This window comes from Synechococcus sp. WC10meta (assembly GCF_047461475.1).
The window spans coordinates 1-42217 of the sequence record NZ_JANSHF010000008.1 but is presented as its reverse complement, the minus strand read 5'-3'; the positions used below and the strand labels follow the sequence as shown (position 1 = coordinate 42217).

Genomic DNA, 42217 nt, shown 5'->3' with positions numbered 1-42217 from the left:
GTGCTACGGAAGCGACCCCGCCAAAGCCCGCCAGGTTCTAAAAGTCCTGCCCCCGGACTACGCGGGTGTACTACACCACAAGCCTCTGCCAGACGGCCATAAACTTTGTGTGCAATTCAGCGCAAAGGATATAAAGCGACAGCTTAACAAGTTGGCTCGCGTCTTTCCCCACCTGAAGGGAGAGCGGATTCGGGTCAGGGAGGAAGAGTTCCCCCTGGGCGCTGACCTACAATGAGGGGGATGCTGCAGCGCCTCGAGGTCCAGAACCTGGCCGTGATCCGCGAGGCGGTCTTGGAGCTCGCCCCGGGCCTCAACGTCCTCACCGGGGAGACGGGGGCGGGGAAGAGCCTCCTGGTGGACGCCCTGGCCCTCCTCCTGGGGGCGAGACCCGAGGGCATGGTGGGGCCTTTCGGGGACAGCCTCCTGGTCACGGCCTTCTTCCAGGGGCCCGAGCCCAAGGTCCTCTCCCGGAGGGTGGGGGGCCGCTCCACCCCCCGGATTGACGGGGAGGTGGTGAGCCTAAAGGAGCTGGAGGAGGAGGCCCAAAAGCGCCTCTCCCTCCATGCCCAGCACACCGCCTTGGCCCTCCTCTCCCCCAGGAGGCAGCGGGAGGTTCTGGATGCCCTCCTGGACCCCGCCCTCCTCGCCCGCTACGCCGAGGCCTACGCCCACCACCAGGCCCTCCTCGCGGAAAAGGAGGCCCTGGAGGCCGCTTTGCGGGAGAGGCGGGCCCGGGAAGACCTCCTCCGCTTCCAGCTTGCGGAGATCCAGGGGGCCAGGGTCCAGCCCGGCGAGGACGAGGCCCTTCTGGAGGAGGCCCGGAGGCTTCGCCACCTGGAGGCCCTCAAAGAGCGGGCGGCCAGGGCCCAGGCCCTCATGGAGGAAGGGGCTTTGGAGGCTTTGGAAGCCGCCTTCCGCGAGCTCAGGTCCGGGGCCCGCTACGACCGGGCCCTCGAGGCCCTGGCCCAGGACCTGGAGGCGGCTTTGGAGGGGGCGCGGGCGGTGGCGGCGGAGCTTTCGGCCTACCTGGAGGGCCTGGAGGGGGACCCGGAGCGCCTGGCCTACCTGGAGGAAAGGCTAAACCTCCTGGAGCGCCTGAAGCGCAAGTACGGCCCCACCCTGGAGGAGGTCCTGGCCTACGGGAAAAGGGCGGAGGAGGAGCTTGCCCGGCTGGAAGGGGGGGAGGCCCGGCTTGCGGAGGTGGAGCGGGAGCTCCAGGTGGCCCAAGAAGCCCTCCTCCAGGCCGGGGAGGCCCTGAGCCGGGCCCGGGAGGAGGCGGCGAGGAGGCTTATGGCGGGCATGGAGGGGGAGCTAAAGGAGCTCGGCTTCCCCAGGCCCCGCTTCCTGGTGGACCTGAAGCCTTTGCCGGAGCCTGGACCCTCGGGCCTGGAGGAAGTGGCCTTCCGCTTCTCCGCCAACCCCCACCTCCCCCCCGCGCCCCTGAGCGCCATGAGCGGCGGGGAGCTTTCCCGGCTGGCCCTGGCTTTAGCCCTCCTGACCGGGGCCGAGGCCCCCACCGTGGTCTTTGACGAGGTGGACACGGGGCTAGGGGGGGAGACCGCCTGGAAGGTGGCCGAGCGCCTAGCCCGCCTGGCCCAGACCCGGCAGGTCCTGGTGGTCACCCACCTGCCCCAGATCGCCGCCAAGGCCCACCGCCACCTGCGGGTGGTCAAGGAGGGGGAGGAGGTGCGCCTAGAGGTCCTGGAAGGGGAGGAGCGGGTGCGGGAGCTGGCCCGCCTCCTCTCCGGCCAGTACACGGAGGCCGCCCTCTCCCACGCCCGGCTTCTTCTGGAGGCGCCGTGAACCTAGCGGGACCTGGCCTTCCGCCTAGGCGGCGACGAGTTCGTGAGCCTGCACCCGGGCCTAAAGGGCGAGGACGCCCCCGCCCTGATCGCCAGGCTCCGGGAAAGCCTGCCCTACAGCGTGGCCGCCGGGAGCCTAGAGGTGGGGGCGGAGAGCCCGGAGGCGACCCTGGCCGAGGCGGACCGCCGCATGTACCAAAACAAGCGGGCTAAAGGAGGCCCTTGACCCCGCCCGCCACGTACTGCACCGCCAGGGCCGCCAGGAGGAGGCCCAGGACCCGGGTCACCACGTTGACCCCGGTCCGCCCCAAGGCCCGGCGCACGCTGGCCGCCGCCCGCAGGAAGAGGTAGGCCAGGGCCAGGACCAAGAAGGCCGTGAGGAGGACCACCCCCACGCCCATGGGGGCCCGCCCCGCCTCCGCCCCCAGGACCAGGAGGCTCGCCAGGGCCCCGGGCCCGGCGATCAGGGGGATGGCCAGGGGAAAGACGGAGATGTCCGCCCGCTCCAGGGCCTCTTTGGCCTCCTCCTCCGTCTCCCGCTCGTGGTGGGCGAAGACCATCTCGGTGGCGATGCGGAAAAGGAGGATCCCCCCCGCCACCCTGAGGGCGTCCAGGCTGATGCCCAAGTAGGCCAGAAGCTCCCGCCCGAAGAAGAAAAAGAAGGTGAGGACCGCCCCTGCCACCAGGACCGCCTTTCTGGCGATGCGGGCCTGCTCCCTTGGGGGCCGGTCCCCGGCCAGGGCCAAAAACACGGGCACCAGCCCCACCGGGTCCATGACCACGAAGAGGGTGAGGAAGGACTTGAGGAAGAACTCCACGTCACCTAAGGCGCTTGCCCGCCACAAGAAGCTCCCCGAACTCCTCCTCCAGGGCCCGCGCCGCCTCCTCGGTCCGGGCCACCACCAGGATGGTGTCCTCCCCCGCCAGGGTGCCCACGATCTCGTCCCGCCGCAGGCGGTCCACGAGGAGGGCGATGCCGGAGGCGTGCCCCTCGGCGGTCTTCACCACCAGGATGTTCCCCCCCCGGTCCACGTCCTTCACGAAGAGGCCAAACTGCCGCTTCAGCTCCTCGTAGATGTCCTCGGGAAGCTCCAGGGAGGGCAGGACGTACTTGTGCCGCCCCTTGCCCAGGGCCACCCGGGCCAGGCGCAGCTCGGTGATGTCCCGGCTCACCGTGGCCTGGGTCACGTCAAAGCCCATCTGCCTGAGCCTCTCCACCAGCTCCTTCTGGGTGCCGATCTCCTCCCGGCGCACGATCTCCTGGATGGCGCGGTGCCGCTCCTCCTTGCTTCGCATACGCACCTCAAGGTTTCCAGAACTCCTTGACCAGGTCCAGTATACGGTGGGCCACCTGGCGTTTTTCCATGCGGGGTAGCTCCAGAACCCGCCCATCCCGCGCGATGAGGACCACCTCGTTCTCGGGGGAGCCGAAGCCCACCCCTTCCCGGTTCACCCAGTTTAGGGCGATGAGGTCCAGGTTCTTGCGGCGGAGCTTTTCCTGGGCCCGCTCCAGGCCAGAAGCGGTCTCCATGGCGAAGCCCACCAAGACCCTCCCCTCCTTCCGCTCCCCGAGCTCCTTGAGGATGTCGGGGTTGGGAACGAGGCGGATGGTCTTCTCCGCCTCCGCCTTGGGCTCCTTGTCCTTTAGGACCTCCGCCGGGCGGTAGTCGGCCACGGCGGCCGCCATGACCACCGCCTTCGCCCAGGGGTAGCGCTCCAAGATGGCCTGGCGCATCTCCAGGGCGCTTTCCACCCGGACCACCTCCACGCCCCAGGGGGCCTTCAGGCAGGTGGGGCCGCTGACCAGGACCACCTCCGCCCCCCGGTCCCGGGCGGCCTCGGCCACGGCGTAGCCCATCCTCCCCGAGGAGGGGTTGGAGATGAAGCGGACCGGGTCCAGGTACTCCCGGGTGGGCCCGGCGGAGACCAGAAGCCTCAGGCCCAGGAGGTCCTTGGGGGCGAGGAAGGCCTCGAGGCGCTCCAAAAGCTCCTCGGGCTCCAGCATCCGCCCCCACCCCTCCCCCTCCCCCACCGCCGCCAGAGGGCCGTAGCCGGGGCCGAAGACGGCGTGGCCCAGGGCCTTGAGCCTCTCGGCGTGGCCCTGGGTCTGGGGGGCAAGCCACATGGCCTCGTTCATGGCCGGGGCCCAGGCCACCCGCCTGGCCCCCGCCAGCAAGGTGGCGGAAAGGAGGTCGTCGGCCAGGCCCAAGGCGGCCTTGGCCATGGCCTCGGCGGTGGCCGGGGCCACCAGGACCACCTCGGCCCAGCGGGCCAGGTCTATGTGGAGGGCCCGGCCGTCGGGGCGGAACCAGGCCTCCTCCGTGGCCACCTCCCCCCCGGCGGCCACCGCCAGGGAAAGGGGGGTGATGAACTCCAGGGCCCTGGGCGTGGCCAGGACCCGCACCTCGTGGCCGCGGGCCCGGAGGAGGCGGAGGAGGTGGGGGGCCTTGATGGCGGCCACCCCGCCGGTCACCGCCACCAGGACCCGGGCCACCTAGGCCTCCTCTTCGGTGGGGTAGAGCCTTTCCATCTCCTTCTGAAGCCGGTCCTCGGGCACCAGGTTCTCCCCGAAGACCAGCCGCCCCGTCAAAAGCTCCTTCATGGCCCAGGTGACGGCGTTGGGGTCGTCAAAGAGGCCCTCGAGGGTGCGCATCTTGGGCCTCTCCTCCGGCTCCAAAACGGTGTTCTTAAAGCGGTGGCGCAGAAGCTGCTGGGCGCGTTTGGCCACCACCACCGTGAGCCGGTACTTGGAGTCCACCATGCCGAAGAGCTTGTCAATGCCCGGTTCCGCCATAGTTCCTCCTCAAGATCTCGTCCAGATCCCTTTCCAAAACCTCGTCCCGCTCCAAAGCCTTCCGCAAAGCCTCCCCCATGCGCTCCCGGCGGCGGCGCTCGGCGGTGATGATGGCCAGGAAGTCGGCCACCGCCTCCTCCAGCACGTCGTTGACCACCACGTAGTCAAAGAGGTGGGCGTTCCTTATCTCCCACTCCGCCTGCTCCAGGCGCCTCGCGATCTTCTCGGGCCCGTCGGTGCCCCGGAAGACCAGGCGCTTCTTGAGCTCGGAGAGGGAGGGAGGAAGGAGGAAGATGAGGACCGCCTCAGGGATCTTGCCCTTCACCTGCAAGGCCCCCTGGACCTCAATCTCCAGGAGGACGTCCTCCCCCCGCTCCAGGGCCCGCTCCACCGGGGCTTTTGGGGTGCCGTAGAGGTGGCCCACGTACTCGGCGTGCTCCAGAAACCCCTCCTCCTCGAGGAGGGCCTCAAAGGTGGGACGGTCAACAAAGTAGTAGTCCACCCCGTGCCGCTCCCCCGGGCGGGGGGGACGGGTGGTCATGGAGATGGAGTAGAAGAGGCGGGTGCGCTCCAGCACCTTGGCCCGCACCGTGCCCTTCCCCACCCCGCTGGCCCCGGTCATCACGAAAAGCCGCCCCCGCATACCCTCCACCCCGGAAGGATACCAGAGGGGGCCCCATGGGGCAAGGATTTTTGTGACCCAGGCACCTTTTTCCTGTGGTACACTGGCCCCCGTGGCCTGGTACGAGGGCGCCTTCTTCTATCAAGTCTTTCCCGACCGATTCTTCCGGGCAGGCCCGCCGGGCAAGCCCGCCCCCACGGGGCCCTTTGAGCCCTGGGAGGCCCCGCCCACCCTGCGGGGCTTCAAGGGGGGCACCCTCTTCGGCGTGGCGGAGAAGATCCCCTACCTGGTGGACCTGGGCGTGGAGGCCCTCTACCTGAACCCCGTCTTCGCCTCCACCGCCAACCACCGCTACCACACCACGGACTACCTCCAGGTGGACCCCGTGCTGGGGGGTAACGCCGCCCTAAGGCACCTCCTGGAGGTGGCCCACGCCCACGGCATCCGGGTCATCCTGGACGGGGTCTTCAACCACACCGGGCGGGGCTTCTTCGCCTTCCAGCACCTTCTGGAAAACGGCCCGGAAAGCCCCTACCGGGACTGGTACTACGTGAAGGGCTTTCCCCTAAACGCCTACAGCCCCCACCCCAACTACGAGGCCTGGTGGGGCAACCCCGAGCTCCCCAAGCTGAAGGTGGAAACGCCGGCGGTGCGGGAGTACCTCCTCGGCGTGGCCGAGCACTGGATCCGCTTCGGGGCCGACGGCTGGCGGCTGGACGTCCCCAACGAGATCCAAGACCCCGAGTTCTGGCGGGCCTTCCGCCGCCGGGTCAAGGGGGCTAACCCGGAGGCCTACATCGTGGGGGAGATCTGGGAGGAGGCGGACTTCTGGCTTCAGGGCGACATGTTTGACGCCACCATGAACTACCCCCTGGCCCGGGCCGTCCTGGGCTTCGTGGGCGGGGAGGCCCTGGACCAGGAGCTTTCCGGGCGCACGGGCCTGGGGCGGATAGAGCCCCTCCAGGCCCTGGCCTTCAGCCACCGCCTGGAGAACCTCTTCAGCCGCTACCGCCCGGAGGTGGTCCGGGCCCAGATGAACCTCCTCACCTCCCACGACACCCCCAGGCTCCTCACCCTCCTCAGAGGGGACGCCGACCGGGCGAGGCTGGCCCTCTCCCTCCTCTTCCTCCTTCCGGGAAGCCCCACGGTCTACTACGGGGAGGAGGTGGGCCTCGAGGGGGGGCACGACCCGGAAAACCGGGGCGGGATGATCTGGGAGGAGGGGCGCTGGAAGAAGGGGATCCGGGAGAGCGTGAAGCGCCTGGCCCGGCTCCGCAAGGAGCACCCCGAGCTCCGCACCGCCCCCTACACCCGCATCTACGCCGTGGACGGCCACCTGGCCTTCACCCGGGGACCCTACCTGGTGGTGGTGAACGCCACCCCCTTCCCCTTCCGCCAGGACTTCCCCCTGCACGGGGCCCTGCCCCGGGGCTCCCAGGCGGTGGACCTCCTCTCCGGGGCGGTCTGCACGCCCATGGGGGGGCGGCTTTGCGGCCCCGAGCTTCCCCCCTTCTCCGTGGCCGTCTGGGTGGAGGTCTAGAGGGCCCCCTCAAAGCGGAGGAGCCAGAGCTTGAGCCCCTCCTGCCCGGCGAAGCCCCCAAGCCGCCCGTCGGCGTGGATCACCCGGTGGGCGGGGACCAGGAGGAAGAAGGGCGAGGCGCGAAGGGCCATGCCCACCGCCCTGGCGGGCAGGCCCAGCTCCCGGCCCAGGGCCCCGTAGCTCCTGGTGGTGCCGTAGGGGATGCGGCGGGTGGCCTCGTAAACCGCCACCCGCCAAGGGCTCAAGCCCGAATAATCCAGAGGGATGCTCAGGAAATCCGGCCTTTCCCCGCGGAAGTACCGGGCCACGCCCTCAGCCACCCGCTCCGCCAAAGGCCCCTCCGCCTCCTGGCCCCGGGGAAAGAGGACAGGCTCCAGACGCCGCACCCCTTTTGCGGAAACCTCCAGCCAAAGGGGGCCGATGGGGGTAGGAAGAAGCATGCTACGTATCGTATCGGGGGGCTCAGCGCAGGGCTAAGGCGGGAGGGGAAGCCTGGCCGATGAGGAGGTCGGAGAGGGAGGTGCCGGGGAAGTAATGGCCCAGGATTTCCCGGTAGCCGAAGCCCGCCTCCGCCATCCCCTTGGCCCCCCACTGGGAGAGGCCCACCCCATGCCCCACCCCCTGGCCCACGGCCTCAAAGCCCTGGAAGTCCGCCAGGGCCGAGGGCAGGCCCATGAGGCGGAGGAGGCGCTGGGCCTCGGGACCCCGCACCTCCACCCCCATGAGGCGCACCCGGAAGACCCGGCCCGAGGCGGTCCTCTCCAGCACCTGGGGCGGGTCCTGGCTCCGGGGGGCGAGACCAAGGGATCTGAGGGCCTTTTCCGCCTGGGCCGGGCTCACCTGGTAGCGCCAGGAGGTTTTGCGGGTGTAGGGGTCGGGCCGGGGGCGCAGGTAGGGAAGGGCCTTCTGGAAGATCTCCTCGCTCCCCGCCGTCATGCCCCCGGAGTCGGCGTGGTAGAGGGCGGTGATGGCCTGCCCCCCGTAGCTCAGGACCTGGCCCCGGGTGGCGGCCACGGCCTCCTGGTACCGGGGCTTCTCGGCGGAAAGCCCCAGGTAGACCTGGCACCTTTCGTCGGCGCAGAGGTCGTAGGGGGCCCTGGGGTCCAGGCGGCTTACAGCGAAGGTGCGGGCCACCACCGCCTGGGCCTTCAGGGCCTCGAGGGGGAACCCCTCGGGCATCTCCCCCGGCAGGACCCCCAGGAGGTAGTCCTCCAGAAGGACCAGGTTCACCACCAGAAGCCTTCCCCCCTGGGGAAGGAGGCGCACCCCACCCCGGTAGGCCCGGCCCCCCAGGGTGAAGTAGGGCACCGGGAGGTCCAGGTAGGGGTAGGCCCGGCCCTCCACCACCACCCCCTCCCCGCCCAAAAGGGCCCGCACCTCCCCTTCCGGGGTCTTCAGGACCACGGTCTCGCCCCGGGGCGCCTCCCTGAGGAGCACCCGGAGGAGGAGGTCTTTCTCCTGGGTCCTCCCCGAGGGGAGGAGGGCGAGGGGAAGGAAAAGAGCCAGGAGGAGGAAGGCGAGGCGCTTCATACCCTGGCCCCATTTTATACGCTCCCCCCTTCTTTGGCCCCCATGCTGGCTGGGGCCAGTATGGGGCCAATAGGCTCTGGTACGTCCTTTTGGGACCCCCGCCGTGGCTCTTGCCGCGGCGGGGCACTTATCACAGCGGGATCACCGCCCGCCCCTCCAGGGGGGCCTCCTGGAGCCTTGCCAGGGCGTTCCCGTGGCGCAGGGCGTACATGGCGAAGGGGTAGACCCGCTCCTGGGGAAGGCCAAAAGGCCTCAGGTGGCGCTTAAGCCGCTCCAGGTGGTGGAGGAGGGTGGCGTCCTTGGCTAGCCTGGCCCGGAGGACCTTCTTAAGAAGCCTCTCCCCTTCCCCCTTAAGCCGGGCCCCGAAGCGGCGGAAGGGGCGGTCCAAGGTGGGCTCCAGGGCCCGGGCCCTTTCCCTTAAGGCCTCCACCTCCTTTTGGAGGTGGGCCAAGGCGCTTTCCACCTCCCGGAAGCCCTCGAGGGCCCCTCTGGCCGCCTCCAAGAAGGCCTCCTCCCCCCGGTCCACGAAGGCCCAGGGGTCCAGGGCGTAGCGCTCCAGGATGCGGCGGATGGGGGGTTCCAGGACCACCCCCTGCATCCTGAGGAAGAGGGCCGGCATGGGAAGGCCATAGAGGGCGTAGACCCGGGAAAGCTCCGCCACATAGCGGAACTCGTTGGGCCCCACCACGAAGCCCGCCGTGGGCAGGACCAGGTCCTGGAGCACAGGCCTCAGGCCCGCCGCCGGGGTGAGGCGGGCGGGATCGGCCTGGAGGATCTCCAGAAGCTCCTTCTTGCTGTAGCGGCGGACCCCGTCGGTGAAGCTTCCTTCGCTGTAGTGGAGGAGGCGGCGGGCGTCGGTCTCCAGGAAGAGGTTGGTGGCCCCGGGCTTCCGCCCCAGAGGGGGCTTGCCCCCCAGGGCCCGGATCCGGGCCGCCTCCTGGTTGATGGCCTCGGCGCTGGCCAGGGGGTCGGAAAGCTCCCGCTCCAGGGCCTCCCGGAAGAGGGGGGCGAGCTCCTCGGCCATGGGGTCAAAGGGGATGAGGCCCCGCTCCCCCAAAAAGGCGAGGAGCACCCGGGCGAAGAACTCGGAGAGGGTCTGGCCCTCGAGGGCGTAGGCCACCCGCTCTTCCCTGGCCCAGGGCCCCAGGAAGGCCACCAGGGCCTCCCGGTAGGGGGCTAAGGGGATGCGGCCCGAGGGCAGGGGGGGCAGGGGGAGGGAGAGGGTGCGGACCTCCTCGTCCAGGAGGAGGTGGAGGTGGCGCACCTCCTCCACATCGTGGTCCTGGGAGGCCACCCAGAAGACCCCCGCCGCCCCCACCCGCCCCGCCAGGCCCAAGGCGGTGTGGGCCTTGTAAAAGGTGAGGGCGGGGCCACCGAGAAGCCCCGCCTGCTGGCCCGTGACCACCGCCCCCACCTTCAGGGCGGCGAGGGCCTCCAGGACCGCCTTGGGGGCAGAGAGGCGCTTGAGGTAGGCTTCCAGGGCCCCGTTAAGCCCGGGGTGCCCCTCCCGGCCCAGGCGGGCCCTCAGGGCCTCCTCCCCTTGGGGGAGGTCCAGGAGCCGGGCCAAGGCGGCGGGTTCCACCCTTCCAAGCCTATAGGGCCTCGCCCAGGCGGGCAAGGGCCTTGGGGTCCAGGACCTGAAGCCGCCGGTAGCCCAGGTCCACCACGCCCCTAAGGGCCCACTCCCCCAGGAGCTTGGTCACCGTCTCCCGGGTGGCCCCCACCATCCGGGCCAGGTCCTGGTGGGAAAGCCCCACCTCGCCCGGCCCAAGGGCCAGGAGGAGGCGGGCCAGGCGCTGGGCTACGGAGAGGTGGCGCGCCTCCCAAAGCCGCGCCTCCGCCGCCTTGAGGCGGGCGTAAAGGGCCTTGAGGAAGAAGCCCTGGGCCTCGGGGAAGGCCTCGAGGAGGGCCGCAAGCTCCTCCTTGGGGGCGAAGAGGAGCTCGGCGTAGGTGAGGGCCGTGGCCGCCAAGGTGCGCGCCCTTTCCCCCACCAGGGCCTCCTCGCCAAAGAGCCCCCCAGGCCCCACCACGCCCAGGGTGGCGGGCTCCACCCGGGCGTCCCCTAGCCAGATGAACCCCTCCCGCACCAGGTAAAGCCCCTCCACCTCGTCCCCTTCCCGGTAGAGGACGCTTCCCCGCCGCACCCTTAGGGGCCTGAAGGCCCGGGCGGCCGCCTGGCGGGCTTTGGGGCCAAGCTCCTGGAACATGCCCTGAGTCTACAGAAAGAGGGGGGCCGAGGAGGAAGGCAAAAGCCCCCGGGCCTCGGCCTCGGCGAAGAGCCTTTCCACCGCCCTTTGCCCTTCCTCCCCCACGTCCAGGGAGTAGGCGTTCACGTAGGTGCGCACGTGGGCCCAGATGACCTCCTCGGAGAGCTCCTGGGCGTGGGCCTTGAGGTAAGGCAGGACCTCCTCGGGGTGGGCGTGGGCGTACTCTAGGCTCCGCCGCACCGCCCCGTCCAGGGCGCGGATGAGCTCCTCCCCCAGGTCCCGCCGGGCCAGGATGGCCCCCAGGGGCAGGGGCAGGCCCGTCCGCTCCTCCCACCACGCCCCCAGGTCCAGAAGCTTCACCAGGCCGTACTGGGGGTAGGTGAAGCGGCTTTCGTGGATGATGAGGCCCGCCTCCACCTCCCCCCGGGCCACCATGGGCAGGATCTGGTCGTAGCGCACCTCCACCGGCGAAAACCCCTCCCCGTAGAGGGAAAGGAGGAGGAAGGCCGTGGTGTTCCGCCCGGGGATGGCCACCCGCGCCCCCCGGAGGTCTCCCAAAGGCCCCCGGGCCACCAGGAGGGGTCCCACCCCCCGGCCCAGGGCCCCCCCGCTCCTCAAGGCCACATACCTCTCCCGCACCCGGCCGTAGGCGGCGTAGGAGAGCTTGGTGAGGGGAAGCCTGCCTTCCAGGGCCCAGCGGTTCAGGGTCTCCACGTCCTCCAAGACCACCTCCACCGGGCGGGGCGTCGCCACCAGGCCGTGGGCCAGGGCGTAGAAGATGTAGGTGTCGTTGGGGCAGGGGGAGTAGCCCAGCTTCAGAGCCTCCATAGGCCTCACTGTACCCCCTTGAGGGCCTTCTTGAAGATCTCCGGGGCGAAGGCCTTGAGGGCCCTCAAGAAGCCCGTGCTCCCCCGGGCCCGCCCGGGGATGACGTGGACGGGAACCCCCAGGCGCTCCGCCTCGAGGCGCACCGGCTCCGAGAGGTCGTGGCCCACGTAACTGGAGACGATCATGAGGCCGTGGGCCTTCTCCAGGCGGCCCAGGATGCGCCGTAAGGCCTCCTTCCCTACCCCGGCGGTGTCGGCATCGTACCAGTCCACCTTGAGGCCCCGGGCCTCCAAGAGGGGGGTGAGGCGGCTCCGGAGCTGGGTGTGCCCCCCCACCACCACCAGGTGCTCCCCGTGGAAGCGGGGCAAAGCCTCCTCCACGAGGGCCTCCTTCCCGGGAACCTGGGGGGCCTCCTCCCCAAGGGCCTTTAGGGCCTGGCTCACCTCCCTAAGCTCCTCCAGGTAGAGGGAAAGGCTCTCGTCGCCAGGCCGCAGGAAGAGGAGGTTCTTCAGGATCTCCCGGGCCTGGGCCAGGTCCTTCTCCCGGTAGAGGGCCACCTCCAGGGCCTTCTGCCAGTACTCCGCCGCCTTCTTCCACTCCCCTTTGGCCTCGTGGTGCTCCGCCAGGTCAAAGAGGACCTCCAGGGCCTGGGGGCGCTCCTGGTGCTCGGCCAGGAGAACCCTTTCCGCCTCCTCCACCCGGCCCGCCCCGTAGAGGGCCGCCAGGTACTGGCCCCGCACCGCCTCCGCCTCGGGGCTTTCCGGGAAGGCGCGGGAGAGGCGGTAGGCCAGGGCCAGAAGCTCCAGAGGGGGACTCGGCGTATGGGCCAGGGCCTGGTAGAGCACGCTGAAGGCGGCGAAGGGCCCCTCGAGGCGCTCCAGAAGGGCGAGAAGCCCCTTGAGGTCCGCCTCGGCCACCTCCTCCAGCCCCGCGTCCCGGGCCCGGGAGAGGAGTTCCCGGGCCAGCACCTCCTCCCCGCCCTTTAGGGCCTCCTGGGCCAGGCGGAAGAGGTAGGGGGCGGGGTAGGCCTTGAGGGCGTGGGCCCGCTTGTGGTCCCCCAGGACCTCCTTGAGGGGGCGCCTGAGGGCCCGCTTCACCTCCGCCAGGTGGTGGAAGGCCAGGCCCGCCACCTCCCCCTCCCCGTGGCGGCTCGCCCGCTCCAAAAGGCGCAGGGCCTCGTGAAGCCGCCCCTCCCGGCGGCGTAGGATGCCCAGGAGGAGAAGGGCCTCGGGGATCTCCTCCCGGGCCAGGGCCTCGGTCAGGTAGGGCTCCACCGCCTTCAGGTCCTCGCCCCGGTATTCCAGGGGGGAGCGCAGCCGAAGCCCGGCCAGGGCCAGGCCCAAGAAGCCCTCGGCTTCGCCCAGGTCGGCGAGCCTTCTGGCGTACCGCTTGGCCCGGGCGAAAAGCCCCTGGAGGAGGGCCGCCTTAAGCCCAAGCCGGAGCATCTCCCGGGTGAGGAGGCCCGGGGAGAGATCCTCCACAAACTCCGCCCGGCGGCTCACCTCCGCCCACTCCCCCTCCCGGGCGAAGCGGCGCATCCGCTCGGCGATGCGCTCCAGGGCCTCCCTGGCGTAGACCTCGGCCTCGGGAAGCCCGGACTCCACGAACTGCCTGAGGGCGTCGGCGTACCGCCCCTCCGCCAGGTAGACCCGCCCCAGGGCCAGGCGGTACCGCCCGCCCCGGGGGGCCAGGCCCTCGAGGCGGCGCTTGGCCCGCTCGTACTCCCCGAGCTCCACCAGGACCAAGGCCCTCAGGTCCTCAGCCTCCTCGGAAAAGGCCCGCTTCAGGGCCTCCTCCGCCTCGGCGTAGCGAGAGAGGGCGTAAAGGGCCCGCCCCCGCAGGTAGGCGGCCTCCCCTTCGGCCTCCTCGGGGACCCGGGCCAGGACCTCCTTGTAGGCCCCCTCTTCCAGGAGGGCCCGGACCTCCTCCAGGTCCAGCCCCCGAGCCATGACGGGCACAGGCTCGGCGAAGAGCTCCTCCAAGGCCTCCTCTTCCAGGAAGGCCTCCTCCAGGACCTCGGGCTTGCGGGCCAGGACCAGGAAGTACTCCCCCTCCCCCACCCGCTCCACCTGCCAAAAGCCCAGGCGCCTCAGCCCCTCCTCCACCCCTTCCGGGCTCTTCCCCAAAAAGGGGCCGTGGCCGTAGACGAGAAGCCCCCCCGGCCTTAAGAAGCGCACGAACTGGGGCAGGCGCTCAAAAAAGGAGAAGCGCTTCCAGAAGGCCTCGGGGGGCAGGCGGCTCTCCAGCTCCTGGTCCACCAGGCCCTCGGGAAAGACGGAGAGGAGGAGGAGGGTATCAAAGGGCGGCAGCTCCGCCTCCTCCGCCCAGCCCAGGTGCCAAGTCACCTCCGGCACCCGCTTCCTGCCGGCCTCCACCGCCTCTTCCACCCCGTCCAGGGCGTGGAAGGCGAGCTCCGGGCGCTTTAGTTTCAGGTACCCCACCAAAGCCCCGGTGAAGGCCCCCACCTCGAGGACCTCCCCCTCCAGCCTCCCCGGCACCTCCCTGGCGTAAAACTCCAGGAAGGGGAGGTGCATGCCGTAGACCAGGGCCTCCCCCTTGGGGACCTTCAGCACCTCCCGGTAGAAACTTCGCACCGCCTCCCTCCCCCCGCCTGAGAGGTAGGCCCGCCAGGCTCTGAGGAGGGGCTCCCGCTTGGCGGGGCTCCCCACCCTTTTGGCCACCTCGGCTTCAAACCGCCCGGGGGAAAGGGCGGCGGAAACGCCAAAGCGCTCCTTCAGGTAGGCCTTTAGCTCGTCGGGCATTTGCCAGGAGTCTACCAAAAGAAAGGGGGGCGGTAAAGCCGCCCCCAAAACTTGCCGCGGCGGGGTGCTTAAGCGGGCACTTCCGCCCGGAAGAGGTCGGCGTAGCGGCGCTTGGCCCTCATGGGGGCCCGGTGCCACACGTAGGAGGCCAGGAGGGGGAAGGCCAGGGTGGCCTCGGCGAAGACCATCTGGGAGAGGGCGGCGTCCACCTTGCCCCAGCTCTGGGCCTCGGAGAGGGTGGAACCGGAAAGCCCCCCGTCCCGCTCATCGGCCACGGTGATCTGGATGGCGTACTTGTGCATCTCCACCTGATGGCCCAGCACCTCGGCGGCCACCACGATGTCCTGGGCGAAGTTCTTGGGCACCCCGCCCCCCAGCATCACCAGGCCCGTGGTCCCCGCCTTCAGCTTGATCTCCGTGAGCTCGCGGAAGTCGGCCACGGAGTCTATGGTGACGTGGGCCTCGGGGCGCTTGACCTGGTGGTAGACCAGCCCAAAGCCCGCCGAGGAGTCGGAGAAGGCGGGGACGAAGATGGGCACCCCCTCCTCGTAGGCGGCCCGGACGATGCTCCTCTCCCCCAGGCCCCTTTCGGCCAGGTAGCGGCCCATGTGCCAGATGAACTCCCGGCTGGAGTAGGGGCGGGGCGGGAGGGCGTCGGCGATCTCGGCGATGGTGTAGTCGGTGTGGCGAAGCTCTTCCTCGTCAATGTAGGTGTCGTAGATGCGGTCAATCCAGAGCCGCCTTAAGGTTTCGTCGTCGGCCTTGGGGTCCCCCTGGTAGTGGCGGTGGCCCAGGGCCTCAAAGAAGTCCTGGTCCACGATGTTGGCCCCCGTGGCCACGATGGCGTCCACCAGGCCCTTACGGATGAGGTCGTGGATGATGAGGCCCTGCCCGGCGGAAACCAGGCTCCCCGCCAGGGTGAGGATGACGGCGGCGTCGTCCTCCAGCATCTTCAGGTAGATCTCCGCCGCCCGGTAGAGGTTCCTGGCCTGGAAGGCGGTCCTGCCCATGGCCTCCAGGATGGGCCCGGCGTCAAAGGCCTTGATGTCAATGGGGACCACGGGCGTAGAGAGGAGGTCCTTCTTCTGCATCGTTCTCCTTTCTACGCGGGGTGGGCGTAGGGCGGCTCCCCCCCTTTGGCGCCCCCTGCCTTTAGGCAGGACCCCCAGTATACCACCCGCCGGCGATGGGGGGGTAGACCTCCAGGGGGCCTTCCACCTCCTCGTCCAGGTCCACCACCCGGTCGCCCACGGCGAGAAGCCAGGCCTCCTCCAGGGGGATGCCGAGCTTCCCCAGGGCCTCCCTGGGGGTTTTGGCCTCCACCTCGAGGCGTTCCCCAAACCGCCTCAGGTCGCCGTGGAGGATGACCCGCATCAATACCCCTCCCGCACCACGTTGAGAAGGGGCTCCCCCCGCAGGTACCGCCTTACCTGCTCCGAAAGGAAGCGGGCCGCCCGGCGGTGAAACCCCTCGGAAAGCCCAGCCACGTGGGGGGTGAGGAGGAGGCCCGGGGCCCGCCAGAGGGGGTGGTCCTCGGGCAGGGGCTCGGGCTCGGTCACGTCCAAGGCGGCCCGGATGCGGCCCGCCTTCAGGGCCTCGAGGAGGGCCTCCGCGTCCACCAGCCCGCCCCGCCCGGCGTTCAGGAGGAGCGCCCCCTCCTTCATGGCCAGGAGGAAGTCCCGGTCCACGATCCCCTTGGTCTCGGGGGTGAGGGGAAGGAGGAGGACCACGGCGTCTGCCCGGGGCAGGAGGTGGGGCAGGTCCTCCCGGGTGTAGACCCCGGGCCTGGGGTGCTTGGCCACGGGCAGGACCTCCACCCCAAAGGGCCTAAGCCTCGCCTCCACCGCCCGCCCAATGGAGCCGTAGCCCAGGAGGAGAACCGCCTTGCCCTCCAGGTCGGCGAGCCTCCTAGGCGCCCAGCGGGCCTCCTCCTGGGCCTTCAGAAAGCCCGGCAGGTCCTTGAGGAGGGCCAGGAGGGCCATGACCACCCACTCGGCCACCGGGGCGTCGTGGATGCCGGAGCCGTCCGCCAGGACCACCCCTTCGGGGATGAGGGGCAGGATCCAGTCCACCCCGGCGGAGAGGGTCTGGACCACGCGGACCTCCACCTCCGAAAGGACCTTTCGCACCTGCGCCTCCTGGCCGAAGGGGGGGATGAAGAAGTCCACCGCCTTGGGCCAGGGCTCGTCCAGGAAGCGCACCTCCACCCCCTCGGGCAGGAGGGCGAAGACCTCTTCCCTAAGCCTCGGGGCCAAAATCCTCACGGCGCACCTCCATGTACACGTCCTCCTTTCCCTTGGGCCCGGGGCCCAGGCCCACCTCCCGGAAGCCCGCCTTAAGAAAGGCCCGCCTGGCCCTCAGGTTGTGGGCGAAGGTGCGGAGCCTCACCCGCTTGAGGCCCAGGGGGCCAAAGGCGTAGGCCAAGGCCGCCCGCACCGCCTCGGTGCCGTAGCCCTGCCCCCAGCGGTCCTTGCGGCCGATCAGGATGCCCAAGGTGGCCTGCTCCCCGGGGAGGATATCGTAAAGCTCCACCGTCCCCAGGTACTCCCCCTTCTCGTCCAGAACGATAAAGGCCAGGCGGTCCTTGCGCTTGGTCTCGGCCAGGACGAAGCGCTTGAAGAGCCAAAAGGGGGTGCGCAGGGGGCTTGAGCCGTTCCACTCGGCGATCTCGGGGTCGCGGAAGGTCTCGTAAAGCCCCTTCCACTCCTCCTCGGAAAGCCCAGAGGAGAAGGGCTTCAGGACCACGCGGCCATAGCGGGGCCAGTCCACACCCTAAGGGTAAAGCCCCCGGAGGGCCCGGGCCTCGAGGACCCGGGTGGCCGCCACCACGTAGGCGGCGGTGCGCAGGGAGATCCTCTTCTCCTCCGCCACCTGCCACACCGCCTCAAAGGCGTTCCTAAGGACCCTCTCCAGGCGGGCGTTGATCTCCTCCTCGGTCCAGAAGTAGGAGTTGAAGTCCTGGACCCACTCAAAGTAGCTCACGGTCACGCCCCCGGCGTTGGCGATCACGTCCGGCACCACCAGGACCCCCTTCTCCTGGAGGATGTCGTCGGCGGCGGGGGTGGTGGGGCCGTTGGCCCCCTCGGCCACGATGCGGGCCTGGATGCGCCAGGCGTTGTGCTCGGTGATCTGCTTCTCCAAAGCGGCGGGGATGAGGAACTCGGTGGGGAGGGCCCAGAACTCGGCGTTGGGCAGGGGCTCCGCCTTGGGGTAGCCCCGCACGCCCCCCATCTCGGCCACGTAGCGGGCCAGGTCGTAGGGGTCCATGCCCGCCTCGTTGTAAATGGTGCCCGTGTGGTCCTGTACGGCGATGACCCTGGCCCCGTGGTCGTGGAAGGTGCGGGCGGCGGCGCTCCCCACGTTGCCGAAGCCCTGGAGGATGACCCGGCTCCCCTCCACGGGAAGGCCGATCTTGGCGGCGGCCGCAGCGGCGGTCACGAAGACTCCCCGCCCCGTGGCGTCCCTTCGGCCCAAAGAGCCCCCCAGGGCGATGGGCTTCCCCGTCACCACCCCGGGGACGGTGCGGCCCACGTTCATGGAGAAGGTGTCCATCATCCAGGCCATCTCCCGCTCTCCGGTGTTCACGTCGGGAGCGGGAATGTCCCGGTCGGGCCCCAGCAGGATGCCGATCTCCGAGGTGTAGCGGCGGGTGAGGCGCTCCAGCTCGTGGCTGGAGAGCTTCTTGGGGTCAACCCGGATGCCGCCCTTGCCCCCGCCATAGGGCAGGCCCACGGCGGCGTTTTTTATGGTCATCCAGGCGGCCAGGGCCATGACCTCGGAGAGGGTCACCTCGGGATGGTAGCGCACCCCGCCCTTGGCCGGCCCCCGGGCGGTGTTGTGGTGCACCCGGTAGCCCTCAAAGTGGGCCACGGTGCCGTCGTCCAGGTGGATGGGCACGTCCACGATCAGGATGCGTTTGGGCCGCTTGAGGCTCTCCGCCAAGGGGGCGAGCCGCCCCAGGTAGGGGATGACCCGGTCCACCTGCTCCGTGAAGATCTCCCAGGGTCCGCCGTCCTTGCCCAGGTAGGAAAGGGGTTCGCTCTTCATACGCGCTCCTTAGGGGTACACGCCGCGAAGCCGGGTGGCCTCGTTGAGCCTCTCCAGGGCCAGGGCCAGGGCCCCGGTGCGCAGGTCGCCCCCAAGGGCCTCCGCCCTGGCGCACACCTCGGCCACCGCCTTGGCCACGCTCTTGGCGAAGCGTTGCCGCACTTCCTCCTCGCTCCAGAAGAACATGTTGAGGTCCTGCACCCATTCCAGATAGCCTGCCAAAAGCCCCCCGCCCCCGGTGAGGAGGTCGGGGACCACCAGAACGCCTTTGCCCAGGAGGTAGGCCTCCGCCTCGGGGGTGAGGCCGAAGTTGGCGGCCTCCAGGACCGCCCGGGCCTGGACCGCCTTGGCCCCCTCCCCGTCCAGGCCCCCCTCGAGGGCCGCCAGGACCAGGTAGTCCACGGGTAGGGCGAAGAGCTCCTCGGCGGCAAGGTCGTAGCGGGGAAGCTCCCCCGTGGCCTCGTAGTGGCGGAGCACCGCCTCCACGGGAAGGCCCTCCTCCTGGTACATGGCCCCCCGGGAGGTGGAGACCGCCACCACCTTGAGCCCCAAGGCGGCGGCGTGCAGGGCGAAGGTGCCCCCCACCTGGCCGAAGCCCTGCACGGCCACCCGGGCCCCCTCGAGGGGAAGGCCCCGCCTCCCCGCCAGCTCCAGGAGGACCCGGGCCACCCCGTACCCGGCGGCGTCGTCCCGGCCCTCGGTGCCCCCCAGGGCGTGGGGCTTCCCCGTGACCACCCCGGGCACCGTGGAGCCCACGGTCATGGAGTAGGTGTCCATGATCCAGGCCATGGTCTGTTGGTCCGTGCCCACATCGGGGCCCAGGATGTCCATGTCGGGGCCGATCAGGTTGACGAGCTCGGCGGTGTAGCGCCGCACCAGCCGCTCCAGCTCCCGCTTGGAAAGGGCCTTGGGGTCCACGGCCACCCCGCCCGCCGCGCCGCCAAAGGGCAGGTCGTAGACGGCCGCCTTCAGGGTCATCCAGGCGGCCAGGCCCGCCGTCTGCCCCAGGGTGACCGAGGGGTGGAGGCGCACCCCCCCTTTGGCGGGCCCCCGGGCGATGTCGTGGACCACCCGGTAGCCCTGGAAGACCCGCACCTTGCCGTCGTCCATGACCACGGGCAGGGACACGGTGACCAGCCTCTTGGGGTGGGCCAGATACTCCACCGTGGTGGGGTGGATCTTCGCCACCTTCAGGGTTTTCTCCAAACGCTCCAGGAAGGCGTCCCAAAGGCCAGGATCGTCTGGGGGGCGGTACGCGGGGATGGCCATGCTCTCACCGAGGGGATTATACCCCTAGGCGAGCCTCTTCCCTTCGGCCAGGGCCAGGTCCTTTAGGGCCTCCTTGTAGGGGGAGTCGGGAAGGGGGTCCAGGGCCTCCGCCGCCAGGAGGGCTCGCTCCCGGATCCGGGCCTCCACCTCCTCCGCCACCCCGCTTTCCCGGGCTAAGGCCCTGAGCCGCTCCAGATCCCCCGCCTCCCCGCCCCGCCTTTTGAGGATGGCCCTCACCTCGGGGAAGCGCTCCATGAGGAGGAGGGTGAGGAGGGTGGCCTTGCCCTCCCGCACGTCCCCGCCCACGGGCTTGCCCAGGGCCTCGGGGCTTCCCATGAGGTCCAGGTAGTCGTCCCGCATCTGGAAGGCCTGGCCGTAGAGGAGGCCAAAGCGCCTGAGGGCCTCCCGCCACGCCCCCTCGAGGCCCTTCAGCAGGGCGGGGCCCTCCGTGGCCAAGGCCATGAGGGCGGCGGTCTTGGCGGTGATGATCCTCTCGTAGTTTTCCAAAGAATAGTCCTCCAGGGCGGCCACCTGGAACTGCAGGACCTCCCCCTCGGCCAGAACCCGGGCCGTCTCGGCGAAGGCCTCCACCAGCTCCAGGCTTCCCGTTTTGGCCACCACGTGGAGGAGTCGGGAGAGGAGAAAGTCCCCGGAGAGGACGCTCACCGCGTTGCCGTAGCGGCGGTAGGCGGCCTCCTTCCCCCGCCTGAGCTCCGCCTCGTCAATGAGGTCGTCGTGGAGGAGGGTGGCGGAGTGGAGGAGCTCCACCGCCAGGGCCAGCTCCAGCTCAAAGGGGGCACCCCCAACGGCCCCCGAGGCCAGGAAGACGAGCCTTGGGCGGATGCGCTTTCCCCCCGCCGTCACCAGGTCCTGGTGGATGAGCCGAACGAAGAGGACCTCCGAGCGCACCAGCTCCGAAAGGGCCTCTTCAAAGGCGGCGAGCTTGGCCTCGAGGGGCAGGGGCTTGACCACCCCCTGAGTATACCCCGCCCCACGCCAGGGACCTTTCAGTAGACCTCTATAGGGGCGGGGAGGTTAACCACCTTGGACTGGCCGTTGGCGGAAACCGTCCGGTACTTGACCACCTGAACGGGGGCAAGGAGAGCTGTGGTCCGCTTGAAGTAGGAGCGGACAACCGGACCGCAGGGGTCTTGGGCCGAGGGGGGACAGGCCTGGGGGATGACGAAAGGAGCATCCACTGGCTGATTAGAGGCGTTCAGGAGCACCACCGACCCAGCCCCCGAGCCTGGGAGGGCGTAGAGGCGAATCTCGTACGTGTAAACGTAGAAGGTGTTGTTGTTCTGGTCGGTTTCAGTGGTGAAGGAGAAGTTCTCCCGGGCCACCAAGACCGTGGGTCCCCCAAAAATGACCCCGCCTTCAAAGAAGTTGCTGCAGCCCGCCAAAAGACCAACCAATAACAGAAGCGCTCCAACCCTTTTCATCCCACCATCTCCTCTCCCCACTTGGGGTTCAGTATAAAGAAAGCCAGCCGGGTAAGTCCAGCCAGGAAGTCCACGTTCTCCACCGCTACCTCTTTGGGCACCTCGAGGACCACCGGAGCGAAGTTGAGGATGCCCTTGATCCCCGCCCGCACCAGCTGGTCCGCCGCCTCCTGGGCCGCCTCCCGGGGGACGGTGAGGAGGGCGATCTCTATCCGGCCCGGGACCCTCTGGGAAAGGGCCTCCATGGGCTCAATGACCCCCCTTCCCACGGGCTTGCCGATCTTCTCCGGGTCCACGTCAAAGAAGCCCCGGAGCTCAAAGGTCTCGCCAAAGCCGGGGTAGTCGGCGAGGGCGCTCCCCAGGCGGCCCATGCCCACGATGGCGAGGCCCCACCTGCGGTTCAGGCCCAGGATGTGGCGCAGTTCCCGCTTGAGGACGGGCACGGTGTACCCCACCCCCCGGGTGCCGTAGGAGCCGAAGTAGGAGAGGTCCTTGCGCACCTGGAAGGCGGTCACCTGGGCCTCCTCCGCCAACTGCTCCGAGCTGGTGCGGTGGATGCCCTTGGCCTCCAGCTCCTCCAGGATGCGCAGGTAGGTGATGAGGCGGCTGATGGCGGCGCTGGGAACCTTCATGGCACCTCCACGGCCTCGAGGCCCAGGGCGGCTACCTTGGCCTTCACGGCTTCCTTTTCCTCGGGGGAGACCGGGCCCACCCGCACCCGGTAGACCCCGTCCTTCACCAGGACCACGGGAAGCCCCACCTCCTTCAGCTTACCCGCCAGGGCCAGGGCGTTCTCCTCCTTCTGGAAGGCCCCCACCTGGAGGTAAAGCCTCCCCTCCTGGGGCGCCGGGGCCTCCCCCCGGTAGACCTGGGCCCCGTAGGCCTTTAGGGCCTCGGCCACCCGCCTGGCCTCGGCCTCGCTGGCGTAGGGGCCCACCACCACCCGGGTCAGGTTCCCGCTGGCCTCGAGGCGGGCCGGGTACCCTTTGGCCGCAAGCTCCCGGGAAAGCTTGAGGGCGTTTTCCGGGTTGGCGAAGGCGCCCACGGCCACGCGGTAGCCTCCCCCCGGCGCTGGCGCCTTGGGCGGGGCCTGGGTGGGCTCGGCGGGCTTGGGCTTGGCCTCCTGGGCCGCCTTTGGCTTGGCCTCCGGGGCGGGCTGGGGCGCCGCTTCCGAGGGGGCCTGGGGCAGGGGTATCACCGTCACCACGGGCTCAGGGGGCTTGGCCTCCTCCGGGGCCGGGCTTGGGGGCGCCGGGGCCTGGGAAGAAGGGGGCTGGACCTGGGGAACCGGGGGGGGCGAGGCCGCCTGGGGCCGGGCGAAGGGGTTGATGCCGGTCAGGTAGAGGACGATCCCCGCCGCCACCAGAGCGATCAGGAGAAAGATGAGGGCGTCCAGCCAGTTCTCCCGTAGCCAGCGCATCCTACCTCCCAAGAAGGCCCTGGGCCTCCTTGGAGCCCAGGGCGGCGGCCTGCCTAAGGGCCCGCTCCGCCTCCCCGTCCCGGCCCAGGGCCTTTAGGGCCAGGCCCAGGTTGTACCAGGCGGAGGCTTCCCTAGGAAGGCGGGCCAGAACCTCCCGCAGGACCAGCTCGGCCTCGCCGTACCGCTTCAGGGCCACAAGCCCGGCGGCCAGGTTGCTCCCCACCCTGGGGTCCCGCCCCGCCTCGTAGAGGGGCCGGAGGAGGGCCACGGCCTCCTCCGCCCGGCCCAGCTCCAGGAGAATGCTCCCTCGAAGGGCCTGGGCCTCAGGGGTTTCGTTCCCCTCCAGAAGCTTTAGGGCCTCCTCCTTTTTGCCCAGGGCGTAGGCGGCCTGGGCCTGGAGGAAGGTTCCCGGGGGACCGGCCTCGCCGGCGTAGCGGTAGGCGTTCTTGTGGTCCCCAAGCTTCAGGTAGGCGGCGGCCAGGGCCAGGGCCACCTCGGGCTCGGGGCTCGCCCGGTAGGCGGCCAGGAGGTGGGGCAGGGCTCCCCGGGCGTCCCCCGCCCGGAGCCTGGCCTGGCCCAAGAGGAAGGCCGCCTCCCAGAGGGCGGGGTCCAGGGCGTAGGCCTCCTTGAGGAGGGGCTCGGGGTTTGGGGAAAGAAGGGCCTTGCGGAGGAGAAGCCTGGCCCTGGGCTTGCCCTCCACCTGGGCTAGGCCCCGGTCCAGCTCCCGCAGGGCCCTTTCCTTCAGGCCCTCCTCCGCCAGGATGCGGGCCAGGAGCTCCCAGGCCTCGGCCCGCTTGGGGTCCTGGTTCAGAAGGCCGTAGAGGACGGGGACCGCCTCGGCCCGGCTGCCGGCGGCGTAGAGGGCCTGGGCCAGGGCCAGGCGGTAGGCGGGGCTTCGCTCGCCAGTAAAACCCTTCTTCAGGGCTTCGGCCGCCTCCTTGGCCCTTCCCGCCTGGGTAAGGGCGGCCGCCAGGCCCAGGTAGGCCTCCTCCGTGGGCCTTAAGGAAACCGCCTTCTGGAAGGCCTCCACCGCCTCGGCGGGCTTGCCCAGGCGCAGGTAGACCTGGCCCAGGTTGAAGTGGCCCTCGTAGCGGTCGGGGAAGACCCGGGTCATCTGGTCAAAGGCGAAGCGGGCCTCCTCGAGGCGCCCCGCCCGAAAGAGGGCCACCCCCAGGCCCAGGTGGGCCTCAAAGAGGCCGTAGTCCTGGGCCAGAACCTCCTCGTAGGCCAAGGCGGCCTTCTCGTAATCCCCGGCCTTCAGAAGGGCCTCCGCCTTCTCCAGGGAAGGGGCGGCCAGGGCCAGAGAGAGGAGAAGGGGCAGAAACGGAAGCGGTCGTTTCAACATAGGGGCCTCCAAACCCATCGTTGCCCTAAGCATAGCACAGCTCCAGAGGAAGGGGTTTGCTATTCTGAAAGCGTGGGGCCAGCCGAGGAAAAGCCCCTAAACCTGGACGCCCCCCGGGTGCTGGTCCTGAACGCCGCCTACGAGGTCCTGGGCCTGGCCAGCGTCAAGCGAAGCGTTCTTTTGGTCCTCTCGGGGGGCGCGGAGATGCTTGCGGAAAGCGGGCGCTTCCTCCACACCCCCTCCACCAGAATCCCCGTCCCCAGCGTCATCCGGCTGAAGCGTCTGGTCAGGCGGGGGCCTGCCCGCGTTCCCCTGAACCGCCGCAACGTCCTCAGGCGGGACCGCTACACCTGCCAGTACTGCGGCCGCCAGGGGGGCGAGCTCACCGTGGACCACGTCCTCCCCAAAAGCCGGGGGGGCAGGAGCACCTGGGAGAACCTGGTGGCCGCCTGCCGGGCCTGCAACCTCAAGAAGGGGGACCGCACCCCCGAGGAGGCGGGCATGCGCCTCCTCAAGCCCCCCAGGCCCCCCCGCCTTCCCCTCTTCCTCTCGGACCTCAAGGAGATCCCCGAGGCCTGGAGGCCCTATCTGGAAGCTTTCTTGAGGTAAAGGAAGCCCAGGGGCTTGACCTCCGCCTGCCCCTCGTAGACCTGTCCGGAAAAGAGGTCCCGCCAGGCCCCCTGGGGCAGGGGTAAAGAGGCGGGGGCCTTCTGGTTGTTGAAGGCGAGGAGAAGCCTCCCCTCCCCTTCCCCCCGGAAAAAGGACAGGAGCCCCCCTTCGGCCAGATAGGTGGCGAAGGGCCCCTTCAGGGCGGGCTCCTCCGCCTTGAGGCGGTAAAGGCCCTGGAAAAAGCCCCGCATCCCGGAATCGCAAGTCCCCCAGGGAATGGGCCGCCGCTGGAGGTCATCGGGGTCCTTCTCTCCCCAAAGGGCGCACTCCTCCCCCTGGAAGACCACCGGGGTCCCGGGAAGGCCGAAGAGGAGGGCCCAGGCCAGGCGGGCTTTGGCCGCGTCCCCGCCCAGGTCGGAAAGGAGGCGGGAGGTGTCGTGGGAGCTGATGAGGTTGAAGCCCATGGCCGAGGCGGCCTCGGGGTAGAGGGCGTAGGCCTCGGAAAGGAGGGTGAGGGCCCTAGGCCCGCCGAAGAGGGCGGGGTGGAGGCCCTGGGCGTAGCGGAGGACGATGTCCCGGCCGAGGGCGTAGTTCATAAGGCTGTCAAAGGCCTCCTCCCCCACCCAGTCCGGGGCCCGCCGCCAGATCTCCCCCACCAGGTAGGCCTCGGGGTTGATGGCCCGCACCCTGGCCTTCAGCTCGCGGAAGAAGGCCTTGGCCTCGAGGAGGTCCTCGGGCACGTCCACCCGGATGCCGTCAAAACCAAAGCGCACCCAGCGCTCCGCCACGGAGAGGAGGTAGGCCCGCACCTCGGGGTTGGCGGTGTTGAGCTTGGGCAGGCTCCCCACCCCCCACCAGGCCTCGTAGGCGCCGGCGTCCCCCGGCTTGAAGGGGTAGCGCTTGACGAAGTACCAGTTCCAGTAAGGCGAGGCCCGGCCCCGCTTCACCACGTCCTGGAAGGCGAAGAAGCCCAGGCCCGTGTGGTTGGGCACGAAGTCAAAGAGGACCCGGATCCCCAGGGCGTGGGCCCGGTCCAGGACCCGGCGCAGAAGGGCCTCGTCCCCCAGGCGGGGGGCCACCTGCAGGTAGTCGTGGGTGTCGTAGCCGTGGGCGCTCCCCGAGCGGAAGATGGGGTTCAGGTAGAGGAGGCCCACCCCCAGCTCCTTCAGGTAGGGAAGCCGCTCCTCAAGCCCCGCCAGGTCCCCCCCGTAGTACTGGTGGCAGCAGTGCATGGGGCCCGGGGGGTCCTGCCAGCGGGCGAGGTAGGGCCTGGGGCCCCCCTTCTCCTGCCAGACCTGGTTGAAGTTGTACTCGTCGTCGGAAAGGGCCAGGGCGTCGTTCCCGGGGTCGCCGTTTTGGAAGCGGTCGGGGAAGACCTGGTACCCGCCCCTCACCCCCACCCAGGCCAGGGCGCGGAAGGGGTGGGCGGGAGGGCGGTAGGGACCCAGGCGCTTCTCCCCCGCCTTCGTCTTCAGGCGGATCTCGTAGGGGCCAAGCTCCGGCAAAAGGCCCCGCCACACCTCCTTGCCGGAGAAGGCCAGCTGGCGGGCCATGGGAAAGGCCCTTCCCCCCTGGAGGAGCGCCGCCTCCCGCACCTCCTCCGCCCCAGCGAGAAGGCGCACAGAATACCCCTCGGGCAGGGCGGAGAACTGGGCGGGGTCCAAAGGGTCGTGGGTCTGGGCCAGGGCCAGGCCCAGGAATAGGGCCAGGGCGAGGTGGAAGCGCTTCATGGCCAGAGTCTACCGCCGCACGCTGAGAAGGACGGCCAGGAGGATGAGGCCCGCCCCCAGGTAGCCCAGAGGGGAGAGGACCTCCCGGAAGAGGAGGAAGGCGAAGAGGTTGGCCACCACGGGCTCGAGGGTGGCCAAGACGCTGGCCCGGGTGGCGGGAAGCCGCCTGAGGCCGGCGTAGTAGGCCAGGTAGGCCCCGTAGGTGGAAAAGGCCCCCAGGAAGAGGAGGGCCCACAGGGCTTTTTGGCTCAAGGGGACGAAGTCCACGAAGGGCAGAAGCCCCAAAGCCCCCACGGGCAGGGCGTAGAGGAAGAGGGTGGGGGTGGCGTACCGGGGCAGGTAGAGCTTGCCGAAGATGTAGTAAAGGGCGTAGGTGAAGCCGGAAAGGAGGCCGAAGAAAAGGGCGGGAAGGAGGGCCTTCACCTGGCTACCCCCGCCCAGGCCCATGAGGCCCACCCCCAGGAGGGTGAGGGCCACGGCCAGAAGGCCTAAGGCGTCCAAGGCCTCCTTCAGGACCAGGCGGGAGAGGAGGGCCACAAAGGCGGGGGCGGTGTAGAGGAGGACCGAGGCCAAAGCGGCCCCGCCGTAGTTCACCGCCAGCTGGTAGGAGCCATAGAACAGGGAAACCCCCACCAGGCCGAAGAGGAAGAGGGCGGGGAGGTCCTTGGGAAGAAGGCGCACCTGGCGCAGGATTAGGGCGTGGAGGGCGAAGAAGGCCCAGGCGATGACCGCCCGGTAAAGGGCCACCAGAAGGGGAGGTAGCCCCTCCCCGAAGGCCAGGCGGCTCACCGGCCCCAGAAGTCCCCAGAGGAAGGCCGCCAGGAAGAGGTACAGGTAGCCCATGGGGCCTAGAGTATAATGCCGCCGGTGTCTCTACGGAGGTAGCCCTATGAGCGGCCGAACCCTTTTCGCCCTTCTCGTCCTCCTCCTCCTCGCCCTCTTCGCCTGGCTCAACTGGGGGGAGATCACCAGGCCTACCCCCCTTTCCCTGGGCCTCACCCGGGTGGAGGCCCCCCTGGGGCTTTTGCTGGTCATCGCCTTGGGGGTGGTCTCCCTCCTCTACCTCATCTTCACCATCGGGCTGGAGACCGCCGCCCTTCTGGAGGTGAAGCGGTACGCCCGGGAGCTCCTTCACTACAAGAAGCTGGCCGAAGACGCCGAGCAAAGCCGCTACACGGAGCTCAGGCGGTACCTGGAGGCCGAGCTAGCGCGCCTGGCGGAGGCGGAGCGGGAGGAGATCCGGGCCCTCGAGGCCCGGGTGGAGGAGCTTTTGGAAAAGCACGGCAACACCCTGGCCGCCTACATCGGCGAGCTGGAGGACCAGATCCTGAGGCTTATGAAGCCGGAAAAGGGCGAGGGGGCGGGCTAAAGCCCACCCCCCAAAGAGGAAAGAAAGGGTTTAGGCCCCCATGCTGGCTTAGGCCAGCATGGGGTGGCCTTACTCCACCAGCTCCACCAAGGCCAGAGGAGCCCCGTCCCCGCGGCGGCGCTCCGCCAGCTTCAGGACCCGGGTGTACCCCCCGGGGCGGTTCTGGTACCTGGGGGCGATCTCGTCAAAGAGCTTCCGCACCAGCTTCACGTCCTGCAGGTCCCTGAGGACCAGCCTGCGGGCGTGAAGGTCCCCCCGCTTGGCCAGGTGGATCAGGTGGTCCACGAAGCCGGTCAGCTCCTTGGCCTTGGGCACGGTGGTGGTGATGCGCCCGTGGGTGAGGAGGCTCTTGGCCTGGTTGCGGAACAGGGCCAGGCGATGGGAAGAGTGGCGGTTCAGTTTCCTTCCAGACTTCAGATGGCGCATGGTCTCACTCCTTTAGGGTGAAGCCCTTCTTGGCCAGGGCCTGGCGGATCTCCTCCAGGCTCCGCTCCCCGATGCCGGGGATGTTCCTCAGGTCCTTGAGGTTGAGGGCCAGAAGGGCGCGCACGGACTCAATCCCCTCCTCCTTGAGGCTGTGGAGGACCCGGGTGGAAAGCCCAAGCTCCTCCAAGGGCAGGTCCAGGTCCTCCTCGGCGCTCTCCCGCTTCTCCCCCTTCGGCACCTCGGGGGTGGGCAGAAGGGAGGCCTCGGGGTTGGCGAAGTAGCCCAGGTGCTCCTTCAGGATGGCCACGGCCTGGTTCAGGGCCTCGAGGGGGGTGACGGAGCCGTCGGTCCAGATCCTCAAGGTGAGCTTGTCCAGGTCCGTGCGCTGGCCCAGGCGGGTGTCCTCCACCTGGAAGGCCACCCGGCGCACCGGGGAGAAGATGGCGTCCACAGGGATGGCGTTGATGCGGTCCTTGATGCCGTGGCGCTCGGCGGGCACGTACCCCACCCCCCGGTCCACCCGCACCTCCATGTAGAGCTTCCCGCCCTCCTCGAGGGTGGCGATGTGGAGGTCGGGGTTCATGATCTCCACGTCGGCGGAGGGGGTGAAGTCGCCCGCCCTCACCTCCTTGGGGCCTTCCGCCTTGAGGATCAGGGTGGTGGACGCCATCTTGGGGTCCAGGAAGCGCACCACCAGCTCCTTCAGGTTCAGGATGATCTCCACCACGTCCTCCTTCACCCCGGGAATGGTGGAGAACTCGTGGAGGACGTCCTCAATGTAGACGCTGGTGACCGCGGTCCCGGGGATGGAGGAGAGGAGGATGCGGCGGAGAGGGTTCCCCAGGGTGACCCCAAACCCCCTTTCTAGGGGCTCCAGGACGAACTCGCCGTAGTGGCGCCCCTGGGTGCGCGCCGTGAAGACCGGGGCTTTCAGCTTGCTCTCCAACATAGGCCTCCTTCGGGGCCAATCCCTATGACAGATTACCTGGAGTAGAACTCAATCACCAGCTGCTCGTTGACCGGCAGGGCCAGGTCTTCCCGGTCGGGCAGGCGCAGGAACTTGCCCTTCATGCCCTCCACGTCCAGGGAGAGCCAGGGGCCCACCTTGCGGCCCTTCATGGCCTCGAGGTTCTCGCGGATGAAGGCGAGGTTCCTGCTCCCCTCGGCGATGGCGATCTCGTCGCCGGGCTTCACCCGGTAGGCGGGCAGGTCCACCCGGCGCCCGTTGACGGTGATGTGGCCGTGGCGCACCATCTGCCGGGCCTGGCGGCGGCTACTGGCGAAGCCCAGCCGGTAGACCACGTTGTCCAGGCGGGACTCCAGAAGGCCCAGGAAGACGGTGCCCGTGACCCCCTTCTTGCGGCTGGCCTCCTCAAAGAGGTTGCGGAACTGGGTCTCGGAGATCCCGTAGATGCGGCGGAGCTTCTGCTTTTCCCTAAGGCGCACGGCGTAGTCGGAAGGGCGGCGCGCCCGCCGCTGGCCGTGCTGGCCAGGGGGGTAGGGCCGGCGCTCCATGGCGCACTTGGGGCTGTAGCACCGCTCCCCCTTCAGGTAAAGCTTCACGCCTTCCCGGCGGCAAAGACGGCAAACTGGACCAATGTAACGACCCATCTTTCACTCCTTACGAGGCCTTGCGGAACTTCTTCTTGGGCCGGCAGCCGTTGTGGGGCACAGGGGTGTCGTCCACGATGGACTTCACCTGGAGGCCGGAGGCCTGGAGGGCCCTGATGGCCTGCTCCCGCCCCGCCCCGGTGCCCCGCACGATCACGTCCACGCTCTGCATGCCGTAGGCCATGGCCTTCTTGGCCGCGTCCATGGCGGCGAGCTGCGCGGCGTAGGGGGTGCCCTTCCGGCTCCCCTTGTAGCCGATGACCCCGCCCGAAGACCAGGTGATGGGGTTGCCGTCCGGGTCCGTGATGGTGACGATGGTGTTGTTGTAGGAGGCGTGGATGTACGCCTTCCCGCTAGCCACCTGTCGCTTGACCTTTTTCTTCGTCGCTTTTCTGGCCATACTCTCCCTCTCGGAGTATCTGCTGGCCCTAAACCGCGTTCAGGGCTTACTTCCTGGGGGCCTTCTTCTTGCCCGCCACCGTCTTCCTGGGGCCCTTGCGGGTGCGGGCGTTGGTGCGGGTGCGCTGGCCCCGCACGGGCAGGCCCCGCCGGTGCCTCAGGCCCCGGTAGCAGCCGATGTCCATGAGGCGCTTGATGTTGGCCGCCACCTCCGCCCTGAGCTCGCCTTCCAGCTTCCAGGCGTTCTCCACGTACTCGCGGAGGCGCACCACCTCGGCCTCGGTCAGGTCCTTCACCCGGGTGGCCGGGTTGATGCCCGTCTTCTCCAGGGCCTCCTTGGCCCGGGCCGGCCCGATGCCGTAGATGTAGGTGAGGGCCACATCCACCCGCTTGTTCCTGGGAATCTCTACGCCTGCGATCCTCGCCACGTTGCCTCCTTAGCCCTGACGCTGCTTGTGCTTGGGGTTCTCGCAGATGACGTACACCCGGCCGTGCCGGCGCACCACCTTGCACTTCTCGCACATCCTCTTCACCGACGCCCGTACCTTCATCTCGCCTCCTACTTTCTGTAGACGATGCGGCCCCGCGTGGGGTCGTAGGGGGTAATCTCCACCACCACCCGGTCCCCGGGAAGGATGCGGATGTAGTGCATGCGCATCTTCCCCGAGATGTAGGCCAGGATCTCCGGCCCCGAGTCCAGCTTCACCCGAAAGGTGGTGTTGGGCAAAGCCTCGGTGACCACGCCCTCCGCCCGAATGGTGTCCTTCTCCTTCGCCATACCCCTCCTACCGCGCCCGCACCAAGGAAACCCCGGTGAGAAGCTCCGGGCCCTCTTCCGTCACCAAGACGGTGTTCTCGTAGTGGGCGGCGAGGTTGCCCCTTCCGGCGCTCGCCGTCCAGCCATCTTCCAATATTACCACAGACGCCGGGCGCAGGGTGACCATGGGCTCGAGGGCCAGGGTCATCCCCGGGCGGATCTTGGGCCCGGTTCCCGGCTTGCCGAAGTTGGGAAGCTGGGGGTCCTCGTGGATCTCCCGCCCCACCCCGTGGCCCACGAACTCCCGCACCACCCCGTAGCCCCGGCTTTCCAGAAAGGTCTGCACGGCGTGGGCCACGTCGCCGATGCGGTAGCCGGGCCTTAGGTACTTCATCCCCTCCCAGAAGGCGGCCTCCGTGTCCTTGATGAGCCTTTCCGCCTCGGGGGAGACCCGGCCCACGGGGAAGGTGCGGGCCATGTCGGCGGCGAAGCCCCCGTAGAGGAGGCCCACGTCCACGGAGAGGATGTCCCCCTCCCGGAGGGGCTTCTCCGAGGGGATGCCGTGGACCACCACCTCGTTGACCGAGGTGCAGAGCGTGGCGGGAAAGCCGTAAAGGCCCAGGAAGGCGGGCTTGGCCTTGCGCTTCCTGATGGCCTCGTAGGCGATCCGGTCCAGCTCTTTGGTGGTGATGCCGGGCTCCACGTGGCGGGCCACCTCCTCCACCACCTCGGTGAGGAGGGCGCCCGCCTCCCGCATGCGCTCAATCTCCCAGGGGCTTTTCAGCTTGATGGCCATCAGATTCCCAGCGCGGCCCGGATGCGGGCGTAGACCTCGTCGGGGGTGCCGAGGCCGTCCACCCGCCTCAGGGCGCCCGTCTTCTCATAGTACTGGATGAGGGGCTCGGTCTTCTCCCGGTAGACCTGGAGGCGGCGGCGGATGGTCTCCTCGTTGTCGTCGGAGCGCCCCTCCAGCTCCGCCCGCTTCAGCATGCGGCGGACCAGCTCCTCCTCGGGCACCTCCACCAGAACCACCCCAAGAAGCCTGGTCCCCGTCTCCTCCAGGAGGCGGTCCAGGGCCTCCGCCTGGGGGATGGTCCTGGGGAAGCCGTCAAAGATGACCCGGTCGGAAAGCTCCTCCCGGATCAGGGCCAGGATCAGGTCGTCGGGCACCAGGTCCCCCCGGTCCATGATGGGCTTCACCTGGAGCCCCAGGGGCGTGCCCCGGGCCACATGGTCCCGGAGGATGTCGCCGGTGGAGAGCTTTTTGAAGGAAAGCTCCTCGGCCAGCCGCGCCGCCTGGGTGCCCTTGCCCGCCCCCGGCGGCCCCAAGAAGATCACCGCTTCCCCCATGCCTCCTCCTAGCGCGTGCGGCCGCGGATGCGGCCCTTGGAGAGAAAGCCCTCGTAGTTCCTGAGCATCAGCTGGCTCTCTATCTGCCTAAGCGTGTCCAGGGCCACCCCCACCACGATCAGGAGGCCGATCCCCGAGAAGGCGATGCTCTGGACCCCGGTCAGGTTCTGGATGATCTGGGGCAAAGCGGCCACCAAGCCCAGGAAGAGGGCCCCCCAGAGGGTGAGCCGGGAGACGATGTGCTCCAGGAACTTCACCGTGGGCTCCCCGGGGCGGATGCCGGGGATGAAGCCCCCGTACTCCCGCAAGGACTCGGCGATGCGCTTGGGGTCAAACTGCACCGCCGTGTAGACGTAGGTGAAGAGGACGATGAGGACCACCTCTATGAGGAGGCCGGAAAGGCGGGTGGGGTTGAAGAAGTTGGCGATGGCCTGGAGCACGGCGTTGTCCTGGAAGGGGGCGGCAAGGAAGATGGGGATCTGCAGGATGGCGGCGGCGAAGACGATGGGGATCACCCCGGCGGCGTTCAGCTTGATGGGGATGTAGGTGGCCTGCCCCCCGTAGACCCTGCGCCCCACCACCTTGCGGGCGTACTGGACGGGGATCCGCCGCTCCGCCTGCTGCACCGCCGCCATGCCGGCGAAGGCCAGCACGATGAAGGCCAGGAAGAAGAGGAAGGCCACCAGGTTCACCTCCCCGGTGCGGATGAGGCCTATGGTGCGCACCAGCTGGGGGAGCCACTCCACCACGATCCCGGCGAAGATGATCATGCTGGTACCGTTGCCGATGCCGTACTCGGTGATGCGCTCCGCCATCCAGAGGAGGAGGGCGATGCCCGCCACCTGGGTGACCACCACCACCAGCCAGAAGAAGGGCCCCGGGGACCAGCCGGGGAGGAGGAACCTGCCCCCCTCGGCCCCCAGGAAGGCTGTGGCCAGGAAGAAGCCCTGGAAGGCCCCCAGAGCGATGCCGCCGATGCGGGTGTACTGGTTGATGATGCGGCGGCCCTCCTCCCCTTCTTTGGAAAGCTTCTCCAGCGCTGGCACCACGGTCACCAAAAGCTGCATGACGATAGCCGCGGTGATGTAGGGCATGATGCCCAGGGCGAAGATGGAGAAGCGCTCAAAGTTGCCCCCAGAGAAGAGGTTGATGATGCCGAAAACCCCGCCCTGGGTGGTGCGCAGGAACTCCTGGATCTTGTCCAGGTCTACCCCCGGGGTGGGGATGAAGGCCCCCAAGCGGTAGGCGGCCAGGACCAGGAGGGTGAAGAGGATGCGCTGGCGCAGCTCGGGGATCTGGAGGGCGCTCCGGAAGGCCTTCAGCATCTTAGGCCTCCAGAAGGACGGCCTCGCCGCCCGCGGCCTTCAGCTTCTCCAGGGCGCTCTTGGAAAAGGCGTGGGCCACCACCTTGAGGGGCTTGGCCTCGCCGTCCCCCAGGATCTTCAGGCGGTAGCCCTTCTTGAGGAGGCCCGCCTGGACCAGAAGCTCGGGGGTCACCTCCCCCTCAAACCGGGCCAGGGCCTCGAGGTTCACCCCCTGGTACCTGGGCCTTTTGATCTCCCCGGGAACCTGGCCCTGCATGCCCCGCTTGGGCAGGCGCATCAGGGTGGTGGAGCGCCCGCCCTCAAAGCGGCGGGGGTCCTTGAGGCCGCCGGAGCGGGACTTCTGGCCCTTGTGGCCCCGGGTGGCCGTCTTGCCGTGGCCGGAGCCGGGGCCCCGGCCCACCCGCTTGCGCTTCTTGTTGGCCCCTGGATTGGGCTTGAGATCGGAAAGCTTCATTCCACCACCTCCACCTGAAGAAGGTGGGCCACCTTGCGGATGTTGCCGCGGATGGCCGGCGTGTCCTCCAGCAGTTTCTCCTGCTGGAGCTTTCTAAACCCCAGGGCCTTGAGGGCCGCCTTCTGGTCCTTGGGGTAGCCGATGGGGCTCTTTACCAGCTTCACCTTGAGCCTGGCCATCACTCCTCCTTAGCCTTCCTGAGGCGCTTGACGTCCTCCTTGGTCTGGAGCTGGCGCAGGGCCTCCATGGTGGCGTAGGCGATGTTGACGGGGTTGCGGCTCCCCAGCTCCTTGGTGAGGATGTCGGTGATCCCCGCCAGCTCCAGGATGGCCCGGGGCACCGCCCCAGCGATCACGCCCGTACCGGGGGCGGCGGGCTTCAGGAGGATCTTGGAGGCCCCGAACTCCACCTCAATCTCGTGGGGGATGGTGCCGTTCTGGATGGGCACCTCCACCATGTTGCGGCGGGCGTAGTACCCCGCCTTCTGCACCGCCAGGGGCACCTCCTTGGCCTTGCCCAGGCCCAGGCCCACCCGCCCCTGGCGGTCCCCCACCACCACCAGGGCGCCGAAGCGGAAGCGGCGGCCGCCCTGGTAGGTCTTGGCGGTGCGCCGCACCAGGATCATCTTCTCCTCAAAATCGGTCTCGGGCATGGTTCCTCCTTAGAACTCGAGGCCCCCCTCCCGGGCCCCCTCGGCCAGGGCCTTGACCCGGCCGTGGTACTTGTAGGGGCCGCGGTCAAAGGCCACCTGCTTGATCCCCTTGGCGATGGCCTTCTCCGCCAGGGCCAGGCCCACCTTCCGGGCCACCTCGGTCTTGTTGCCCTTGAGCTTCAGGGCCAGGCTGGACTCGGCCACCAGGGTCTCGCCCTTCTCGTCGTCAATGATCTGCGCGTAGATGTGGTTGAGGCTCCGGAAAACGGAGAGGCGAAGCCTCCCGGTCCTCTTAACCCGGTTGCGCACCCGGAACTTGCGGCGCTCGTAAGCGGTTAGCCGTGCCATGCTTCCCCCTACTTCTTGGCCCCGGCCTTGCCGGGCTTGAGGCGGACGGGCTCGCCAGCGTAGTAGATGCCCTTCTCGTGGTAAGCGCTGGGCTTCTTGATGGCCCGGATGTCGGCGGCCACCTGCCCCACCTTCTGCTTGTCAATGCCCAGGACCCGGATCTTGGTGGGCTCGGGCACCTCAAAGGTGATGCCCTCCGGGGGCTCCACCACCACGGGGTGGCTAAAGCCCACCGTGAGCTCAATGGAGCGGCCCGCCAGACGGGCCCTGTAGCCGATGCCCTTGATGAGGAGCTCCTTGACGTACCCCTCGGAGACTCCCTTGATGGCGTTGGCGATCAGGGTGCGGGTGAGCCCGTGGAGGCTTCTGTGGCGGCGCTCGTCGGAGGGGCGCTCCACCCGCACCACGTTTTCCTCCACCACCACCTTGAGCTCCGGGGAAACGGGGACCGAAAGCTCCCCCTTGGGGCCCTTGACCTTCACAAGCCCTGGGGAGACCTGCACCTGAACCCCCTTGGGCACGGGAATGGGAAGCCTGCCGATCCTAGACATCACCACACCTCGCAGATGAGCTCGCCGCCCACGCCCAACTTCCGGGCCTCCCGGTCCGTCAGCACCCCCTTGGGCGTGGAGAGAATGGCGATCCCCAGGCCCCGGCGCACCCGGGGGATCTCCTTGACCCCCACGTAGACCCGCCGCCCGGGCCGGCTGATGCGGCGGATGTGCTTGATGACCTGCTCGGGGCGGGGGTCCAGGCCCTGCCGCCTGGGGCCGTACTTGAGGTGGATGCGCAAGTAGGGCTTGCCGTCCACCTCCACCCGCTCATACCCCTTGATGAACCCTTCCCGCGCCAGGATCTTCAGGATCTCCTCCTTGAAGCGCGAGGCGGGCACCTCGGTGCTCTCCTTGTAGACCCGGGTGGCGTTCCTGATCCGGGTCAGCATGTCGGCGATGGGGTCCGTCAGCATTTCCTCTCTCCTTTTACCTCTTCCTGAACCATGCGGTCTCGAGGGAAGCCCCCCGACCGGCCACGGCCTACCAGCTGGCCTTCTTCACCCCCGGGAGCTGCCCCTTGTGGGCCAGTTCCCGGAGGCAGAGGCGGCAAAGACCGAAGTAGCGGTAGACGCTCCTGGCCCGCCCGCAACGCACGCAACGGGTGTAGGCCCGCACCTTGAACTTGGGGGTCCTTTTGGCCTTCTCAATCAGCGCTTTTCTCGCCATGCTCGCCTCACTTGCGGAAGGGGAAGCCCAGAAGCTCCAGGAGGGCCTTGGCCTCCTCGTCGGTCTTGGCGGTGGTCACCACCGCGATGTCCATGCCCCGCAGAGCGTCCACCATGTCGTAGGTGACCTCGGGGAAGATGAGCTGCTCCTTCAGGCCCAGGTTGTAGTTGCCCCGGCCGTCAAAGCTGTTGGGGTTGACGCCGCGGAAGTCGCGGATGCGGGGAAGGGCCACGGAGAGGAGCTTCTCCAGGAAGATCCACATCCGGTCGCCCCGGAGGGTGACCCGGAGGCCGATGGGCATCCCCTTGCGGAGCTTGAAGTTGGAGATGGACTTCTTGGCCCGGGTGATGGCGGGCTTCTGGCCGGTGATGAGGGCCAGCTCCTTGCTGGCCTTCTCCAGGATGCGGGCGTCCTCCTTGGCCTCGCCCAGGCCCTGGTTGATGACCACCTTCTCCAGCCGCGGCACCTCCCAGATGTTCTGGTAGCCGAAGCGGCGGATGAGTTCCGGCCTGACCTCCTCGTAGTACTTCTTCTTCAGGGCAACGTCCAGGGGCATCTTACTCCTCCACGTCCAAGGACCCGCCGCACTTGGCGCAGGCCCGGATCTTGCGCCCGTCCTCCAGGAACTTCTTGCGCACCCGGGTGGGCTTGCCGCAGGCGGGGCAGATGGGCCGCACCTTGGAGGCGTGCAGAGGCGCCTCCTGCTCCACGAACCCGCCCTGGGGGTGCTTGGGGCTAGGGCGCACCGCCTTCTTGACCAGGTTGACCCCCTCCACGATCACGGCCATCTTCCGGGGCAGGACGGCCTTCACCTTGCCCACCCGGCCCTTGTACTTGCCGGAGGCCACCAGGACGGTGTCCCCCTTCTTCACGTGCACCTTGGCCTGCATCAGAGCACCTCCGGAGCCAGGGAGACGATCTTCATGAAGCCCTTCTCCCGGAGCTCGCGGGCCACCGGGCCGAAGACGCGGGTGCCGCGGGGCTCCAGCTGGTTGTTGATGATGACGGCGGCGTTGTCGTCAAAGCGGATGGCGGAGCCGTCGGGCCGCTTGACCTCTTTCTTGGTGCGCACCACCACCGCCTTGACCACGTCGCCCTCCTTCACGGCGCCGCGGGGGATGGCCTCCTTGACGCTGGCCACGATCACGTCCCCCACCGTGGCGTACTTGGCGTTGGAGCCCTTGAGGACCCGGATGCACATGATCTTGCGGGCCCCGGTGTTGTCGGCCACCTCCAGGTAGGTCTGGGGCTGGATCATGCCTTACCTCCCCGCTTGGAAAGGCTAGCGTAGTTCTGGCGGCGGACCAGGTACTTCTCCACCAGGTCCAGCCGCCCCCCTTCCACCAGGCGCAGGACCCGGAAGCGCTTGCGCTTGGAGATGGGGCGGGCCTCTATGATCTCCACCACGTCCCCCACCTTGTACCGCTCCTCGGGGTCGTGGGCCAGGTACTTTTTGGAGCGCTTGATGACCTTGCCGTAAAGGGGGTGGGGGAACTGGCGCTCCACCAGGACCGTCACGGTCTTCTGCATCTTGTCGCTCACCACCACCCCGGTCAGCACCTTCTTAGGCATTCTGCCTCCTCTTCTCGTTCCAGACCGTCAGAAGACGGGCGATGGAGCGCCGGGTCTCCCGGATCCTGTGGTTCTGGGAAAGCTGGCCGATGGAGGCCTGGAAGCGGAGCTCCATGAGCTCCCGCTTCTTCTGCCGGATGAGCTTTTCCAGCTCCACAAGGGAGAGCTTGCGGGCCTCCGAAAGCTCCTTGCGGATCTCACTGAGCTTCATCGTAAGCGTCCCTCCGCACGATCTTGGTCTTGATGGGGAGCTTGTGGCCGGCGATGCGCAGGGCCTCGAGGGCCTGCTCCTCCGTGACCCCCGCCACCTCAAACATCACCCGGCCCGGCTTGACCACGGCCACGTACCCCTCCACGTTGCCCTTGCCCTTACCCATGCGCACCTCGAGGGGCTTCTTGGTGTAGGGCTTGTCGGGGAAGATGCGGATGAAGATCTTCCCGCCGCGGCGGAAGTGGCGCACCATGGCCACACGGGCGGCCTCAATCTGCTGGGCGGTGATCCAGGCGGGCTCCATGGCCACCAGGCCAAAGTCCCCGAAGGCCACGTAGTCGCCCCCCTTGGTGGCGCCCTTCAGGCGGCCGCGGTGCTGCTTCCGGTACTTCATGCGCCTGGGCATCAGCATGGCCTACTCCTCCTTCTTCACGCGCACGGCCGGGCGGCGGCGGCGGGGGCGCTCCTCGGCCTTGGGGGCCTCGAGGCGCTTGACCTTCTGGCCGCCGATCACCTCGCCCAAGAAGACGTACGCCTTCACCCCCAGCACCCCGTAGGTGGTGCGGGCCAGGGCAAAGCCGTAGTCTATGTTAGCACGGAGGGTCTGCAGGGGAACCCGCCCTTCCGCGGCCCACTCGGTGCGGGCCTGCTCCGCCCCGCCGATGCGCCCGGAGACGATGACCTTGGCCCCCTTGGCCCCGGACTCCATGACCCGCTGGACCGCCTGCTTGATGGCCCGCCGCACGGCGAAGCGGCGCTCAATCTGCTCCGCCACCCGCTGGGCCACCAGGGGGGCCGAGAGGTTGGGGTTGTGGATCTCCTGGACGTTCAGGGCCACGTTTTTCCCGGTCAGCTTGGCGAGGGCGTCCCGCAGGACCTTGATCTTCTCCCCGCCCCGGCCGATCACCACGCCGGGCTTGGCCACGTGGACGCTCACCGCCACGTTGTCGGCGGCCCGCTCAATGTCCACGCGGGCCAGGCCGGCCGGGTAGAGCTCCTTGGTCAGGTAGTCGCGGATCTGCTGGTCCTCCAGAAGGAGCTGGCGGTACTGCTTCTTGCCCGCATACCAGCGGGACTCCCAGTCCCGGGTGATGCCAAGCCGGAACCCGATGGGGTGGATCTTATTTCCCATGCTTTTCCCCCAGAATGACGGTGATGTGGCTGGTCTTCTTCTTCATGATGTCCGCCCGGCCCCGGGCCCGGGGAAGCACCCGCTTCAGGGCGGGCCCCTCGTCCACGAAGGCCGCCTTGACGAAGAGGCGGTCCTCCAGCATGTCGTGGTTGTTGACGGCGTTGGCCGCGGCGGACTCCAGCACCTTGGCCACGTGGTAGGCCCCCCGCTTGTTGGTGTAGCGCAGGATGGCGCGGGCCTCCTCGAGGCTCTTCCCCCGGATCAGGTCCACCACCAGGCGGACCTTCCTGGGGGCGATGCGCACGTAACGGGCAATGGCTTTCGCTTCCATGGCTACTTCTTCTTGGTGGCCTTGGCCTCTTTGCCGTGCCCCCGGTAGGTGCGGGTGGGCGCGAACTCACCCAGCTTGTGCCCCACCATGTTCTCGGTGATGTACACGGGCACGTGCTGCTTGCCGTTGTAAACCGCGATGGTGTGGCCCACCATCTCCGGCACGATGGTGGAGCGGCGGCTCCAGGTCTTGATGAGCCGCTTCTCCCCCTTGGCGTTCAGCTCCAGCACCTTCTCCAAGAGGTGATCGTCTACGAAAACGCCCTTCTTCAAGCTACGCGGCATGGCTCACCTCACTTCTTCCGCCGGGCGATGATGAAGCGGCTGGAAGGCTTGCGCCGCTTCCTGGTCTTGAGGCCCTTGGTCTGCCAGCCCCAGGGGGAGGCCGGGGGACGGCCCCGGGGCGCCCGGCCCTCGCCGCCGCCGTGGGGGTGGTCCACCGGGTTCATGGCGGCGCCCCGCACGTGGGGCTTCCGGCCCAGCCAGCGGGTGCGGCCCGCCTTGCCCAGGACGATGTTCTTGTGGTCGGCGTTGCCCACGGCCCCGATGGCGGCGTAGCACTCCCCGTGCACCTTCCTCAGCTCCCCCGAGGGCAGGCGCAGGATCACGTAGTCCCCTTCCCGGCCCTGGATCTGGGTGCTGGTGCCGGCGGAGCGGGCCAGCTTGGCCCCCTTTTTGGGCTCCAGCTCCACGGCGTGGACCACGGTACCCACGGGGATGAAGCGCAAAGGAAGGGCGTTGCCCACGCTGATGGGCGCATCGGGCCCCGCCACCACCTGCTGCCCCACCTGAAGCCCCTCGGGGGCGATGATGTAGCGCTTCTCCCCGTCGGCGTAGTGGAGGAGGGCGATGCGGGCGGAGCGGTTGGGGTCGTACTCAATGGCCGCCACCTTGGCGGGGATGCCGGCCTTGTCCCAGCGCTTGAAGTCAATGATGCGGTAGAGGCGCTTGTGGCCGCCCCCGCGGAAGCGCACGGTGATGCGGCCCTGGTTGTTGCGCCCCCCCGTCTTCTTCAGGGGCTTGACCAGGGACTTCTCCGGCTCGGTCTTGGTGATCTCGGAGAAGTCCGCCACCGTCATGAAGCGGCGGCTCGGCGTGTAGGGTTTGAACTTCTTGACTGCCATTCCTCTTTCCTCCCTTGCCGGATCAGGGCCGGGCTCCCTTTCCCGGCGGGGTTTAGATGAGGCCCTCCAGGGCCTCAATCCTCTGCCCGGCGGCCACCTGCACGATGGCCTTCTTGCGGTCAGGGCGCTTGCCCAGGTAGCGGCCCAGGCGCTTCTTCTTGCCCCGAACGTTCATGGTGTTGACCCCCACCACCTTGACCTTGAAGGCCGCCTCCACGGCGTTCTTGATCTCGGTCTTGGTGGCCTTGGGGTGAACCCAGAAGGTGTACTTGCCCGCGGCAAAGCCCGCGTAGGCCTTCTCCGAGAGCACGGGGGCCAGGATCACGTCGTAGGCCGTCTTCATGCCTCACCTCCCAGGCGCTCCTGGAAGACCTCCCAGGCCTTCAGGTCCATGACCAGGCGCCCAGTGCGCAGGATGTCGTAGACGTTGAGGCCCTCGGGGGCCAGGGTTACCACCCAGGGCAGGTTGCGGGCGGCCCGGCGCACGGCCTCGTCGGCCGTGACCAGGAGAACGGTCTCGGAGCCGTCCAGGCCCGCCTCCTTGGCCCAGGCCAGAAACTCCCTGGTCTTGCCCTGAACCCCAAAGAAGGCCTCCACCAGAAGGAGCTTCCCCTCCTTAGCCCGGTCGGCCACGGCCATGGCCAGGCCCGCCTTCCGGACCTTTTTGGGCAGGGTGTAGCTGTAGTCCCGGGGCTTGGGGCCGAAGACCGTGCCGCCGCCCACGAAGATGGGGGCCCCGATGTCCCCGTGGCGGGCGCGGCCCGTGTGCTTCTGGGGGTAGATCTTGCGGCCCGAGTAGGCCACCTCGCCCCGGGTCTTGGTGCTGGCGGTGCCCCGGCGGCGGCTGGCCAGCTGCCAGCGCACCACTTCCCAGAGGAGGTGGGGGTTGACCTCCCCCGGCAGGTTAGCGGCCAGCTCCCGCTTGCCGGCGGGGGAAATAACGGGAATCTGGTAAACGGTTTCCACCTTCGCCTCCCTCACTTGGCCACCTTCTTGGTCTGGCGCACCACCACGAGCCCCCCGTTGGGCCCGGGCACGGCGCCCTTGACCAGGAGCAGGTTCTCCTCGGGGATGACGTCCACCACCTCGAGGTTCACCACCGTGACCCGCTCCGCCCCGTAGTGGCCCGCCATCTTCTTGCCCTTGTAGACGCGGCCCGGGGTCTTGCGGTTGCCGATGGAGCCCGGGTGGCGGTGGATCTTGTGGGCGCCGTGGGAGTCGGGGCCGCCGGCGAAGTTCCAGCGCTTCATGACCCCGGCGGTGCCCCGGCCCTTGGAGGTGCCGGTCACGTCCACCCGCTCCCCGGGCTTGAAGATCTCCACCGTCACCACGTCGCCCTCGGGGTTGAAGTCCCGGATCTCCTTAAGGATGCGCACGGGCTGGACCCCGGCCTTGGCGAAATGCCCCTTCATGGGCCGGTTGACCCGCCCCGGCTTCTGGGCCAGAAAGCCCAGCTGCACGGCGGTGTACCCGTCCTTCTCCGGGGTGCGCCGCTGGACCACCGGGCAGGGGCCGGCCAGGATCACGGTGACGGGAATGGCCCGGTCCTCCCTGTAGATCCGGGTCATGCCCACCTTCGTGCCCAGGATCCCCTTCACTTGCCACCTCCTATGGTCTTGATCTCAATCTCCACGCCGGTGGGCAGGTCCAGGGACATGAGGCTCTCAATGGTCTTCCGGTTGGGGTTCAGGATGTCCACCAAGCGGTTGTGGGTGCGAAGCTCAAAGTGCTCCCGGGAGTCCTTGTGCTTGAAAGGGCCCCGGATCACGGTGAAGCGGCGCACCCGGGTGGGCAGGGGAACGGGGCCTGAGACCTGGGCCCCGGAACGCCGAACGGCCTCCACGATCTTCTGGGCCGAGGCGTCCAGGGTCTTGTGGTCAAAGCCCCGAAGCTTGATGCGGATCTTGGGCATGCTTCACCTCACTCCAGGATCTTGGTGACCACGCCGGCGCCCACGGTCCGCCCACCCTCCCGGATGGCAAACCGCAAA

At 68.8% G+C, this 42217-nt stretch carries 62 protein-coding genes; 6 read left to right on the top strand and 56 right to left on the bottom strand.

The features are described 5' to 3' along the window. The 3 genes from NW804_RS05765 to NW804_RS05755 form a co-directional block, all read left to right on the top strand. A partial coding sequence (locus NW804_RS05765) for a hypothetical protein (protein ID WP_414423085.1) occupies positions 1 to 235 on the top strand: 235 nt, incomplete at its 5' end. 5 nt (positions 236 to 240) lie between these two features. Further along, positions 241 to 1803 (top strand): DNA repair protein RecN, encoded by a 1563-nt coding sequence (locus NW804_RS05760; RefSeq protein WP_414423084.1) that lies wholly within the window; start codon positions 241 to 243, stop codon positions 1801 to 1803. 42 nt (positions 1804 to 1845) lie between these two features. Next, the gene (locus tag NW804_RS05755) at positions 1846 to 2028 is read left to right on the top strand and encodes a hypothetical protein (protein WP_414423083.1); all 183 of its coding nucleotides are present in this window, start codon (positions 1846 to 1848) and stop codon (positions 2026 to 2028) included. Here NW804_RS05755 and NW804_RS05750 read toward each other — a convergent pair. The 5 genes from NW804_RS05750 to gmk are packed head-to-tail and all read right to left on the bottom strand — an operon-like array spanning position 2012 to position 5239. Continuing rightward, positions 2012 to 2647: a MarC family protein gene (locus NW804_RS05750; protein ID WP_414423082.1), complete on the bottom strand. Its 636-nt coding sequence runs from the start codon at positions 2645 to 2647 to the stop codon at positions 2012 to 2014. The genes NW804_RS05755 and NW804_RS05750 overlap by 17 nt on opposite strands. Continuing rightward, positions 2622 to 3098: an arginine repressor gene (gene argR / locus NW804_RS05745; protein ID WP_414423081.1), complete on the bottom strand. Its 477-nt coding sequence runs from the start codon at positions 3096 to 3098 to the stop codon at positions 2622 to 2624. The genes NW804_RS05750 and argR overlap by 26 nt, the downstream gene beginning before the upstream one ends. A 7-nt stretch (positions 3099 to 3105) precedes the next feature. Next, complete coding sequence (gene coaBC, locus NW804_RS05740; protein ID WP_414423080.1) at positions 3106 to 4296, bottom strand: bifunctional phosphopantothenoylcysteine decarboxylase/phosphopantothenate--cysteine ligase CoaBC; 1191 nt, start codon at positions 4294 to 4296, stop codon at positions 3106 to 3108. Continuing rightward, entirely contained in the window at positions 4297 to 4596 is a 300-nt protein-coding gene (rpoZ, locus tag NW804_RS05735; protein ID WP_414423079.1) for a DNA-directed RNA polymerase subunit omega, read from the bottom strand. It abuts the gene before it with no gap. Then, on the bottom strand, positions 4577 to 5239 hold the full coding sequence (gene gmk, locus NW804_RS05730) for a guanylate kinase (protein ID WP_414423078.1): 663 nt from the start codon (positions 5237 to 5239) through the stop codon (positions 4577 to 4579). The genes rpoZ and gmk overlap by 20 nt, the downstream gene beginning before the upstream one ends. Positions 5240 to 5291: 52 nt before the next feature. Between gmk and NW804_RS05725 the strand changes: the two genes are divergently transcribed. After that, positions 5292 to 6758 carry a glycoside hydrolase family 13 protein gene (locus NW804_RS05725; protein ID WP_414423077.1) on the top strand — a complete coding sequence of 489 codons (1467 nt, stop codon included), beginning with the start codon at positions 5292 to 5294 and terminating at the stop codon, positions 6756 to 6758. Here the strand turns inward: NW804_RS05725 and NW804_RS05720 are convergent. From NW804_RS05720 to NW804_RS05640, 17 genes are all read right to left on the bottom strand, one after another. Further along, a complete protein-coding gene (locus NW804_RS05720; RefSeq protein ID WP_414423076.1) occupies positions 6755 to 7198 on the bottom strand; it encodes a methylated-DNA--[protein]-cysteine S-methyltransferase in 444 nt (147 codons plus the stop codon). The genes NW804_RS05725 and NW804_RS05720 overlap by 4 nt on opposite strands. A gap of 22 nt (positions 7199 to 7220) precedes the next feature. Then, complete coding sequence (locus tag NW804_RS05715; protein WP_414423075.1) at positions 7221 to 8162, bottom strand: SpoIID/LytB domain-containing protein; 942 nt, start codon at positions 8160 to 8162, stop codon at positions 7221 to 7223. Positions 8163 to 8418: 256 nt separating this feature from the next. Then, entirely contained in the window at positions 8419 to 9855 is a 1437-nt protein-coding gene (bshC, locus tag NW804_RS05710) for a bacillithiol biosynthesis cysteine-adding enzyme BshC (RefSeq protein WP_414423074.1), read from the bottom strand. A gap of 25 nt (positions 9856 to 9880) precedes the next feature. Continuing rightward, positions 9881 to 10495 (bottom strand): Crp/Fnr family transcriptional regulator, encoded by a 615-nt coding sequence (locus NW804_RS05705; protein WP_414423073.1) that lies wholly within the window; start codon positions 10493 to 10495, stop codon positions 9881 to 9883. Positions 10496 to 10504: 9 nt separating this feature from the next. Continuing rightward, a complete protein-coding gene (locus NW804_RS05700) occupies positions 10505 to 11323 on the bottom strand; it encodes a menaquinone biosynthesis family protein (RefSeq protein ID WP_003043991.1) in 819 nt (272 codons plus the stop codon). Between the two features lie 5 nt (positions 11324 to 11328). Continuing rightward, on the bottom strand, positions 11329 to 14085 hold the full coding sequence (locus NW804_RS05695; RefSeq protein WP_414423072.1) for a hypothetical protein: 2757 nt from the start codon (positions 14083 to 14085) through the stop codon (positions 11329 to 11331). Positions 14086 to 14153: 68 nt separating this feature from the next. Further along, positions 14154 to 15176 (bottom strand): 1,9-bis(guanidino)-5-aza-nonane synthase, encoded by a 1023-nt coding sequence (locus tag NW804_RS05690; RefSeq protein WP_053768594.1) that lies wholly within the window; start codon positions 15174 to 15176, stop codon positions 14154 to 14156. A 61-nt stretch (positions 15177 to 15237) separates the two neighbouring features. After that, complete coding sequence (locus NW804_RS05685; protein WP_414423071.1) at positions 15238 to 15459, bottom strand: hypothetical protein; 222 nt, start codon at positions 15457 to 15459, stop codon at positions 15238 to 15240. Then, complete coding sequence (locus NW804_RS05680) at positions 15459 to 16349, bottom strand: 2-hydroxyacid dehydrogenase (RefSeq protein WP_003043981.1); 891 nt, start codon at positions 16347 to 16349, stop codon at positions 15459 to 15461. Before NW804_RS05680 ends, NW804_RS05685 begins: the two co-directional genes overlap by 1 nt. Further along, positions 16324 to 16854, bottom strand: a complete 531-nt coding sequence (locus NW804_RS05675) for a GNAT family N-acetyltransferase (RefSeq protein ID WP_314131087.1) — start codon at positions 16852 to 16854, stop codon at positions 16324 to 16326. Before NW804_RS05675 ends, NW804_RS05680 begins: the two co-directional genes overlap by 26 nt. Before the next feature lie 3 nt (positions 16855 to 16857). Then, positions 16858 to 18132, bottom strand: a complete 1275-nt coding sequence (locus NW804_RS05670; protein WP_314131088.1) for a Glu/Leu/Phe/Val dehydrogenase — start codon at positions 18130 to 18132, stop codon at positions 16858 to 16860. 9 nt (positions 18133 to 18141) lie between these two features. Beyond that, positions 18142 to 19338: a Glu/Leu/Phe/Val family dehydrogenase gene (locus NW804_RS05665; protein WP_414423070.1), complete on the bottom strand. Its 1197-nt coding sequence runs from the start codon at positions 19336 to 19338 to the stop codon at positions 18142 to 18144. Between the two features lie 87 nt (positions 19339 to 19425). Next, a complete protein-coding gene (locus NW804_RS05660) occupies positions 19426 to 20373 on the bottom strand; it encodes a polyprenyl synthetase family protein (RefSeq protein ID WP_414423069.1) in 948 nt (315 codons plus the stop codon). Positions 20374 to 20408: 35 nt separating this feature from the next. Continuing rightward, positions 20409 to 20843 carry a hypothetical protein gene (locus NW804_RS05655; protein WP_414423068.1) on the bottom strand — a complete coding sequence of 145 codons (435 nt, stop codon included), beginning with the start codon at positions 20841 to 20843 and terminating at the stop codon, positions 20409 to 20411. Next, the gene (locus tag NW804_RS05650) at positions 20840 to 21475 is read right to left on the bottom strand and encodes a redox-sensing transcriptional repressor Rex (RefSeq protein ID WP_314133232.1); all 636 of its coding nucleotides are present in this window, start codon (positions 21473 to 21475) and stop codon (positions 20840 to 20842) included. Before NW804_RS05650 ends, NW804_RS05655 begins: the two co-directional genes overlap by 4 nt. Beyond that, on the bottom strand, positions 21472 to 22263 hold the full coding sequence (locus tag NW804_RS05645) for an SPOR domain-containing protein (RefSeq protein WP_414423067.1): 792 nt from the start codon (positions 22261 to 22263) through the stop codon (positions 21472 to 21474). Before NW804_RS05645 ends, NW804_RS05650 begins: the two co-directional genes overlap by 4 nt. Position 22264: 1 nt before the next feature. After that, positions 22265 to 23608, bottom strand: a complete 1344-nt coding sequence (locus tag NW804_RS05640; protein WP_414423066.1) for a tetratricopeptide repeat protein — start codon at positions 23606 to 23608, stop codon at positions 22265 to 22267. Positions 23609 to 23680: 72 nt separating this feature from the next. Here NW804_RS05640 and NW804_RS05635 point away from each other — a divergent pair, with 72 nt between their 5' ends. Further along, positions 23681 to 24217 (top strand): HNH endonuclease, encoded by a 537-nt coding sequence (locus NW804_RS05635; protein WP_053767578.1) that lies wholly within the window; start codon positions 23681 to 23683, stop codon positions 24215 to 24217. Here NW804_RS05635 and NW804_RS05630 read toward each other — a convergent pair. Next, a complete protein-coding gene (locus NW804_RS05630) occupies positions 24193 to 25947 on the bottom strand; it encodes a glycoside hydrolase family 13 protein (protein ID WP_414423065.1) in 1755 nt (584 codons plus the stop codon). The two genes, NW804_RS05635 and NW804_RS05630, sit on opposite strands and share 25 nt — an antisense overlap. Positions 25948 to 25956: 9 nt before the next feature. Continuing rightward, positions 25957 to 26790 carry a DMT family transporter gene (locus NW804_RS05625; protein WP_414423064.1) on the bottom strand — a complete coding sequence of 278 codons (834 nt, stop codon included), beginning with the start codon at positions 26788 to 26790 and terminating at the stop codon, positions 25957 to 25959. Between the two features lie 46 nt (positions 26791 to 26836). Between NW804_RS05625 and NW804_RS05620 the strand changes: the two genes are divergently transcribed. Continuing rightward, on the top strand, positions 26837 to 27316 hold the full coding sequence (locus tag NW804_RS05620) for a hypothetical protein (protein WP_414423063.1): 480 nt from the start codon (positions 26837 to 26839) through the stop codon (positions 27314 to 27316). 69 nt (positions 27317 to 27385) lie between these two features. Here the strand turns inward: NW804_RS05620 and rplQ are convergent, their stop codons facing one another. The 32 genes from rplQ to NW804_RS05460 form a co-directional block, all read right to left on the bottom strand. Further along, the gene (rplQ, locus tag NW804_RS05615) at positions 27386 to 27742 is read right to left on the bottom strand and encodes a 50S ribosomal protein L17 (RefSeq protein WP_003043956.1); all 357 of its coding nucleotides are present in this window, start codon (positions 27740 to 27742) and stop codon (positions 27386 to 27388) included. A 4-nt stretch (positions 27743 to 27746) separates the two neighbouring features. Then, on the bottom strand, positions 27747 to 28691 hold the full coding sequence (locus tag NW804_RS05610; protein WP_414423062.1) for a DNA-directed RNA polymerase subunit alpha: 945 nt from the start codon (positions 28689 to 28691) through the stop codon (positions 27747 to 27749). 32 nt (positions 28692 to 28723) lie between these two features. Beyond that, on the bottom strand, positions 28724 to 29353 hold the full coding sequence (gene rpsD, locus NW804_RS05605; RefSeq protein WP_414423061.1) for a 30S ribosomal protein S4: 630 nt from the start codon (positions 29351 to 29353) through the stop codon (positions 28724 to 28726). A 10-nt stretch (positions 29354 to 29363) separates the two neighbouring features. Beyond that, positions 29364 to 29753: a 30S ribosomal protein S11 gene (rpsK, locus tag NW804_RS05600; protein ID WP_015718086.1), complete on the bottom strand. Its 390-nt coding sequence runs from the start codon at positions 29751 to 29753 to the stop codon at positions 29364 to 29366. 46 nt (positions 29754 to 29799) lie between these two features. Continuing rightward, positions 29800 to 30180, bottom strand: a complete 381-nt coding sequence (gene rpsM / locus NW804_RS05595; protein ID WP_314131370.1) for a 30S ribosomal protein S13 — start codon at positions 30178 to 30180, stop codon at positions 29800 to 29802. A gap of 9 nt (positions 30181 to 30189) precedes the next feature. After that, positions 30190 to 30303 carry a 50S ribosomal protein L36 gene (rpmJ, locus tag NW804_RS05590; protein WP_003043944.1) on the bottom strand — a complete coding sequence of 38 codons (114 nt, stop codon included), beginning with the start codon at positions 30301 to 30303 and terminating at the stop codon, positions 30190 to 30192. Positions 30304 to 30311: 8 nt separating this feature from the next. After that, positions 30312 to 30530, bottom strand: coding sequence for a translation initiation factor IF-1 (gene infA, locus NW804_RS05585; RefSeq protein WP_003043942.1), 219 nt, complete (start codon positions 30528 to 30530; stop codon positions 30312 to 30314). Positions 30531 to 30537: 7 nt separating this feature from the next. Continuing rightward, a complete protein-coding gene (map, locus tag NW804_RS05580) occupies positions 30538 to 31305 on the bottom strand; it encodes a type I methionyl aminopeptidase (RefSeq protein ID WP_414423060.1) in 768 nt (255 codons plus the stop codon). Continuing rightward, positions 31305 to 31859, bottom strand: coding sequence for an adenylate kinase (locus NW804_RS05575; protein WP_414423059.1), 555 nt, complete (start codon positions 31857 to 31859; stop codon positions 31305 to 31307). Before NW804_RS05575 ends, map begins: the two co-directional genes overlap by 1 nt. Positions 31860 to 31867: 8 nt before the next feature. After that, positions 31868 to 33184, bottom strand: coding sequence for a preprotein translocase subunit SecY (gene secY, locus NW804_RS05570; RefSeq protein ID WP_414423058.1), 1317 nt, complete (start codon positions 33182 to 33184; stop codon positions 31868 to 31870). 1 nt (position 33185) lies between these two features. Continuing rightward, the gene (gene rplO / locus NW804_RS05565) at positions 33186 to 33638 is read right to left on the bottom strand and encodes a 50S ribosomal protein L15 (RefSeq protein WP_003043933.1); all 453 of its coding nucleotides are present in this window, start codon (positions 33636 to 33638) and stop codon (positions 33186 to 33188) included. Continuing rightward, positions 33635 to 33817, bottom strand: a complete 183-nt coding sequence (rpmD, locus tag NW804_RS05560) for a 50S ribosomal protein L30 (RefSeq protein WP_314131365.1) — start codon at positions 33815 to 33817, stop codon at positions 33635 to 33637. Before rpmD ends, rplO begins: the two co-directional genes overlap by 4 nt. Continuing rightward, a complete protein-coding gene (gene rpsE, locus NW804_RS05555; protein WP_414423057.1) occupies positions 33817 to 34290 on the bottom strand; it encodes a 30S ribosomal protein S5 in 474 nt (157 codons plus the stop codon). Before rpsE ends, rpmD begins: the two co-directional genes overlap by 1 nt. A 9-nt stretch (positions 34291 to 34299) precedes the next feature. Next, positions 34300 to 34638 (bottom strand): 50S ribosomal protein L18, encoded by a 339-nt coding sequence (gene rplR, locus NW804_RS05550; RefSeq protein ID WP_414423056.1) that lies wholly within the window; start codon positions 34636 to 34638, stop codon positions 34300 to 34302. A gap of 8 nt (positions 34639 to 34646) precedes the next feature. After that, positions 34647 to 35189 (bottom strand): 50S ribosomal protein L6, encoded by a 543-nt coding sequence (gene rplF, locus NW804_RS05545; RefSeq protein WP_414423055.1) that lies wholly within the window; start codon positions 35187 to 35189, stop codon positions 34647 to 34649. Further along, positions 35189 to 35605, bottom strand: coding sequence for a 30S ribosomal protein S8 (rpsH, locus tag NW804_RS05540; protein ID WP_414423054.1), 417 nt, complete (start codon positions 35603 to 35605; stop codon positions 35189 to 35191). The genes rplF and rpsH overlap by 1 nt, the downstream gene beginning before the upstream one ends. Before the next feature lie 67 nt (positions 35606 to 35672). Continuing rightward, positions 35673 to 35858, bottom strand: a complete 186-nt coding sequence (locus NW804_RS05535) for a type Z 30S ribosomal protein S14 (RefSeq protein WP_018111303.1) — start codon at positions 35856 to 35858, stop codon at positions 35673 to 35675. 7 nt (positions 35859 to 35865) lie between these two features. Continuing rightward, on the bottom strand, positions 35866 to 36414 hold the full coding sequence (gene rplE, locus NW804_RS05530; RefSeq protein ID WP_414423053.1) for a 50S ribosomal protein L5: 549 nt from the start codon (positions 36412 to 36414) through the stop codon (positions 35866 to 35868). 1 nt (position 36415) lies between these two features. Further along, complete coding sequence (rplX, locus tag NW804_RS05525) at positions 36416 to 36736, bottom strand: 50S ribosomal protein L24 (RefSeq protein ID WP_414423113.1); 321 nt, start codon at positions 36734 to 36736, stop codon at positions 36416 to 36418. 11 nt (positions 36737 to 36747) lie between these two features. Beyond that, on the bottom strand, positions 36748 to 37116 hold the full coding sequence (rplN, locus tag NW804_RS05520; protein ID WP_003043914.1) for a 50S ribosomal protein L14: 369 nt from the start codon (positions 37114 to 37116) through the stop codon (positions 36748 to 36750). Then, a complete protein-coding gene (gene rpsQ, locus NW804_RS05515) occupies positions 37113 to 37430 on the bottom strand; it encodes a 30S ribosomal protein S17 (RefSeq protein ID WP_414423052.1) in 318 nt (105 codons plus the stop codon). Before rpsQ ends, rplN begins: the two co-directional genes overlap by 4 nt. Further along, a complete protein-coding gene (rpmC, locus tag NW804_RS05510) occupies positions 37423 to 37641 on the bottom strand; it encodes a 50S ribosomal protein L29 (protein ID WP_003043877.1) in 219 nt (72 codons plus the stop codon). The genes rpsQ and rpmC overlap by 8 nt, the downstream gene beginning before the upstream one ends. Then, positions 37628 to 38053, bottom strand: a complete 426-nt coding sequence (gene rplP, locus NW804_RS05505) for a 50S ribosomal protein L16 (RefSeq protein WP_414423051.1) — start codon at positions 38051 to 38053, stop codon at positions 37628 to 37630. The genes rpmC and rplP overlap by 14 nt, the downstream gene beginning before the upstream one ends. 3 nt (positions 38054 to 38056) lie before the next feature. Next, positions 38057 to 38773: a 30S ribosomal protein S3 gene (gene rpsC / locus NW804_RS05500; protein WP_314131358.1), complete on the bottom strand. Its 717-nt coding sequence runs from the start codon at positions 38771 to 38773 to the stop codon at positions 38057 to 38059. After that, positions 38763 to 39104, bottom strand: coding sequence for a 50S ribosomal protein L22 (rplV, locus tag NW804_RS05495; RefSeq protein ID WP_314131357.1), 342 nt, complete (start codon positions 39102 to 39104; stop codon positions 38763 to 38765). The genes rpsC and rplV overlap by 11 nt, the downstream gene beginning before the upstream one ends. 2 nt (positions 39105 to 39106) lie before the next feature. Further along, complete coding sequence (gene rpsS, locus NW804_RS05490; RefSeq protein WP_011173711.1) at positions 39107 to 39388, bottom strand: 30S ribosomal protein S19; 282 nt, start codon at positions 39386 to 39388, stop codon at positions 39107 to 39109. Positions 39389 to 39396: 8 nt separating this feature from the next. Further along, positions 39397 to 40227 carry a 50S ribosomal protein L2 gene (rplB, locus tag NW804_RS05485; protein ID WP_414423050.1) on the bottom strand — a complete coding sequence of 277 codons (831 nt, stop codon included), beginning with the start codon at positions 40225 to 40227 and terminating at the stop codon, positions 39397 to 39399. A 52-nt stretch (positions 40228 to 40279) separates the two neighbouring features. Beyond that, the gene (locus NW804_RS05480) at positions 40280 to 40570 is read right to left on the bottom strand and encodes a 50S ribosomal protein L23 (protein WP_003043857.1); all 291 of its coding nucleotides are present in this window, start codon (positions 40568 to 40570) and stop codon (positions 40280 to 40282) included. Continuing rightward, positions 40567 to 41193, bottom strand: a complete 627-nt coding sequence (rplD, locus tag NW804_RS05475; RefSeq protein WP_414423049.1) for a 50S ribosomal protein L4 — start codon at positions 41191 to 41193, stop codon at positions 40567 to 40569. The genes NW804_RS05480 and rplD overlap by 4 nt, the downstream gene beginning before the upstream one ends. A gap of 11 nt (positions 41194 to 41204) precedes the next feature. Further along, positions 41205 to 41825, bottom strand: coding sequence for a 50S ribosomal protein L3 (rplC, locus tag NW804_RS05470; RefSeq protein WP_003043849.1), 621 nt, complete (start codon positions 41823 to 41825; stop codon positions 41205 to 41207). Beyond that, a complete protein-coding gene (gene rpsJ / locus NW804_RS05465; protein WP_053767570.1) occupies positions 41822 to 42139 on the bottom strand; it encodes a 30S ribosomal protein S10 in 318 nt (105 codons plus the stop codon). The genes rplC and rpsJ overlap by 4 nt, the downstream gene beginning before the upstream one ends. Positions 42140 to 42147: 8 nt before the next feature. Beyond that, positions 42148 to 42217, bottom strand: a 70-nt coding sequence (locus NW804_RS05460; RefSeq protein WP_414423112.1) for a hypothetical protein, incomplete at its 5' end; no start/stop codon positions are given.

Coding starts and splice junctions, on each gene's coding strand:
- rpsK (WP_015718086.1), bottom strand. CDS start 29,753: ATGGCCAGAAAAGCGACGAAGAAAAAGGTCAAGCGACAGGTGGCTAGC.
- gmk (WP_414423078.1), bottom strand. CDS start 5,239: ATGCGGGGGCGGCTTTTCGTGATGACCGGGGCCAGCGGGGTGGGGAAG.
- NW804_RS05720 (WP_414423076.1), bottom strand. CDS start 7,198: ATGCTTCTTCCTACCCCCATCGGCCCCCTTTGGCTGGAGGTTTCCGCA.
- rpsJ (WP_053767570.1), bottom strand. CDS start 42,139: ATGCCCAAGATCCGCATCAAGCTTCGGGGCTTTGACCACAAGACCCTG.
- NW804_RS05685 (WP_414423071.1), bottom strand. CDS start 15,459: ATGCGGGTCATCCTCCACGGCGACCTGAGGCGGTTTGGGGAACGCCTC.
- NW804_RS05630 (WP_414423065.1), bottom strand. CDS start 25,947: ATGAAGCGCTTCCACCTCGCCCTGGCCCTATTCCTGGGCCTGGCCCTG.
- NW804_RS05645 (WP_414423067.1), bottom strand. CDS start 22,263: ATGCGCTGGCTACGGGAGAACTGGCTGGACGCCCTCATCTTTCTCCTG.
- rpmC (WP_003043877.1), bottom strand. CDS start 37,641: ATGAAGCTCAGTGAGATCCGCAAGGAGCTTTCGGAGGCCCGCAAGCTC.
- NW804_RS05640 (WP_414423066.1), bottom strand. CDS start 23,608: ATGTTGAAACGACCGCTTCCGTTTCTGCCCCTTCTCCTCTCTCTGGCC.
- NW804_RS05625 (WP_414423064.1), bottom strand. CDS start 26,790: ATGGGCTACCTGTACCTCTTCCTGGCGGCCTTCCTCTGGGGACTTCTG.
- rplO (WP_003043933.1), bottom strand. CDS start 33,638: ATGAAGCTTTCCGATCTCAAGCCCAATCCAGGGGCCAACAAGAAGCGC.
- rplB (WP_414423050.1), bottom strand. CDS start 40,227: ATGGCAGTCAAGAAGTTCAAACCCTACACGCCGAGCCGCCGCTTCATG.
- rpsQ (WP_414423052.1), bottom strand. CDS start 37,430: ATGCCTAAGAAGGTGCTGACCGGGGTGGTGGTGAGCGACAAGATGCAG.
- NW804_RS05535 (WP_018111303.1), bottom strand. CDS start 35,858: ATGGCGAGAAAAGCGCTGATTGAGAAGGCCAAAAGGACCCCCAAGTTC.
- map (WP_414423060.1), bottom strand. CDS start 31,305: ATGGCCATCAAGCTGAAAAGCCCCTGGGAGATTGAGCGCATGCGGGAG.
- infA (WP_003043942.1), bottom strand. CDS start 30,530: ATGGCGAAGGAGAAGGACACCATTCGGGCGGAGGGCGTGGTCACCGAG.
- NW804_RS05700 (WP_003043991.1), bottom strand. CDS start 11,323: ATGGAGGCTCTGAAGCTGGGCTACTCCCCCTGCCCCAACGACACCTAC.
- rpsC (WP_314131358.1), bottom strand. CDS start 38,773: ATGGGAAATAAGATCCACCCCATCGGGTTCCGGCTTGGCATCACCCGG.
- rplE (WP_414423053.1), bottom strand. CDS start 36,414: ATGCCCCTGGACGTTGCCCTGAAGAAGAAGTACTACGAGGAGGTCAGG.
- NW804_RS05655 (WP_414423068.1), bottom strand. CDS start 20,843: ATGAAAAGGGTTGGAGCGCTTCTGTTATTGGTTGGTCTTTTGGCGGGC.
- NW804_RS05695 (WP_414423072.1), bottom strand. CDS start 14,085: ATGCCCGACGAGCTAAAGGCCTACCTGAAGGAGCGCTTTGGCGTTTCC.
- argR (WP_414423081.1), bottom strand. CDS start 3,098: ATGCGAAGCAAGGAGGAGCGGCACCGCGCCATCCAGGAGATCGTGCGC.
- rpmD (WP_314131365.1), bottom strand. CDS start 33,817: ATGGCCAGGCTCAAGGTGAAGCTGGTAAAGAGCCCCATCGGCTACCCC.
- rpsD (WP_414423061.1), bottom strand. CDS start 29,353: ATGGGTCGTTACATTGGTCCAGTTTGCCGTCTTTGCCGCCGGGAAGGC.
- rpsE (WP_414423057.1), bottom strand. CDS start 34,290: ATGCCCGAGACCGATTTTGAGGAGAAGATGATCCTGGTGCGGCGCACC.
- NW804_RS05705 (WP_414423073.1), bottom strand. CDS start 10,495: ATGTTCCAGGAGCTTGGCCCCAAAGCCCGCCAGGCGGCCGCCCGGGCC.
- NW804_RS05650 (WP_314133232.1), bottom strand. CDS start 21,475: ATGAAGGTTCCCAGCGCCGCCATCAGCCGCCTCATCACCTACCTGCGC.
- secY (WP_414423058.1), bottom strand. CDS start 33,184: ATGCTGAAGGCCTTCCGGAGCGCCCTCCAGATCCCCGAGCTGCGCCAG.
- rplR (WP_414423056.1), bottom strand. CDS start 34,638: ATGGCACGGCTAACCGCTTACGAGCGCCGCAAGTTCCGGGTGCGCAAC.
- NW804_RS05620 (WP_414423063.1), top strand. CDS start 26,837: ATGAGCGGCCGAACCCTTTTCGCCCTTCTCGTCCTCCTCCTCCTCGCC.
- rpsH (WP_414423054.1), bottom strand. CDS start 35,605: ATGCTGACGGACCCCATCGCCGACATGCTGACCCGGATCAGGAACGCC.
- NW804_RS05670 (WP_314131088.1), bottom strand. CDS start 18,132: ATGAAGAGCGAACCCCTTTCCTACCTGGGCAAGGACGGCGGACCCTGG.
- rpsS (WP_011173711.1), bottom strand. CDS start 39,388: ATGCCGCGTAGCTTGAAGAAGGGCGTTTTCGTAGACGATCACCTCTTG.
- rplP (WP_414423051.1), bottom strand. CDS start 38,053: ATGCTGATGCCCAGGCGCATGAAGTACCGGAAGCAGCACCGCGGCCGC.
- rplN (WP_003043914.1), bottom strand. CDS start 37,116: ATGATCCAGCCCCAGACCTACCTGGAGGTGGCCGACAACACCGGGGCC.
- NW804_RS05760 (WP_414423084.1), top strand. CDS start 241: ATGCTGCAGCGCCTCGAGGTCCAGAACCTGGCCGTGATCCGCGAGGCG.
- rplQ (WP_003043956.1), bottom strand. CDS start 27,742: ATGCGCCATCTGAAGTCTGGAAGGAAACTGAACCGCCACTCTTCCCAT.
- rplF (WP_414423055.1), bottom strand. CDS start 35,189: ATGTCTAGGATCGGCAGGCTTCCCATTCCCGTGCCCAAGGGGGTTCAG.
- NW804_RS05480 (WP_003043857.1), bottom strand. CDS start 40,570: ATGAAGACGGCCTACGACGTGATCCTGGCCCCCGTGCTCTCGGAGAAG.
- NW804_RS05610 (WP_414423062.1), bottom strand. CDS start 28,691: ATGTTGGAGAGCAAGCTGAAAGCCCCGGTCTTCACGGCGCGCACCCAG.
- rpoZ (WP_414423079.1), bottom strand. CDS start 4,596: ATGGCGGAACCGGGCATTGACAAGCTCTTCGGCATGGTGGACTCCAAG.
- rpmJ (WP_003043944.1), bottom strand. CDS start 30,303: ATGAAGGTACGGGCGTCGGTGAAGAGGATGTGCGAGAAGTGCAAGGTG.
- NW804_RS05575 (WP_414423059.1), bottom strand. CDS start 31,859: ATGGGGGAAGCGGTGATCTTCTTGGGGCCGCCGGGGGCGGGCAAGGGC.
- rplV (WP_314131357.1), bottom strand. CDS start 39,104: ATGGAAGCGAAAGCCATTGCCCGTTACGTGCGCATCGCCCCCAGGAAG.
- NW804_RS05690 (WP_053768594.1), bottom strand. CDS start 15,176: ATGCAGAAGAAGGACCTCCTCTCTACGCCCGTGGTCCCCATTGACATC.